Source organism: Glycomyces sp. MUSA5-2 (assembly GCF_037034145.1).
In the GTDB taxonomy this organism is placed as follows: Bacteria; Actinomycetota; Actinomycetes; order Mycobacteriales; family Micromonosporaceae; genus Glycomyces; species Glycomyces artemisiae.
In genome coordinates, this window is the sequence record NZ_JBAGKG010000016.1 from 1 (window position 1) to 48,134 (window position 48,134).

Consider the following 48,134-nt stretch of genomic DNA (forward strand, 5'->3'; position numbering starts at 1 on the left):
CACATGCAGACCCTGGTGGACTGGGCCGACGCGAACGGCATGGGCTACCTGGCGTGGACCTGGAACCCGTGGGGCTGCACCAGCGGCGCGGTCCTCATCAAGGACTGGTCCGGCACTCCCGAGCCCGGCGTCGGCGAAGGCTACCGGAGCCACCTGCTCACCCAGAGCCCCTACCTGTGACCCGACGAAGTGCCGACGTTCTTCGGCGAGTCCGGCGACAGCGGCTGCGGCCACAATAGGGGCGACCCGCCCTGAACGCGGGCGGCCGGTCAGCGCTTCGGTGCTGGCCGGTCGCCGAGGCCCGGCTCCTCGAGCAGGTTGCGCAGGACCACCATCGCGGCTCCGACGGCCGCGGCGTGCGCGAGGTCGCCCGCGAGTTCGACGTTCACGCTGTGCACGTGGCGCATGAACACCGACCGGTCGAGCGCGTCCTGGACGGCGTCCCGGTAGCGGTCGCCGAACTCGGTGAATGCGCTCCCCGCGAGCACGACGCTGCCGACGTCCAGGAGGTTCACCAGTGTCACCGCGGCGGCCGTGAGGTTCAGGACCGACGCGTCTATCAGCTCGGCGGCTTCGGCATCGCCGTCGGCGGCGGCGCGGCCGACCAGGCCGAACGCCTCCAGCGGGTCCGTGCCGAGGCCGAGCCGCGCGGCCAGCGGGGTGCGGCTCGCCAAGTGGGCGACCGCCACGGGACTCGCCACATTGTCCAGGCAGCCGCGGTTGCCGCAGCCGCAGGCCGCGCCTGCCGGATCGACGGAGATGTGGCCGAGTTCCAGCCCGTTGGAGGTCGCGCCGCGGTACGGGTGGCCGTCGATGATCAGGCCGCCCCCGATGCCCCCGGACATGTAGACGACGGCAAAGTTCGACGGCGCGGCCCCAAGGTGCTGCGCGCCGATGCCGGCGGCGGTGGCGTCGTTCTCGATCGCCACCGGCAGACCGGTCGCCTCCGCCACCGCCGACGCGAGCGGGTACCCCTGCCATTCGGGCGTGGGCTGCGGTGTCAGCAGGACGCCCGCGTCCCGGTCCTGCGGACCGTACGTCGCGATCCCGATGCCCCGGATGGCCTCTCGCGCGAGCGCGGAAGCGCCGATCATCTCACACACGGCCGCGGCCAGCTCGGGGACGACCTCGTCCGGGCCGCGCTCGCCGAGCACCGGCAGCTCGCGCCGCGCGACGATGCCGCCCGCGAGGTCGACGATGACTGCGACACCGCGGAACCGGTCGAACTGGAGCCCGACCATGTGGCAGGCGTCGGGCTGGAGTTCGAGGAGACGGCGGGGCGTGCCGCGCTGGGACCGCGCGGTGCCCACTTCGTGCACGAATCCGAGGTCGATGAGTTTCCGCACGGCGTTGGTCATGGTGGCCCGGGTGAGGCCGGTGGCCTGGGCCAACTCGATCCGGCTGACCTGCGTGCGCTCCCTCAGGAGGTCGAGGACCATCGCGACCGTCGGCAGGCGGGTGTCCGAGCCGAATGCGCGCACCGCGACCTCCTGACGTGATGTCCTCTGAGCGGCAACCCTACTGGAGCCTGCGAGGGCTCAGCGCAGGTCCGCTGCGTCGAGCAGTGCGGCGACGGTGGGGGCGAGTAGGCCGTCGAGGTGTTCGGCACCGATCCCGGCGCGGGCGCTGGCGCCGTCGAAGACCAGCGTGAGCTGCCGGGCGAGGAGGTCCGGGTCGCTTGCCCCGCCCTGTTCGGCTGCGGCGCGGAAGTAGGCGGTCAGGTTCCCTTTGACCTCTCGCGCCACGCGGCTCGCGGGGTGGTCGGGGTTCTTGAGTTCGATCTCGGCGGAGAGGTAGGGGCAGCCGCGGAACTCGGGTGCGGTCGACTGGGACGCGACCTGGTCGAAGACGTGCGTGATCTGCTCGCGGGGGCCGATGTCGGCGTCCGCAGTGGGCAGGAGCCCGGCAACGTAGGAGGAGGAGCGCCGCTCGAGGCTCGCGGCCAAAAGCTCGTCCTTGCTCGAGAACAGCTGGTACATGGAGCGCTTCGACACACCCGCGGCCTTGCACAGCGCGTCGATGCCGATATTGACGCCTTCGCGATAGGTGAGCGCGGCCGCGGCGTCGAGGAGGCGCTCGCGGGGGCTGGGCTTGAGGTCCGTGGTCATCGTGCCAGGTTAGCGCGATTTCGAGAAATCGTAAACCGATCGGTTTCAAATCCTTGCACTTGGAAACAGATCGGTTTACGATGGATGGAAACCGGTCGGTTTTCTCGCTTTCGAAACCAGCTAGGAGCAGCCCGATGTCCATCGAAGCACCCGCGATCCAGATTCCGGGAACCACCAGTCACACCATCCCGGCCAGGGGAGGCCGCACCCGCGAGGGAACGCTGCGCTATCTCAAGGCCGGGCGCGGCGCGCCCTTGGTCCTGCTGCACACGGTGCGCACGCAGGCCGAGCACTTCCGCCACCTCATCCCGCTGGTCGCGGACCGGTACACCGTGTACGCGCTCGACCTGCCGGGCATGGGCTACTCCGAGATCGTCCCGGACGCCTCGTACGAGGAACCCGCGATGCGGGCCGGTGTTGAACGGCTCCTCACTGAACTCGACCTCAAGGACGTCACGCTGGTCGGCGAGTCGATGGGCGCCACACTCGCCCTGACCGCCGCCGCCGATCTGCCCGAGCGCGTCAGGCGGGTCGTGGCGGTGAACGCCTACGATTTCCGCGGCGGCATCGCCCGGTCCAGCCTCCTCGCGCGCGCCGTGGTCGGCGGCGTCCTTGCGCCCGGGATCGGCCCGGTGATCGCCGGAGTCGAGCCCAAACCGGCCCTGCGAGCCATCCTGCGCGGCGGGCTCGGCGACAAGGCCGCGCTGCGCGAGGACTATGTGGACGAGCTGCTGCACGTCGGCGCCCGACCGGGCTACCCGGTCGTCGCCCGGGGCGTGTACCGGAACCTGCCGAGTCTCATCGCCGCCCGGTCCCGCTATACCGAGGTCAAAGCCCCGATCCACCTCGTCTACGGCGAGCATGACTGGTCCCGGCCCTCGGACCGCGAGGCGAACCGGGCGCTGCTGCCCGACGCCGAGTTCACGCAGGTCGCCGGGGCCGGCCACTTCATCGCCCTCGAGCGGCCCGACGTACTTGCCCGCGTCCTGGGCGCCAGCAGCGGAGCTGCGCCTACGAGCTGAGCGCGAGAGTTGCGTGCGACACAAACACTTTGAAGACAAAACCGATCGGTTTACCTTTGATGAAACCGATCGGTTTCCTTCTGTGGGAGCCACGAAAAAGGAGGCAGTCATGACCGCAATCAAGGGCGCCAACGTCCTCGTCACCGGCGGCAGCCGGGGTATCGGCAAGGCACTGGTGGAGGAACTCGTCGCCCGCGGCGCCGCCAAGGTCTACGCCACGGCCCGCGACCCGCGCACGATCACGCACCCGGGCGCGGTCGCGCTGGCCCTCGAAGTCACCGACCCGGCGTCCGTCGCGACCGCCGCCGCACATGCGCAGGACGTCACCATCGTCATCAACAACGCGGGCGCCATGAGCGGCGCCTCGTACCTCGACGCCTCAATCGACGACATCCGCCGGGACCTGGAGATCAACTTCTTCGGGCCGCTCCTGGTCACCCGCGCCTTCGCCCCGATCATCGAGCGCAACAGCGGCGGCCGCATCCTCAACGTCCACTCAGCACTGTCCTGGCTCGCCGACGGCACCTCCTACAGCGCCTCCAAGTCCGCCCTGTGGTCCCAGTCAAACTCACTGCGCCTGGCCCTCGCGCCGCGCGGCATCGGCGTGACCGGGCTCCACGTCGGCTACGTGGACACCGACATGACCGCAGGCGTCGAAGCGGCCAAGGCCGACCCCCGCGACGTCGCCGCGGCCGCGCTCGACGGCATCGAGGCCGACGCGAGCGAGGTGCTCGCCGACGACCTCACCCGCTGGGTCAAGTCCCAGATCTCCGGCGACCTGGACGCCCTCTACGCCCAGCTGCAGCAGTAGCGCCCGGCACCCGAACCAGGGAGATCCCCCTTTCCGGACGGCGTCGAGTCCTGACGCCGCGATATCGACCGACCTGCACCGAACCGCAACTCGAACAGATAGAGGTACACGTCAATGACGGACAGCAACCCCATCCTCATCACCGGTGCCGCCGGCGCGATCGGCGGCGTGAGCCGGACGATGGTCGACATGCTGCTCGCCGAAGGCCGCACCGTGCGGGCCTTCGTGCGCAGTGACGACGAACGCGCGCAGTCGCTCCGCGACGCCGGAGCCGAAGTCGTCATCGGCGACCTGCTCAACATCGCCGACGTGACGAACGCGCTCCAAGGCGTCCGCCGCCTCTACTTCTCCATGAGCCTCTCGCCGTACTACACCGACGCTGTCGGCCTCATGGCCGCGGCCGCGCGCGCTCAAGGGGACATCGAGGCGTTCGTCAACATCTCCGAGTACGAGCAGTCGTTCATGACCTTCGCGAACATGACCGCACCGGTCGAACAGCGGCGGGCACGCTTGGGCGGGGCCGTCGCGGACTGGTCGCCGCAGCAGCGGGCCCACTGGGTGGCCGAGCAGGTGCTGGAGTGGTCCGGCCTCCCGGTGGTCAACATCCGCGCGGCCTTCTTCGTCGAGAACCCGATCCTCACCTGGGTGGCTATGGGATCGCTCGCCGACGGTGAGCTCCGCCTGCCCTTCGGGGACCACAAGCTCGCCCCCGTCGCCGGATACGACGTGGCCGAGCTGTGCGCGAAGATCCTCGCCGACCCGGCGCCCCACATCGGAAAGTCCTACGCGCTCACCGGACCCGAGTACAAGGACATGCACGCGATCGCCCAGGACTTCAGCGCCGTGCTCGGACGCCCGATCACCTACGTTCCGGTCGAGATCGAGACCTGGAATGAGCGCTACATCGACCCCGCCCTTGGCGCATACCCGCATACCGCCGAGCACCTGAAGACCCTGACCCGGATCATCGGCAACGGCGGCTACGGCAGCATCACCGACGAACTCGCCACCCTGCTCGGACGCGAACCGAAGACCGTCCAGTGGGCGCTTGAGCACCATCCGCGCGTCCAGGGGTTGCAGCGCGCCTGACCCGTGCATGCAGTCCACCAGCGGCTACGGCGCCGCGCCCGGGGACTGGCGTCAGCCCGATGTTCTTCGCGGACATCTCGGTCCTCGATGTCGACCTCGCAACCCAGGCCCCACATTCCCGATCGACCCGCCGCTCATCCTGACGTGCACTTCGCGCGAGAGCCGCGGACGGGTGGGAATAGGGTCACGGAAGGCGCGGACGGGTTCGGTCCAGAAGGACGACCTCACGGCGCTCGACCGGCAACCATAGGAACGAGCAACGCAGAAGCGGCCATCGATTCGATGGCCGCGTCCGAACGTAATGTCGGGTATTGCCTGATCTTCCCAGGAATCCGAACTTGTTTCACCTGGTCAGAGGTGGTGTGGCTTAGAATGGTGGAAGTAGAGGGATTCGAACTCGTGGCTGTTGAGGGCGAGGCGATCTCGGACTTCGAGTGAATTCGCAGGTCGGCGAGTTTCTGGGCGATGAGAGTGGGCGTCCGTCCGAGAAGCGGAAGGTCGCCGGTTCGACCCCGGCCCTGGCCACACTTGTTTCCAGGTGTTTCTCCCCGTCTACCAGCGTCAATGCTGAGAGGCGGGGTTTCTTCTCATCGCTATCGGGCGCCGGTCAGGGCGTTCAGAGTTGCGGTGACGTGGTCGGCGTGCTCAGGGGAGTGCATTCGCAGTTCTCGGAACTCGCGTTCCGGATCGCCGTCTTGCAGTTGGGAGAGCCATTCGATCAGGGTCGCGGTGCCCGCGGGGGTCGCGACGAAGGTCGTTCCGGCGAAGTCGGGGTCTGCGAGGTGCGCGGTGTCGCCGGTGAGGATTTCGGCGAGCGCCAGGGCGGTCATGTCGTAGAGGTACTCGTCGACGGCGGGATCGTCGCCGAGGAGGCCTGACTCTTGGGCGGCGGCCACCAGATCGTCGGCCGTGACCTGCTCGCGGTCGCGGGTGAGCCCTTCGACCAAGTCGAGGACCTCCAGGCCCTCGTCGCTCTCAAGCGCCTTCACTCCCCATGAACCCATGGCGTCCAATCTATTCCGCGTTCTCGATCCGGCCTCGACTGGACCATCGTGCGCTTCACCGCCCCGGCCCCGGCGGGTCGGAATCGTTTGGCGGGAACCTAGAAAAAACCGGGGCATTCGGGGGCGGCGGGGGCGGGATTGTTGTGGGGAGCCTCCAATTCGTGTCCGATTTCAGTGATGGAGCGATTGCGCAAGGTTGCGAGACTGGCTGCATGACCACTACTTCGAACACTGTCGACCGGTCCGGGACGGCGAAGTCCGTTGCGGGCTGGGTTGCGGCCCCGGTCGCCTGGTTGCTGGCGCTGGTCGGCTGGCTTTTTCTGAGCGGGGAGATGATTGCGGTGCTCATCGTGCTGCTGGCGATCCCGGCGCCATGGCTGCTGTGGACCGCGTGGCGGATGCCGCGGCCGCGGGCGGGGACGTACGTCGCCGAAGCCGGGGCGCTGCTGACCGGGGCCGTGGCGCTGTACCTCACGGTGCTGGCGTTCATGATCGCCAGGGAGGGGCCGGCGCCGCTCGCGTTCATGTTCATCGACTTCGGTGCGGCGGCGGTGTTCGTCGCCGCCGCGGTGCCGCTGCCGGGCCGGAGGATCGCCTACGGGGCGGCCGCGCTGGCGTGCGTCGTCATCGGGGTCGGGCTGCGGGTGCTGTCGTCGGACACGTCGTACTACCCGGGGATCGACTGGGTGACGAAGGACGAGCTGTTCGCGTGGGCGTTCCTGGGGCTGCCCGCGCTCGGGGCGGCACTCCAGGTGCTGTGGTGGCTGCGGCGCAGGAACCGCGCCTGATTCAGTCGATCGCGTCGGGGCCCGCGTCGCCGCCGTACGTGGCGATCTTGAACTCGGTGGCGGCGAGGGAGAGCGTGAGCTCCCGGATGCGGCGGCGGATCGTGTCGCGGTGCTCGACGAGCATGTCGAGGCGCTCCGGGACGGTGCCCGCGCCTTCGTCGACGAGCGCGATGTAGTGCTGGAGGTCGCGCATCGGCATGCCCGACAGGCGCATGCGGGTGAGGAACACGAGGCGGCGGACGGCCGCGGCGTCGTAGACGCGGTGGCCGAGGCTGTCGCGGGAGACCTCGACGAGGCCCGCGCGCTCGTAGTAGCGGAGCGTGTGGGCCGAGACGTCGAGGAGGTCGGCGGCCTCGGCGATCGTCATCGACTCGGGGACGGCGGCCGGGTCGGCGAGGCTGCGGATCGCCTCGACCGAGACCGGGCCGTCGTCGCCGAGGGATTCGAGCGCCCTCGTCAGCAGTTCGTCGGTGGCCATGGGCCAAACCTAGACCGGCCGGACCGAAGGCGCCACGCCCTCGAAGTCGGCCGAGCGGGCGAGGTCGGCGAGGCGCTCGATCGAGTCGAGGTCGCGCTGGCAGGCCGCGTAGAGGCGGGTGACGGCCTCGGCGCCGAGCGGGAGGCGCAGGGGGACGTCGTCGCCGGTCGCGAGGTCGACGATGATGCGGGCGGCCCGGTCGGGGTCGCCTTCCTGGCGGCCGTCGACGCCCGCCATGTCGGCGCGGACGGCGGCGAGCGCGTCGCCGTAGGCGTCGGCGGCGTCGGTGAATTCGAGGGAGCCGTGGAAGCCGGTGCGGAAGCGGCTGGGCTCGACGATCATGACGCGGACGCCGAACGGGGCGACCTCCCCGGCGAGGGATTCGGACCAGCCTTCGAGGGCGAACTTGGACGCGGAGTAGGCCGCGACGCCGGGGAAGGAGATGCGCCCGCCCTGGCTGCTCATCTGCACGATCGTGCCCGACCGCTGCGCGCGCATGGCCGGGAGCGCGGCACGCACGAGCGCGGCGGGGCCGAAGAGGTGGAGGTCCATGAGGTCGCGCAGCTGCGCGTCGTCGACCTCCTCGACGGCGCCGACGACGGCGCGGCCCGCGTTGTTGACGAGGACGTCGACGCGGCCGAACCGGTCGAGGGCGGCCTGGACGAGGCCGGGCGCGGCGGCGGTGTCGGTGACGTCGTAGGGGACGGCGAGGAGGCGGTCGGCGTAGGCCTCGGCGAGATCGGCGAGCGCTTTGGGGCGGCGCACGGCGGCGACGACGTTCGCGCCCGCGTCGAGTGCGGCGGCGGTGATGGAGCGGCCGAGCCCGCGGGCGGCGCCGGTGATGATCCAGGTCTGCTGTGTCATGCCCGGAACGCTATGGCTTCGAGCGCGCTCGAACGCAAACCGCTGTGGGGCGAGTCACGGCCCGGCGGTGGGGTGCCGCCTACCCGCGCAGCGCCGCGACCTGCTCCCGGTAGTCGCCGAAGGCCGCTTCGACGTCGGGTTTGGCGAAGCCGTAGCGGTCCATCGCGTACTCGTGGCCGGGGCGGTGCTCGTCGAGGATCGCGTTGAGGCCGTTGCGGTCCGAGACGGTCCACGGGGCGCCGATGCGTTCGAACAGGCGCGGTGCGAACTCGTGGGGGTAGCCGGTGAAGCGGTGGTAGTTCACGTCGGCGACCGCGTCGTCGGGGAGTGAGCGCCGGAGTTTGCGTCCGCGTTCGATCGACTCGGCGAGGACCGGCAGCCAGGTCCGGCCGATCGCCAAGGGGTCGAACTCCTTGCAGTGCAGAGCGGTGAGCCGTTCGACGGCGGAGCAGAACGACGGCACGGCCGCCACCGGGTCGCGGTGCATCCAGACGAACACCGCGTCGGGGAACACGTGCCGGATGACGTCGAGGTGGGCGACGTCGCCGGGGAACCGCAGGATCCAGCGCCGCGGCGGCGCGCCGTACTGGAGGACCTGGAGGACCTGTTTGAGGTACTCGTAGTTGCCGGTGGCGTCCTGCTGGTCGAGCCAGGTCCGGTACTCGGGAAGGGGCGCGGCGGCGAGGGGCGCGTAGGTGCGCCACAGGACGGCGGTGTGCTCCTCGGGCCGGTCGGCCCGCAGGGGGCGGACGGCGTCGTAGTCGGGGGCGAGGCGGCGCAGGGCCGCGACCTGGCGTTCGGTGGCGGTGCGGCCGCGGGCGGCGTCGTCGCGGGGGAGGCCGGTGCGCTGCATCTCCCACAGGTGCGGGGCGCGGTGGCCGGGGGCGGCGGCGAGGACGCGGTGGGCGAGGCCGGTGGCGGCGCGGGGCAGGCCCACGATGAAGATCGGCCGCTCGACCGGCGCGGCCCCGACCAGGGGGTTCTGGGCGTGGATCCACTTGACGCGCAGGCGGTTCTCCAGCCGGTGGACGGCGCCGCGGAGCTGGAGGGTCCAGCCCAGGGGGGTGAGTTCCGGTACGGCGGCGAAGCATTGGAGGAGGAAGCCGAGGTCCTCGATGAACTCCCAGTCGCGCAGGTCGGGTTCGGTGTCCGCGGAGGCGACGGTCTCGCGGATGCACTTGCGCCACAGCGCGAGCGTCTCGGCGGGGTCGCGGCGGACCCGGGCGGACCGGCCGAGAGCGGCGTTCAGCACCATTCGTCGCATGGGGCGTCCTTGCGTCTTAAAAGGAATGGATTGTCACTCCCAATCGGTGCAATATTACCGATGCGCCCCTGTCGTGTACATACCCGGGCGCCGCAACCGAAACACCCCCGTCGGACTGGAAGTCCCCATTAGACTCACGGTGTTCCGCTGTGGAGCCGTTTCCCTTGGGGGCGTAGGACATCGAACACGTCTCCCCAACGATAGCGCGCGCAAGGCGGGTGATAGCCTGAGCGCAGACTTGTCTTCGAGGGGTATGGGCCCTGACCGGCGTCCGCGCCGGTCAGGGCCTGTTTTACTGCCCGGGCCCCCGGCGGGCGGGCGCGGCGTCACGCCGCGGGGGCCGCGGCCCCGTCGCGGGTCCGTTCGGCGACCCGGTCGAGCAGGTCCCCCACCGCGTCGGCGATCGCCTCCGGGGCGTCCTCCGGCGCGTGGTGCCCGACCGTCTCGCCGATGCTCCGGATCTCCAGGGCCGCAGCGTGTTCCCGCGCCCACTCGATCATCGCGGGCGAGCCGAGCCCGTAAGGGCTCGCCGTCAGCAGCTGCTTCGGGACCTCCGGGGAGGACGCGAGCCACGCCCCGTACGCGTCGAAGCGCGCGGCCACCGCCGCGGGTGCGAACGGCTCCCCCTCGGCCTCGGCGAGCGGGATCTGCCTGGGCCAGGCCAGGAGCGGGCGGCGCGAGTCCGGGTCGGGGTACGGCTCGCGGTAGACCGCGAGGTCCGCGTCCGAGATGCCGCCGTTGGTGGCGCGCAGCGCGGTCTCGATGAACCAGTTCTCCTCCAGGGCCATTCGCTCGCCCGCGCCGGGCGTCCGCAGCGTGCGGAAGAACTCCACGGCCCCGGCCGGGTACTCGGCCCAGGTCATCGGCCGCAGGAACGTCTCCATCACCGAGACGCCGCGCACCCGGTCGGGATGCCTTGCGGCCCAGTCGAGGGCGAGCGAGCCGCCCCAGTCGTAGCCGACGAGCACCGGCCGGTCCGCGCCGACGGCGTCGAGGAACGCCTCCAGGTACGCGGCGTGGTCGGCGTAGTCGTAGGCGATCGCGGGCTTCCCCGAGGCGCCCATGCCGATGAGGTCCGGCGCGATGACGCGGGCGCGGTCGGCCAGGCGCGGCACGACGTGCCGCCAGATGTGCGAGGAGGTCGGGTTGCCGTGCAGGAGGACGACGGTCGTGTCGCCTTCGCCCGCTTCGGTGTAGGCGATGCGGGAGTCGAGGAGGTCGATGGTCTTCATGGTGTCGGCCTTTCAGAGTGCTCGGTCGATGGCGGCGGTCAGGGCGACCGCTTCGAGTGCGAGGCCGGCGAACCGCCAGCCCGCGGGGGTGCGCACGGCGCGGTAGCGGGCGATCCCGGCCGCGACCTGCGCGGTCGTGTCGTCGATGGCGAAGACCCCGATGTCGTGGGCGCGCACGTCGGCGGTGTCGCCGTCGAGGTCGATGACGAGGTTCGCCTTGTTGTGGAGGGTGCGGGCGAAGGTGCCCTGGCTGCGGCGCACGTGCTCGACGACCGCGTCGATGCCGCGCAGTTCGCCGCCGCGCGGGGAGGTGATGACGACGTCGCCGGTGAAGATCCGGTCGGTCTCGTCCCAGCGGCCCTCGTCGACCCACACGCTGTGGCGGGCGACGAGGTCTTCGAGCTCGGCCCGGTCGGCGAGGCGGCGGAGGGTGGCTTCGGTGGACATGGGGTCTCCTGATTCGTTAGTACGACTAATGGTGTTGGTGAAAAAGCAAGGGCCTCAGAGGGTCCGGGCGATGTCGGCGGTGCGCGTCAGGGGCGTGACGGCGATGCTCGCGAGGCGCCAGCCCGCGGGGGTGCGGCGGGCGTCGAAGCGGTAGCGCGCGTCAATGAACTGGACGGCCTCCCCGGTGGCGAACACGGCCTTGACGCCGCAGTCGACGACCGCTTCGTCCCCGGCGAGGTCGATCACGATGCCGTGCATGGCGTGCACGGTCCGCTCGTACCCGGCGTGCCGGGCGAAGGCGTGCTCGGCGACGGCCGCGGCGCCGCGGACCTCGCCGCCCGGGGTGCGGGCGACCGCGTCGTCGGTGAAGACCGCGGCGGTGGCGGCGGCGTCGCGCTCGTCGAGCCAGCGGCTCTGGCGGGCGAGGAGCTCGGTGATCGCGGCGCGGTCGGCGAGGTCGCGGACGAGGGTGTCGGTGTCGCTCATGAGCGGCCCCCTGATTCGTTAGTGAAGCAAACGTTTATGTCGCTAACGAATCTACATCGTTAGTGGGACTAACGCAAGCGGGGTAGGCTCTTCCCATGGACACCAGCGATGATCTGCGGTTCGACCGCGGCGACGGCACTCCGGGACGGCTGCGGCGCCAGCTCTCGCGCCTCCTGGGCATGACGAGCGCGCAGGCGAGCCGCGTCGCCTCGGAGGCGCTCGCACCGCTCGGCGCGCACAAGGCCCACTTCGTGGTCCTCGCCGTCCTCGCCGAGAGCGGGCCCGCCAGCCAGTCGGAGATCGCCGACCGCGCCCGGATCTACCGCTCCGACCTGGTGGCCGTCCTCAACGAGCTCGCCGAGGGCGGCTGGATCGTCCGCGCCCCCGACCCGGCCGACAAGCGCCGCAACACGATCACCATCACCGACCGGGGCCGCGCGCGGCTCGCCGAGATCGAGGCGGTCCTCGACGACGTCAACGACCGCGTCATGGCCCCGCTCAGCGAAGCCGAACGCGCGCAGCTGTTCTCGCTCCTCGGGCGCGTCAACGCCCACCTCGCTAGCGGAGGCGGCGCATCACCTGCTCCTTGAGGGCCGTGAACGGCGGGTACACGACCCGCATCGTGTCGGGCGCGAGCGGCTTGTCCAGCACCGACTTCGCGTGGGAGAACACCTCGATCGAGTGCCGCCCGTGGTAGGCGCCGAGCCCGGAGTTCCCGACGCCGCCGAACGGCAGGCCCGGGACGTCGATGTGCGCCATGGGGATGTTGAACCCGACCGCGCCCGACGACGTGCGCGTCAGGAGCTTGCGGCGGGTCGCGTCGGAGGCGGTGAACGCGTACAGCGCCAGGGGCTTCTCCCCGGCGTTGACGTACGCGATGGCATCGTCCAGGGTCTCGACGGCGAGCACCGGCAGGACCGGCCCGAACACCTCCTCGCCCATGACGGCGTCCTCGGGGGAGACGTCGGCGAGGACCGTGGGCGCGATGTACCGGTCGGCGCGGTTGCGCCCGCCGCCGACGACCAGGCGGCCCTCGCCGAGGAACCGCTCCAGGCGGTCGAACGCGCGCTCGTCGATGATCCGCCCGTAGTCGGGGCTGTCGGCGGGCGCGTGCCCGTACATCTCCCGCACCGCCTCGGCGAGGTGCTTCTCCAGCTCGGGGCCGGTGCCGCCGACGGCGAGCACGTAGTCGGGGGCGATGCACGTCTGCCCGGCGTTCATGAACTTGCCCCAGGCGATGCGCCGCGCCGCGGTCGCCAGGTCCGCGCCCGGCTCCACGATCGCGGGGGACTTCCCGCCGAGTTCGAGCGTCACCGGCGTCAGGTGCTCGGCCGCGGCCTTCGCGACGATCCGGCCCACGCGCGGCGACCCGGTGAAGAAGATGTGGTCGACCCGCTCCGCGAGCAGCGCCGCGGTCTCGGCGGCCCCGCCCTGCACGACCGCGACGGCCTCGGGGTCCAGGTACTCGCCGATGAGCCGCCCCAGGACCGACGCCGTCGCCGCCGCCGACTCGGAGGGCTTCACGACCACGGCGTTCCCGCAGGCCAGCGCCCCCGCGAGGGGCGCGAGGAGGAGCTGCACGGGGTAGTTGAACGGCCCGATGACGGTGACCACGCCGAGCGGCTCGCGCAGCACGTACGCCTTCGCGGGCTGGAGGTGCGGCGGCGTGTAGACCCGCTTGGGCCGCAGCCAGGACCGCAGGTGCTTGCGCAGGGCCCGCACCTCGGCGGACACGAAGTCGATCTCGGCGAGGAACGACTCGGGGGCGGCCTTCCCCAGGTCGGCGCGGAGCGCGTCGGCGAGCTCCTCCCCGGCCTCGCGGAGCATCCGGTCGAGGCCCTTGAGCTGCTCAAGGCGCCACGGGACGGGTTTGGTGCGGCCGGTGTCGAAGTGCGCCCGCAGGCGCGAGACGGTGTCCGAGGGGGACTCAGGTGTGAACTCGCTCGCCATGGGACGACTCTAGCGACTCCGGCCCTCCCGCGGCGCCGTGCGCCCGCGCCGCCTCGCACGGGCCACAAGGGACAGTACAGGTGTGTCATGGCGCATGGCCGCGCCGCGGTACCGGGAACATTGCGACGGTCCCATGACAGGATGTCGCGTATGAGCGCCGCGAAACGATCCCCGCTGCTGTCCTGGACCGTCATCGCGCCGATTGTCGGCATCGTCGTCCTGGCCTTCACCTGGGGCCGCGAGTCCGAGACCGCCCTCGTCGCGGTCGCCGCCGCCGCCCTCATGGCGACGGTCCTGGCCGCCGTCCACCACGCCGAGGTGGTCGCGCACCGGGTCGGCGAGCCTTACGGCTCGCTCGTGCTCGCCGTGGCCGTCACGGTCATCGAGGTCGCCCTCATCGTCACCGTCATGGCCTCCGGCGGGCACGACGCCGAGACGCTGGCCCGCGACACCGTGTTCGCCGCGGTCATGATCACCACCAACGGCATCGTCGGCATCTCGCTGCTCCTCGGCGCCCTCAAGTACGGGACGACCCTGTTCAATCCGGAGGGCTCGGGCGCGGCCCTCGCCACCGTCGCGACCCTCGCCGTCCTCGGCCTGGTGCTGCCGACGTTCACCACGAGCGCGCCCGGCCCCGAGTACACGGCCTCGCAGCTGGTGTTCGCCGCGGTCGTCTCGATCGTCCTGTACGGCCTGTTCGTGTTCACCCAGACCGTGCGCCACCGCGACTTCTTCCTCCCGATCACCGAGGCGGGCCCGGTCACCGAGGAGACCCACGCGGACCCGCCGTCGGGGAAGACGGCGCTGCTCAGCCTGGGGATGCTCATGGTCGCGCTGGTCGGCGTGGTCGGCCTCGCGAAGGTCGAGTCCCCGGCGATCAAGGCCGGCGTCGACGCCGCGGGCTTCCCCGCGTCGTCCGTGGGCGTCGCGATCGCCCTGCTCGTGCTGCTTCCGGAGTCGATCGCGGCGATCCGCGCGGCCCGCCGCGAGCGCATCCAGACCTCGATCAACCTCGGGTACGGGTCGGCGATGGCCTCGATCGGCCTGACGATCCCGGCGATCGCGGTCGCCTCGTTCTTCATGGACGGGCCGCTGCTGCTCGGGCTCGGCCCGACGCAGATCGTGCTGCTGGGCCTGACGCTCGTGGTCTCGGTCCTCACCGTGGTCCCCGGCCGCGCGACCCGCCTCCAGGGCGGCGTGCACCTGGCGCTGCTCGCGGCCTACCTGTTCCTGGCGATCAACCCTTAGCGGGTGGCGGCCCACACGTCCCAGCCGAGCCGGGCCAGGAGCGCGAGCACCACGACGACGAGGACGATCCGCACGAACCGGGAGCCCTTCGCCATCGCCGTGCGGGCCCCGAACCACGCGCCCGCCATGCAGCCCAGGCCCATGACCAGGCCGAGGATCCACCACACGTTCCCTTGGAGGGCGAACACGGTGACGCCGCCGATGTTGGTGGCGGCGTTGACGACCTTGGTGTGCGCGGCGGCCGTGACGTAGTCGAAGCCGATGATCGCGGTGAACGCCACGGACAGGAAGATCCCGGTGCCGGGCCCGATGACGCCGTCGTAGAACGCGACCGCGACGCCGGCGGTGAGCATGAGTGCGGCGGCGCGCAGCGGGGTCCGCAGCCGCGGCTGCGGTTCGAGGCCCAGCTGGGGCCGGGCGATGACCAGGACGAGGACGGCCAGGAGCACCCCGATGATGATGGGCTTCAACGCGCTCGCGGAGACCGCGAGGGCCGCGACGGCCCCGGCGCCGGAGCCGAGGAGCGCGAGGCCGACGGTGGGCCACAGCAGCCGGTGCTCCAGTTTGATCTTGCGGGAGTAGGTGATCGCGGAGATCGTGGTGCCGCACACCGACGCCATCTTGTTGGTGCCCAGCATGAGCTGCACCGGCGCTGTGGGGAACGCCACCAGGAGCGAGGGGAGCTGGATGAGGCCGCCGCCCCCGACGACCGCGTCGACCCACCCGGCGAAGACGGCCGCGACGATGAGCAGCGCGAAGAGACCGGGGTCGATGTCGAAGGGCACCAGGCCAAGTTACTTGCCGCACGGCCAGTCGACACGCCGATGAGGTGAGGAACACGTGGCGGTGCGTAATCGTCTGATATCAACAGGTCATGGACATGACGAAGCCTATGACCCACTTGGTGAAACGCGGGTACGAGTATACGTTCGACCCCGACGAGCAGCAGCTGCGGAACCTTGAGGAGACCCTCGAAGCGGTTCGCGCCGTGTACAACTGGTCCCTGTCGGTGTTCCAGCGCGAGTGGCGCGCGAAGGGGGAGAAGATCTCCTACGCCGAGATCTCCGCGCGGCTGACCAAGTGGAAGAACCAGCCCGCGAACCGGTGGGTCAAGGCCTATTCGTCGGTGCCGCTCCAGCAGATCGCGCGCCAGCTGCACACCGAGTACCACGCGTTCCTCAACGGCCGCAGCCGCGAACCCGCGCCGAAGGAGCACGGCGAGCAGGTGCAGCTGGTGTACTCGCGGGCCGGGTACTACCTGAAGGGCCGCGAGGTGAAGCTCGCGAAGCACAAGGAGCCCTTGGACATCATGTGGGGCCTGGAGCGGCCCGGCCGCGACGACATCACCTCGATCACGGTGATCCGCGAGCACGACCGGTGGAAGCTGTGGATCGTGGCCGAGGAGTTCGTGGAGGTTCCGCGGCAGAAGCCGCCGGAATGCGGCGAGTGCGGGCGCGTCCTGGAGGACTAGGCCCGGTGCACTGCGGCCCCCGCACGACCCGCGCGGGGGCCGCCGCGGTGTCCGCCCCGAGCGCCCGGCCGGGCGGCTTAGGCGAACCTTAGAAGCGGTCTAAAGTGAGAAGCCGTCCAGCATCAGTGGTGCGGGGCCCGTTTGTCCTGCTAGAGTGGGGTTCGACTTCCGGACCGTTGAGAGAACAGCATGAGCGACCTGGTAACCCGACTGCGGCGCCACAACTGGCGCATCACCCCTCAGCGACGTGTCATCGCCGAGACCCTCGAAGGTTCCCACGTGCACTACACGGCCGACGAGGTCCTCGAACGCGCCTGCGAGCGCATGCCCGAGATCTCCCGCGCCACGGTCTACAACACCCTGAACGAGATGGTCGCCCTCGGCGAGGTCATCGAGCTGTCCCTCCAGGGCCGGTCCAAGCGGTACGACCCGAACGCCGACCACGACCACCACCACCTCATCTGCGACGGCTGCGGCCTCATGAAGGACGTCCACGCCGTCGCCGACCCCATCGAGTGGCTCCCCGGCGACGAGCGCCACGGCTTCACCGTCACCAGCGCCGCCGTCACCTACCGGGGCCTGTGCCCCGACTGCCGCGCCGCCGCCTGACGGACCGGCCCGGCGCCGACGTCACTGTCCGGCATCATCCGGTGACCTCCCGGCCGCCCGGATAGGCTCTGGCGCATGACACTGCCCGAGGAGCCCTGGAAGTCCGACATCTGGAGGAACCGCCCCGCGTTCCTCTACTCGCGCCGCCCCATCGCCCGCTACGTCGGCCGCCCCGCCGCGGAGTTCCTCAAGATCGAGCCCGCCGCGGGCGTCGTCCTCGTCGTCTGCGCCGTGCTCGCCATGCTCTGGGCGAACTCGCCCTGGTCCGGGTCCTACGAGGCGGTGTGGGGCCTGGACATCACGTTCACGTTCGGGGACTTCAGCCTCCACCACACCCTCAAGGACTGGATCAACGACGGCCTCATGGCCGTGTTCTTCTTCGTCGTCGGCCTGGAGATCAAGCAGGAGATCGTCTCCGGGGAGCTCGCCAGCCCCCGCAACGCCGTGCCGCCGATCGCCGCGGCCGTCGGCGGCATGGCCGTCCCGGCGCTCATCTACGCGTCGCTGAACTCGGGCGGCGACGGCGCCCACGGCTGGGGCATCCCCATGGCCACCGACATCGCGTTCGCCGTCGGCGTCCTCGCGCTCTTCGGCTCCCGCATCCCCTCCGCGGCCCGGATCTTCCTGCTCACGCTCGCGATCGTCGACGACCTCGGCGCGATCGCCGTCATCGCCGTGTTCTACACCGACGACCTCGCCACCGAATGGCTCATCGCCGCCGCCGCCCTGGTCGCCCTCGCGGTCCTCATGCGCCTGCTCAACGTGTGGTCCCCGGCCGTGTACCTCGTCATCGGCGTCCTGCTGTGGGTCGCGATGCTCCAGTCCGGCGTCCACGCCACCATCGCCGGGGTCGTCATGGGCCTCATCATCGCCGCCCGGCCGCTCCTCGACCCGGCCGTCGCCCACGACGAGGCCCAGGAGCTCGCCAAGGACGGCCTCACCCTCGAAGAGACCGAGCGCCTCGTCAAGCTCACCCGGGACGCGCAGCCGCCCGCGGCCCGGCTCCAGCACCAGAACCACCGGTTCTCCTCCTTCGTGGTCCTGCCGCTGTTCGCGCTCGCCAACGCGGGCGTGCCGCTCTCCTCCGACCTCGTCGCCGCCGCGTTCGGGTCCACGGTGACGCTCGGGATCGTGCTCGGCCTCGTCCTCGGCAAGACCCTGGGCATCACGCTCGTGACGTGGCTGGTCGTGAAGCTCGGCCTGGGCCGGATGCCGCGGGGGACCTCCTGGCCGCTGCTCACCGCGATCGCCGCCGTCGCGGGCATCGGGTTCACCGTGGCCCTGTTCATCGCCGAACTGGCGTTCTACGGCGGCGACCCGGTCCTGGCGTACGAGGCGAAGATCGGCGTCCTCACCGCGTCGATCGCCGCGGCCCTGGTCGGGAGCATCGCCGTGCACTTCACCGCGCCCCGCACGGCGCAGGAGGACGACGCCGACCCGGAGCTGGAGGACGCCCGCGAGGCGGGGTTAGGCTTGGCCCACTGCTTTTCACGAGCGACTCGACCCTAGAGTGAGGACCCGAATTGGCTCCGCAGAATCTGATGTCACAGCCTCCGGCGACGCTGCTGCCCGAGGACACCGAGGCCCGGACGTACCTCGACGCGCACACGCCCGAGGACACCGTCCGCCAGTTCCCGTGGTTCTGCGCCGCGTGGGCGCGGCTGGCGAAGAACGCCCTGGAGTCGGGCGACGACGTCACCGCCTACGCCTTCGCGCGCACCGGGTACCACCGGGGGCTCGACCAGCTGCGCCGCAGCGGCTGGAAGGGGCACGGCCCGATCCCCTGGGAGCACAAGCCCAACCGCGGGTTCCTCAAGTCCCTGCACCAGCTGTCCCGCGCGGCCGCCGCGATCGGCGAGGCCGACGAGGCCGCCCGCTGCGCCCAGTTCCTGCGCGACTCCGACCCGGCCGCGGCCGACGCACTGACCTAGCAGCGGAGCGAGAAGCGGCCGGGAAGCGAGTGCTTCCCGGCCGCTTCGTCCCGCCCCTGCTAGGCGAGGAAGATCTGGCCGTCCTCGACGTTGATGTCCACCGGGGTCAGGCCGGTCTCGGCCGGGCCCTTCTCCAGCTCCCCTTCGAGGGAGAACGTCGAGCCGTGGTTGGGGCAGATAATGTCGCCGGCGGCGTCCGGCGGGTTCACGATCGTCCCCATGTGGGGGCACGCGGCCGAGAACGCGAGGAACTCGTCGGCCGTGGGCTGCACCAGCACGGTGTCCTGGACGACGATCCCGCCGCCCTCGGGGACGTCCGCGGTCGCCGCGAGCGCGTCGCCGCCCGCGCCGCTGGACGACCCGTCGCCGGAGCCGCCGGTCGTCGCGTCCGAACCGGACGTCGTCGAGTCGTCGGACGGCTCGGCGGTCCCGCACGCGGCCAGGGCCCCTGCGGCCCCGAGCCCGGCCAGGCCGCACATCAACCCGCGCCGCGAGGCGATGACCCGCCGCGCGAGGTCGCTACCGGTCTTGCTGTCGGTCATGTCTGAGCTCCTTGTCCATGCGGCCCGTCCCCCGCGGCAGCCTGCGAGCCTGGGGAGGTTTCGGGCCGCGGCGGCAACGCTACTGCCGAAGAGCCGAGCTTGTCATGATTCGGGGCGGAAACTCAAGACCTTTAGTTGAAGTTTTCAGTAAACTCTCAGGCGGCGGCCGGGGCCCCGGCCGCCGCCCCGAACCCCTACAGCCCCAGGGACCTCGCGATGAGCATCCGCTGGACCTCGTTGGTGCCCTCGCCGATCTCCAGGACCTTCGCGTCGCGCCAGGCCCGCGCCACCGGCGTCTCGTTCATGAACCCGTACCCGCCGAAGATCTGCGTCGCGTCCCGCGCGTTGTCCACCGCCGCGAGCGACGCGTGCAGCTTCGCGAGCGCCGCGTCCGTGCCGAACGGCTCCCCGGCCTCGGCCTTGAGCGCCGCGTCCTGCCACGCCAGGCGGGAGGTGTGCGCGCGGAGCCTCATGTCCGCGAGCATGAACGCGATCGCCTGGTTCTCGCCGATGGGCCGCCCGAACGCCTGCCGCTCCTTCGCGTGCGCGAGCGCCTCGTCGAGGCACCCCTGCGCGGACCCGGTGGCGAGCGCCGCGATGGCGACGCGCCCGGAGTCGAGCAGTTCGAGGAACTGCACGAACCCGCGGCCGCGCTGCCCGATGAGGTTCGCCTCGGGCACGCGGCAATTGTCGAAGTAGACGGGCCGCGTGTCGGAGGCCCGCCAGCCCACTTTGGAGTACTCGGGCCCGATCTCCAGGCCGGGCGTGCCCGGTTCGACGGCGATGCACGAGACCTCGCCGGGGCCGGTCTGCGCGGTGGCGATGACGAGGTCGGTCATCGCGGTGCCCGCGTTCGTGATGAAGCACTTCGCGCCGTCGATGACCCACTCGCCGTCCTCCAGGCGGGCCTTGGTGTCGGTGTGCCCGGCGTCGGTGCCGCCGCCCGGCTCGGTGAGCGCGAACGCGACGAGGCCCTGCCCGGCGGCGAGGCTCGGCAGCCACTTCGCCTGCTGCGCAGGGCTCCCGAACTTGGCGATGGCCTCGGCGCCGAGGGTCACCGACGCCTCGACGGTGACCGCGACGGACGCGTCGACGCGGGCGATCTCCTCCAGTGCGAGGCCGAGCATGAACAGGCCCATTCCGGCACCGCCGTGCTCCTCGGGGAGGGTCACCCCGAGGACGCCGAGCTTGCCGAGGCCCCGGACGAGTTCGATCGGGAACTCGCCGCGCTCGTAGAAGTCGCCGATGACGGGGCGGATCTGCTCCTGGGCGTAGGCGCGCACGGCGGCGGCGAATTCGGTCTGCTCGATGTCGAGTTTCATTGCTGGCTCCTGTTCACACCGGTGTGATCGGGTGTCGGCGGTCGGCGAACCGGCGGTCCTTGTGGGTCAGCCGGCGGTACCGCGCGATGAGGTCATCGCGCAGCTCCTCGGGGGCGAGGACGTCGTCGACGACGAGTTCTCCTGCGAGCCTTCGCAGGTCGACGTCGGCTTCGTATTCGGCGCGGCGGTCGGCGACGAACTGCTCCCGCTGCGCGGGGTCGTCGATCGCGGCGATCTTGTTGGCGTACACGGCGTTCACGGCGGCCTCGGCGCCCATGACGGCGATGCGCGCGGTCGGCAGCGCGAGCACGGCGTCGGACCCGAACGCGGGCCCGGCCATCGCGTACAGCCCCGCGCCGTAGGCCTTGCGGACCACGACGCAGATCTTGGGGACGGTGGCCTCGGCGACGGCGGCGATCATCTTGGCGCCGTGGCGGATGATCCCTGCGTGCTCGACGGCGGAGCCGACCATGAACCCGGGGACGTCGGCGAGGAACAGCAGCGGCACGTTGAACGCGTCGCAGGTGTTCACGAACCGGGCGGCCTTGTCCGCGGAGTCGGAGAACAGGACCCCGCCGCGCACCGCGGAGTTGTTGGCGACGACCCCGACGGGCCGCCCGTCGAGGCGCGCGAACGCGGTCATGAGCTCCCCGGCCCACCGAGCCTGCACTTCGAGCACGGACCCCTGGTCGACGAGCCCGTCGAGGAACGAGTGCATGTCGAACGGCGCGGACTCGCTCGGCGGCACGACCGCGGCGAGGTCCACCGGGAGCGGCGGGCGGGCCGCGCGCACGGGGGCGGGCTGCGTCCAGTTCGACGGCAGGTAGGACAGCCAGCGGCGCACGTCGGCGATGGCCTCGTCCTCGTTGCGGCACAAGAAATGTCCGACCCCCGAGAGCTCGGTGTGGACGCGCGCGCCGCCCATGTCCTCCAGGGTGGTCTTCTCGCCGGTGACCATCTCGACCATGCGGGGGCTGCCGAGGTACATCGACGCGTTGCCGTCGACCATGGCGACGATGTCGCAGAACGCGGGGATGTACGCGCCCCCGGCGGCGCTGGGCCCGAACAGGGCGCACGCCTGCGGGATCTTCCCGGAGGCGCGGACCTGCTCGTGGAAGATCCGCCCGGCGCCGCGGCGCCCGGGGAACAGCTGCACCTGGTCGGTGATGCGCGCGCCCGCGGAGTCCACGAGGTAGACGATCGGGTGCTGCTCCAGCTGGGCGGCCTCGATGGTGCGGATGATCTTCTCGACGGTGCGCGCGCCCCACGACCCGGCCTTGACGGTGGAGTCGTTCGCGACGATCCGCACCGGCCGGCCCTGCACCGTGGCGGACCCGACGACGACGCCGTCGGCGGGGAGGCTCGGGTCGGGGTTGGCCCAGAGGGCGTCCTCGCGGAACGAGTCGGGGTCGCACAGGCGGCGGATGCGCTCGCGGGCGTGGTACTTGCCCGCCGCGGCCGCCGCCTTGTGGTACTTCTCGGCCCCGCCGCGCTCGATGCGCGCCCGTTCGGCCGGGTAGTCCCCGCTGAAGTCCACGATGACGTCCTCCTTGACGATCCACCGACCTGAACGATCGTTAAGGTCATGGCTATTGTGTCCCGCCCGGAGCCCCGTGTCAACGCATCCGCGAACCGCCTTCTACGCTCGGTGGCGACACCCCGCAGCGACCGCCCCGCCACGCCCCGGAGACCCATGAGCGCCACCTCCACCGCCGACCCCGCGGCAGACGAACCGGCAGCGTCGGAACGCGCCGCCGCGCCCGCCCGGCCGCCGCGGCTGCGCGAGATCGACGGCCTCCGCGGCCTCGCCATCGCCGTCATCGCCGTCTACCACATCTGGTTCGACCGCGTCTCCGGTGGCGTCGACATCTTCCTGCTCATGTCCGGGTTCTTCATCACCGCCGGGTTCCTGCGCTCCGCCGACGCCGGGCGCGGCCTCGGGTACCTCCCGTACGCGGCCCGGATCGTGCGGCGCATCTTCCCGCCCGCGCTCGTCGTCGCCGCGGGCACCGTCCTCATGGTGCTGCTGTGGCTTCCCCGCGCCACCTGGGGCCAGCAGCTCGGCGACATCGCCGCCTCCGCGCTCTACTACGGGAACTGGAACCTCGCCGCGCACTCCGTGGACTACCTGTCCTCGAACAACGGCGCGAGCATCGTCCAGCACTACTGGTCCCTCGGCGTCCAGACCCAGTTCTACGTGCTGTGGCCGGTCCTGGTCGGCCTGGTCCTGTGGGCCGCCCGCCGCGCCGGGCTCCCGCCGATGCGCACCGTCGCCGCCGTCCTCGCCGCGGTGCTCGCCGCGTCGTTCGCGTTCGCGCTGTGGGAGACCGCCGAGAACCAGGCGTACGCGTACTTCGACACCCGCGCCCGCATCTGGCAGTTCGCCGCCGGGGGCCTGCTCGCGCTGGCGCTCCGGCCCTCGGTGCGCGGCTGGGCCGCGCGCCTCCCGCGACTCGCCGCGGCCGCCCTCGGCTGGGCGGGCGTCGCGGTCCTCGTGTTCGCGGGCGCGCTCCTCGAATCCACCCAGTTCCCCGGCTGGGCCGCGCTCGCGCCCGTCGCCGGGGCCTGCGCGGTCATCGTCGCCGCCACCGCCGCGCCCGGCAAGGGCGCCGGGCTGCTGCTGAACACGTGGCCGCTCCAGCGCCTCGGCACGCTCTCGTACACGCTGTACCTGTGGCACTGGCCGATCCTCGTCTGCTACCTGACGGCGACCGGCCGCGACACCGCCACGTTGACCGGCGGCCTGCTCATCCTCGCCGCGGCCACGGCGCTCGCCGCGCTCACGCACTGGGCCGTCGAGGTGCGCCTCCCCGCCTCGGGGCTCGGCCAGTCGACCGCGCGGGGCGCGTTCGCGCTCGGGGCCGCGTGCATCGCGCTCGTCCTCGCCGCGTGCGCGTCGATGAGCTGGTACATCGCCCACGAGCGGGCCCGCCTCGCCGAGGCCGCCGCCGACCCGGCCCTCTACCCCGGGGCCGCGGCCCTCGCCGAGGGCGCCGCGTTCCCCGAACTCGACTTCGCGCCCTCAACGCTCGACGCCGCCGAGGACTACGACCCGGCGCTCTCGGGGGACTGCAACCAGACGATGGAGGGCTACGAGCCGATCCGCTGCGACTTCGGCATTGCCGAAGCCGACGCGGCCGCGACCGTGGTCATGTACGGCGGCTCGAAGATCTGGCAGTGGCTGCCCGCGGTGCTCGCCGCGGCCGAGTCGCGGCACTGGCATGTCGTGGCGTACACGAAGAACGCGTGCATCATCGAGACCGGTCAGGAGGCCCTCGGCGAGGAGCGGTACCGGTCCTGCGCGGCCTGGAACGACGCCGTCGTCGCCGAGATCGGCGACCTCGCCCCCGACCTGGTGTTCACGTACGGCTCCCGCGTCGGGTACGAGGCGTACGAGACGTTCCCCGACTACACCGACCGGTACGAGCAGCTCCTCGCCACCGGCACGAGCGTCGCCGTCATCCGCGACACCCCGAGCCCCCGCTTCGACATCCCGCTGTGCGTGGACCTCCACGGGCCCGAGTCGCCCGAGTGCGCCGTCGACCGCGACGCCTACTACGACGAGGGCGCGTTCGCGGGGCTCGACGTCCCCGACGGCGTCCACAAGATCGACCTGACCGACGCGATCTGCGGCCCCGAGACCTGCGAGCCCGTCGTCGGCAACGTCCTCGTCTACCGCGACGACGCGCACATGACCAACACGTTCGCCGCGACCCTCGGCCCCTACCTGGAGGCCGAGCTCGCCGCGGCCCTCGGATAGCGCGAAGGCCCGGTCCGAGCGGACCGGGCCCTGCAGGACCTCGCTTACGCGGTGACGGCGTCGAGGGCGATCTCGACCATCTCCGAGAACGACTCCTGCCGGTCCGCCGCGGGCAGCTCCGTGCCCTTGAGGATGTGGTCGGAGATCGTGCACAGCGCCAGCGCCCGCGCCTTGAACTTCGCCGCGAGCGTGTAGATCGCCGCGGCCTCCATCTCGATCGCGAGGATGCCGTAGTCGGCGAGCTTCGCCTCCACGTCGGGCGCGTCCGTGTAGAACGTGTCGGAGGAGTACAGCTGGCCCACGTGCATGTTCACGCCCCGCGCGGCGGCCGCGTCCACGGCGCTGCGCAGCAGCCCGAAGTCGGCGACGGGCGCGTAGTCGACGACCCCGTTGAAGCGGATGCGGTTCATCGACGAGTTCGTTGACGCCCCGATCCCCGCGACAACGTCCCGCAGCTCGATGTCGTCATGGATGGCGCCCGCGGAGCCGACCCGGACGACGGTCTTGACGCCGTACACGTCGAGCAGCTCGTGCGTGTAGATCGACGCCGACGGCTGGCCCATCCCCGTGCCCTGGACCGAGACGCGCTTCCCCTTGTACGTGCCGGTGTACCCGAACATGTTCCGCACCTGCGTGTAGCGCTCGGCGTCGGTGAGGAAGGTCTCGGCGATCCACTTCGCGCGCAGCGGGTCCCCGGGCAGGAGGACGCTCTCGGCGATGTCGCCGGGCTCGGCGGAGATGTGTGCAGTCATGCCGCCCAGCCTCTCATAAACATCCCATGAATTCCCGGAGACCACCTGTGAGCTGAATCGCGCGATCCCGCCCGCCGGGCGGCCGTGCGCGTCCGGTAACCTTTTCGGCGGTAGCGTGTCCGAGCGGCCGAAGGAGCTCGCCTCGAAAGCGAGTGTCGGGTAACCCCTGACCGTGGGTTCAAATCCCACCGCTACCGCCAACGTCCGAACGCCGGGCCTCGCCGAGGCCCGGCGTTCGCCGTTCCTGGCGGCCTCCCGCTAGGCTGTCGAAACTCCACAGCGGCCGGTGCGGGCCGCCGACCGTGAAGGGCGGACCGGGATGGCCAAGACCGGGAAGATCTACAGCGGCATCGTCATCTTCTTGTCGCTGCTGCTGGCCGCGATCCTGCTGCTGCACCGCTTCATCCCGAACAACTGGTACAACCTCGGCAGCCTCATCGAGACGTTCCTGCCGTGGTTCGGCCTCGGCGTGCCGGTGCTCATCGTCCTCGCCGCGGTCCGCCGCAGGCCCCTCGCGATCGTCTGCGCGATCCTCCCGGCGCTCGTGTGGTTCCAGATGTACGCGGCGCTCATCCCCGACAAGCACGACGGCGACGGCGACTTCCGGGTCGTGGCCCACAACGTCAACGCCGAGAACACCGAGACCGAGGCGACCGCCGCGACGCTCCTCGCCGCCGACCCGGACGTGATCGTCCTCGTCGAGCTCACCGAGGACCAGCGGATGGCGTTCGGCGAGGTCCTGGAGGAGCGGTACCCGTACTCGGCGGCGTACGGGACGGTGGCCCTGTGGTCGGTGTACCCGGTGGCCGAGTCGAACGAGGTGGACCTCAACCTGGGCTGGGCGCGGGCGTTCCGCGCCGCGATCGACATCGACGGGGAGCCCGTCGCGTTCTACGTCGCGCACCTGTTGTCGGTGCGCGTCAACTCGGAGGGCTTCACGTCGGAGCAGCGCAACGAGACCGCCGAGCTCCTCGGGGAGGCCATCGCCGACGAGGAGCTCGACCGGGTCGTGCTCGCCGGGGACCTGAACGGCACGGTGCAGGACCGGTCGCTCGCCCCGATCACGTACCAGCTGGAGTCCGCGCAGGCCTCCGCCGGGAAGGGCTTCGGGTTCACCTGGCCCGCGGACACGCCGATGGCGCGGATCGACCAGGTCCTGTACCGGGGCCTGAACGCGACCGGCTCCGGGGTCCTCGACGCGACCGCCTCGGACCACCGGCCCGTCTCGGCCGATTTCGCGTTCTGAGCGGGCAACCCCGGACCGGGGCTCCGGCGTCTCACTGACGTGACCGAGAACGACGCCACGCTGATCCTGCCGACCGTGACCGCGGAGGGCGCCGCGGACGACACCGCCGTGTTCGCGCGCGTCGCCGAGTCGCCGGAGGCCGGGGCCGGCCCGCGGGCGCTCATCGAGCTCGACGGCGTCGGCATGACCTACCCGGGCCCGCCGCCCGTGGAGGCGCTGAAGCCGGTGCGGCTCACCGTCGCCGACGGCGAGTACGTCGCGATCGTCGGCCCCTCCGGCTCCGGCAAGTCGACGCTGCTGAACCTGCTGGGCCTGCTCGACGCGCCCACGTCGGGCACGTACTGGCTCGACGGGCACGACACGTCGGCGATGAAGGAGTCGATGCGCACGCGCCTGCGGGCCGACAAGATCGGGTTCATCTTCCAGTCGTTCCACCTCATGGCGCACCGCACCGCGACCGAGAACGTCGCGATGTCCCTGGTGTACCAGGGGATTCCGCGGCGGCGCCGCCGCCAGATCGCCCGCGAGAAGCTCGAACTGGTGAACCTCGGCCACCGCCTCGACGCGCTCCCCACCACCCTCTCGGGCGGCGAGCGCCAGCGCGTCGCCATCGCCCGCGCCCTTGCGGCCGAGCCGAGCCTGCTGCTGTGCGACGAGCCCACCGGCAACCTCGACTCGCATACGGCCGAAGCGGTCCTGGCGACCATCGACGAGCTGCACGCCGGGGGCCTGACGGTCCTCATGATCACCCACGACCACGACGTGGCCGAGCGCGCCCAGCGCGCCGTCACCATCCGCGACGGCGAACTCCGCGAAGGCAACCACGTCGCCGCCCCCGCCGAAGCCCCCTGAGCCTTACACCCTCCCAAGGAAAACGAGGGCCCGCGCCTCCAGGCGCGGGCCCTCTCCCATTGGTGTGCGGGCCTTTCAGAGCCGCGGGTCAGTCGTCTCCGCGACCGCCGCCCCCGGGGCCGCCGGTCGTCTCGTCACCGGTGGGCTCCTCCTCGTAGCCGGAGCCGTCGGAGATGAGGATGTACACGGGGGCGCCGCCCGGCGCGGACCCGGACGGGGAGGTCCCGAAGGCCTCGCCCTCCTTGCAGTCGGACGCGAACTGGCCGCCCGCGATCGAGGCGTCGAACCCGGCGCTCGCGACGCGGGAGCGGGCCTCGTCGGCGTCCATGCATCCGATGGACGGGATCGAGGTGAGGTTCTTGCCGTTGACCATGTCGCCGGTGGGTTTGGGCCAGCCCTCCTCTTCGAGGTCCTTGACGGCCTTCTTGAGGATCCACACGCCGACCTCCTTCACGGAGACCTTGAGGGACTCGCTGGCGACCTCGGATCGGAACGTCGCGTCGGTGTCGCCCACGAAGGTCGCGGTGGTGGCGTTCGGGGTCGAGCCGATGAACCAGTAGGAGCGGTCGGACTCGGCGGTACCGGTCTTGCCGAACAGCGGCCGGTCGAACCCGCCGGTGTAGGCGGCGGCGGTGCCGTTCCCGGAGCACTGGGTGCCCTCGGCGTTCTGGCCGACGACGCAGCGCCCGGCGCTGACGGCCGCGTACGCGACCTCCTCGGAGAACGCCTGGTCGCACTGCGGCGCTGAGGCTTCGGTCCACTCTTCACCGGTGGCGTCGATGACCTGTATGACCGGCAGCGGGTTGCAGTGGAGGCCGCCCGCGGCGACCGTGGCGTAGGCCTCGGCCATGTCCAGGGGGGTCGTCGGGTCCATGCCGAGGGTGAACGAGCCGTAGTCGTCGACGTTCCCGTTCTCCTCGGCGGCGACGACGCCGCCGGGGGAGTAGAAGGAGATGCCGGCGCGCTTCGCCGCGTCGTAGGCCTTGCTGGTGCCGACCATCTCCTGGAGCTGCACGAACCCGGTGTTCGAGGACCTGCCGAACAGGCTCCACAGGTTCAGCGGCGCCGAGGAGGAGATGGAGTTGTTGGGGCACCAGACGTTCCGGCCGCCCCGGGAGCAGGTGACGTCGGAGTCGGCGTCCTCGCCCGCGGGGTACTGGGAGACGTACTTGGACGGGTTGGGGATCGTGGTCTTCAGCGGCCAGCCCTCTTCGAGGGCGGCGAGCAGGGTGAACATCTTGAACGTCGAGCCCGCCGGGTAGCCGGAGACCTCGCTGTTCCCCGACAGCAACGGGATCGTGGTGTTCGGGTAGTTCGATGGTTTCGAGTCGTCGCCGTCGGTCCTCGGGCCGTTGTCGGTCTGGTCGAGGCTGTAGATGCGGTTGACGGCCATGGCCCTGATGTGGCCGGTGCCCGGGGTGATGGTCACCGATCCGAGCGCTTCGGGGCTGTCGACGTCGACTTCGTCGGAGAGGCGCTCGGTGGCCTGGTTCTGGAGGTCGGCGTCGAGGGAGGTGACGATCTTGAAGCCGCCGCGCTTGAGCAGGGAGATGCGGTCGCGCTCGGTCTCGCCGAACAGCTCCTGGTCGCCCCACCAGGCCTTGAAGTAGTCGCAGAAGAAGCCCCAGTTGGCGGTCGCGACGTCGACGCACTCGCTGCGGACGGGCCGCGGGTTGAGGCCGAGGGGCTGCTCCTTGGCGGTGTCGGCCTGGTCCTGGGTGATGTAGCCGAGGGAGGCCATGCGGTCGAGGATCCAGTTGCGGCGCTCCACGATCTGGGTGTCGTCGCCCTCGCCGTCGAGGAGGCCGTCGGCGTAGGAGGGGAACTTCGGGAGCGAGGCCAGGGTGGCGGCCTCCCACAGCTCCAGTTCGCTCGGCGGCTTGTTGAAGTAGGAGTAGGAGCCGGCGTGGACGCCGTACGCCTGGTTGCCGAGGTAGATGACGTTCAGGTACCCCTCAAGGATCTCCTCTTTGGACATCGAGTCCTCGATCGCCATGGCGTACCGGGCTTCGCGGAGCTTGCGCTCGTACGTGTCCTCGGACGCGGCGATGACCTCGTCGATGGTTGAGGCCGAGTAGATCAGGGTATTGCGCACGTATTGCATGGTCAGCGTCGACGCGCCCTGCGAGTCGCCGCCCTGGTTCGCGACTGCGGCGCGGATGATGCCGGCCCAGTCGACGCCGTTGTGCTCGTAGAACTTCGAGTCCTCGGCGGCCAGCAATGCGTCGATCATGAGCGGGGACACTTCGTCGAGGGTCACCTCGCGGCGGTTCTCCTCGTAGAAGGAGGTGATCAGGGTCTCGCCATCAGATGCGTACACATAGGACGTCTGCGGGAGCGTGGGCTTCGTGAGCTCCGTCGGCAGCGACTCGAACGACTGGATGCCGTTCTCGGCGGCCATGCCGAACAGCCCCGCCAGGGGGAAGGCGGCCGCGGCCGCGAGGATTCCGGCGAGGACACCGCACACGAGCAGGGCTACGGCATCCCCGAGGGGACTGCGGTCGCGTTTCAAGGTCTCCACCGCCTCAGATTAGAACGGACGTCGGGAAGGGCGGGGACTGCCGGGCACGTGTGCTGAGCACGGCCTCGGAACCCGTCGCAACGGCGCCCAGGAGTGGTACGCCGCGAACGCGGATCGAGGGTGCCCCCGTATTGGAATCGTTATTATCGCGAGTCGCATTCGCTTAGCGAACCGTAGGGGTGAAGCCGTCCCATGGAGTCCGATTTTCGTCTCGGAGAGTAGTCAAACACTTACAAGAGGTGTAGGGTCCGTTCTGACGGCGACGTTGTGTGATCGAGAGGTCACTCGACTGTAGTCGTCGGGGGGTATGAAGGGTAGATCTCACGGGGAGGTCATGCAGATGGGACTGCTGATCGACTGGACGACCAAGGCGCTATGTCAGGACGGCGATCCTGATGCCTTGTTCGTGCAAGGGGCGGAGCAGAACAATGCGAAGAAGGTATGCCGCGGCTGTCCGGTCCGGCTCGAATGCCTTGCCGACGCACTCGACAACCGCATCGAGTTCGGCGTGTGGGGCGGCATGACCGAAAGGGAACGGAGAGCACTGCTGCGCAAGCACTCGGACGTCCGCTCGTGGAGGGCGGTCTTCGAAGTCGCCCTCGATGAAGAGCAGCGCAGCGCCCGCAAGAGCAGCCGGCGCCGGATACCGGTGAACCTCAACTTCTGACCGGCAGGCCGCGCATCCGCGGCCCAGACATGCTTTCGCGCCCGGACGGCCAGCCGTCCGGGCGCGTTCATTTTTTCCACAGCCTGTGGATAACTCCGGGCGCACGCCCGCCGCGGCCGCCCCGAACGACCGCAGGTCCTCCAGGTCCACGACCTCCACCCCCAGCGACGGCAGCCACCGCTGCGGCACCTCCGGGCACGCCGCCGCGTACCGCGCCGCCACCCGCTCCTCCGCCGCCCGCCGCCTGGCCAGGTCCGCGTGCGTGCGCAGCACCGCCGCCACCGGGTCCTCCGGGTCGGCCTCCTCCAGCTGGGCCGCCGCCCCCAGCGCCCGCTCCGCCGACAGGTCCGCCGAGACCGGGGTCAGGCGGTTGAGGATCATCCCGTCGAGCGGCATCCGCTCCTCGGTGAGCCGCCGCGTGAAGTACACGGCCTCCCCGACCGCCGCGGGCTCGGGCGCCGCCACGACCAGGAACGACGTCTGGTCGTCCTGGAGCGCCCGGAACGTCGCCTCCGCCCGCTTGCGGAACCCGCCGAACGTGTCCTCCAGGCTCGCCGTGAACTCCGCGACATCGGTGAGCAGGTGCCCGCCGAGGACCTTGTTGAACACCCGCGTGAACACCGCGGCGCTGGCGCCCATGAGCGACAGCATCGAGCGGCGCGCGCCCGGCGTCGAGGCCGACAGCAGCCGGATGACCCGGCCGTCGAGGAGCCGGGCCAGGCGCGCGGGCGCGTCGAGGAAGTCGAGGGCCGAGCGCGAGGGCGGCGTGTCGAGGACGATGAGGTCCCACCGGCCCGTGGCGCGGAGCTGGCCGAGCTTCTCCATCGCCATGTACTCCTGCGTGCCCGAGAACGTCGAGGACACCGCCTGGTAAAACGGGTTCGCGAAGATCTCCGCGGCCCGGTCCGCCGAGGTGTGCGAGGCCACGACCTCGTCGAACGTGCGCTTCATGTCGAGCATCATCGCGTCCAGCGACCCGTCGCGCACGCCCGCGACCGGCCGGGGCGTGTTGTCGAGCGCCTCCATGCCGAGCGACTGGGCCAGGCGCTTCGCCGGGTCGATCGTGAGCACGACCGCGTGCCGCCCGTGGACTTCGGCGGCCCGCAGCGCCAGTGAAGCGGCCGTGGTGGTCTTGCCGACGCCGCCCGAGCCGCAGCAGGCGATGACGTGCTTGCCCGCGTCGCCCAGGAGGGCGTCGACGTCGAGATCGGTGCTCATGCCTCGCCTCCGAGTGCGCGCGCCAGCTGGTAGAGGCCCGACAGGTCCACGCCCTCGGGCAGGAGCGGCAGCTCCTCGACCGGCCGCCCGAGTTGTTCGAGCCGGTCGCGGTAGGCGTCGACGGCGCGCAGCTCCTCGCGCGCCGACCCGTACTCGGCCATGAGCCCGGCCAGGAGCGCGGGCTCGGGACTGATCCCGGCGCGGGCCAGGCCCGCTTCGAGCTCGTCTTCGGTGACCTCGCCGGACTTCGCGCCCGCGACCTTGTTCAGCACGATCCGGCCCACCGGCAGGTCCGCGGCCGCGAGCTCCTTGTACGCGTCGACGGTCTCCTGCACGGGCATCGCCGCGGGCGTCGTCACCAGGTGCACGTTCGTCAGCGACGAGTGCAGCATCCGCGCCACCGACCTGGAGTGCTTCCCGATCGGCCCGGTCTTCGCGAGCCGCCCCGACTCGACCGTGACGTTGAGGAACTTGACGATCCGGCCCGTCGGGGGCGCGTCGAGCACGACCGCGTCGTACGCCATCCGCCCCGACTCGGCCCGCGACACGGCCTCCTTGAGCTTCCCGGTGAGCAGGATGTCCCGCAGGCCCGGCGCGATGGTCGTCGCGAAGTCGATCGCCCCGAACTTCTGGAGCACCCGCCCGGCCGAGCCGAGCCGGTAGAACAGGGCGAGGTAGTCCAGGAGCGCCTCGTCGGCGTCCACGGACTGCCCGAAGACCTCACCGCCGCCCACGCCCGCCGCGAGGTGCCGCTCCTCGTACCCGAGGGACGCGACCCCGAACAGCGGCGCGATGCCCTGCCTGCCCTCGACCTCCACGAGCAGGACCCGCCTGCCGTGCCCGGCGAGGGAGAGCGCGAGCGCCGCTGCGACCGAGGTCTTCCCCGTGCCGCCCTTCCCGGTGACGATGTGCAGGCGCGGCACCGGGAGCGCAGAGGCAGTCATTCATCGGAGTCTAGTCATCCGGCGGCGATCCCGCAGATGAGCCATTGCGGGTCGCCTTCCTCGGCCACGAGCGTGAACGCCCAGGTCGCCGGGGACGCGCCGCCGTCGATGCCGATCTCGGCAGTGACCGTGGCAGCACCGACGGTGCGGCCGGTCTCATCGACCTCGCCCCATTCGAAGCCGCGGTCGGCGGCGTCGGCCATCGCGGCGACGGCCGAGCCCAGGTCGCGGTCGGCCTTGTCGGTGCACAGCCAGGCGGCCGCGGCCTCGGCGTCGCGGTCGTCCAGGAGCGCGCCGAGGAACGCCGAGACGGTGCGCTCGGGCGAGTCGGTGACGTCGCCGGACGCGTCGCCGATGAACAGGCGCGTGGCGCCGAAGACGAGCGCGGCGCAGAACAGGACGGCCGCCACGGCCGTCACCACGGTCCACAAGAGACCGGACTGCGGTTCGGGTGAAGGCGGCGGGCCGGTCGGCCTCGGCGGCGCGGGCTCCTGGCGCGGGACGCGGCCCGCGGACATCGCCTCTGGGGCGCCGGACTGCGCCTTCGACGACGGTGCTCCCGACGGATGCGCCGCAGTGTCTGACGACATGGGGACTCCCTGGTTCACTGGTGCGGCACGGGGCCGCGGGACTCTTCGGGGAGGCGACGCACTCTGAGCGTAGCGGTGCGCCGCGGGCGAATCAAGACGCCGTACTGTGGGCGGCATGGAGAAATGGGAGTACCTCACGGCGCCGCTGCTGATCCACAACACCAAGATGATCCTCGATACGTTCGGGGACGACGGCTGGGAACTGGTGACGGTCCTGCCGGGCCAGAACTCGGAGCAGCTGGTGGCGTACTTCAAGCGCAAGAAGGAGCAGTAGTGGCCGACGTGGAAGCGGCGCTCGCGCGCCTGGGCCTGGAGCTGCCCGCGGTCGTGCCGCCGGTCGCGGCCTACCAGCCCGCGGTCCGCTCGGGGGACTACGTGTACACCTCGGGCCAGCTGCCGATGGTCGACGGCGCGCTCGCCGCGACCGGGAAGGTCGGCGCGGAGGTCGACCCGGAGGCCGCGTACGGCCTGGCGCGGATCTGCGCCCTGAACGCGCTCGCCGCGGTCGCCTCCGTGGCGTCCCTGGACGAGGTCGTGCAGATCGTGAAGGTCGTGGGCTTCGTGGCGTCGGCGCCGGAGTTCACCGGCCAGCCGAAGGTCGTCAACGGGGCCTCGGAGCTCCTCGGCGACGTGTTCGGCGAGGCCGGGACGCACGCGCGAAGCGCCGTGGGCGTGGCCGTGCTGCCCTTGGACGCGCCGGTCGAGGTCGAGCTGGTGGCCCGGCTCGCCCCGAGCGCGAAGACGGTGCTGGTCTAGGAACATCGACTCGTACCGGTCGGTCCCGCGCAGGGACCGACCGGTTCTTCGTCCATCAGGTGATGGACGGGAGCACGCGGGTCTCGACCTCGCCGAGGGCGATCGTGGTGCCGCGCGGGCCGGGCGCGGAGGCGGTGACCTTGACGACGTCGCCGTTCTCCAGGCGCCACTGGCCGGTGACGGCCTCGCCGGAGCCGTACATGAGGCCCGGCCGCAGGACCGCGCCCCCGGCGGTGAGCTGCGCGAGCTGCTGCGCGGGCGTCCAGCAGGCCTCGGCGAAGTCCGCGCCCGCGACGGCCACGCCGTTGACGTGGATGTCGAGGTGCAGGTCGAAGCCGTACCGGTCGGACTCCTTCAGGTAGGAGGCCATGTCGGGCGCGGGCTGCGGCGCGGCGGTGCGCGCGGCGCTCAGCGCCTCGATGGGCGTGATCCAGGCGCTCATCGACGTCGCGAAGGACTTGGAGGCGACGGGGCCGAGGCCGTCGGTCTCCAGCTCCTGGAAGTCGCGGGCGGTCCAGTCGTTGAGCAGGACCGCGCCGAACACGTAGTCCTCGAACTCGTCGGGGGAGACCGGGCGGCCCAGCTCGGACTCGCCGCCGATGATGAACCCGACCTCGGCCTCGATGTCGAGCGCCCGGGTGGGGCCGAACACGGCCTGGCCGTCCTCGCCGAGGCGGTGCCCGGCGGGCCGCACGAGGTCCAGCCCGGAGGGGATGAGCGTCGAGGGCCGGCCGTTGGAGGCGCGCGGGTAGACCCGGTCGGAGTCCTTGGCGCGCATGGTGAAGTCGACGTAGTCGGTGACCAGGAGCGGGGCGTGCATGACCGCCTCGCCGATCGGGGTCAGCCAGTTGGAGGCCACGTCCTGGAGGCTCGGCTCGGTCAGGGCCTCCTGGACCTGGGCCCGGACCTGCTTCCAGGCGGCCTTCCCGAGCGACAGGAGCCGGTTCAGAGCCGGGTCGCGCAGGGCGGTGCAGGCCGCGCAGGTCTGGCAGTCGCCCGACAGGACCGCCTTGTGCATGTCGAGGATGTGGTCGCCGATGCGCACGCCGATGCGCGGCAGGGTCTCGTCGGCGGTCGAGAAGACCCCGAACGGCAGATTGTGGATGTTGTAGGGACTCTCGTCGGCCCCGGGAACCCAGCACGTCGTCACTTGCTCGTCCTCCATCGGATCGGTGGTGAAGGACTAACGAGCGCGGACGCCCCGAGGTCACTCGGGACGGCGGTGGCGGCGCAGAACTGTGAACCAGCCCACCCAGGCGGCGACGGCGACGGCCGCGAAGACCAGGCGCACCCCTGAGTCCATGTCGGAGCCGAGGAGCGCGGGGACGGCGAAGACCACGGCGATGCCGAGGAGCACGGAGCGGCCGAGGGCGCCGTGGAAGGGCGTCCGGCGGCGCCAGTACGGGACGTCGTCGCCCCCGCCGAGCAGCTTCTCGCGCCAGCGCGGGTCGTCCTTGTCGGCGTCGACCCAGCGGCGGCGCACGCGGCGGGCCTCGGGCGGCATGACGTGGACGTTGTCCTCGACGGCCAGGCCCGGGTCGAGTTCGGCGGCGGCGCGGCGGGAGCGCTTCGCGAGGTCGTCCATGCCGAGGTCCTCGGCGATGGCGGCGAGGACCCGGTGGGTGCGCGGCTGGTCCGGGGCGATGTTGACGGCGTTCCACGCGGCGTCGAGCGCGGGCTGGGCCGCGCCGGCACGGCGGGTGATGAGCGCGTAGTGGACGTGGTGGAGCCAGGAGGTGCGGTCCAGATCGAGGAGCGACGCGGCGGCCTGCATGGCCTCGTCCTTGCGGCCCGCGTCGGCGAGCGCGTACCCGCGGGTGATCATGGCGCGGCGGTGGCCCGGGATCTGGGCGAGCGCGGCCCCCGCGTAGACGAGCGCCTCGTCGGGGTCGTTGTCGGCGAGGGCGCACGCGGCGGCCATGGCGTTCGCGTCCGGGCTGAGGGGGTCGAGGCGCAGGGCCGCGTCCGCTTCGGCGCGCGCGTCGGGCACCTGGCCGAGCTCATAGAGCAGCTCGGCGCTCTGGAGGTGCTCGGCGACCGTGCGCTTGGGGTCTGCGTCCATGGGTCTACTCCCGGACAGGTCTCAGGGCTGGTACAGCAACGCTACCGCGGTCGCCGCGACGCCCTCGCCGCGTCCGGTGAAGCCCAGGCCGTCGGTGGTGGTCGCGGAGAGCCTGACGGGGGCGCCGACGGCGGCGGCCATGGCGGCCTCGGCCTCGGCGCGGCGGGACCCGATGCGGGGGCGGTTGCCCACGACCTGGACGGAGACGTTGCCGACGGCCCATCCGGCGTCGCGGACGCGGCGGGCGGTCTCGGCGAGGAGCGCGGCGCCCGAGGCGCCGGCCCATTCGGGGCGGTCGGTGCCGTAGTTGGACCCGAGGTCCCCGAGCCCGGCGGCGGAGAGCAGCGCGTCGCAGGCCGCGTGGGCGGCGGCGTCGCCGTCGGAATGCCCGGCCAGCCCGGCCTCGCCGGGCCATTCGAGGCAGGCGAGGCGGCAGGGCTGACCGCTGTCGAACCGGTGCACGTCGGTGCCGTGCCCGATGACGTAGGGCGTATTGGGACTGGTCACGGTGCGGTCTGCTGGCGGTGCCGGCCTACTTGACCGGGGCCTCCTGGAGCAGGACCTTGTCGAGGATGTTGTCGGCCTCGTCCTTGACGCAGTCCTCGGCGAGGGCGATCTCGCCGGTGAGGATCTCGCGCGCCTTGGAGAGCATCCGCTTCTCCCCGGCCGAGAGGCCGCGCTCGCGGTCGCGCCGCCACAGGTCGCGGACGACCTCGGCGATCTTCAGCGGTGAACCGGAGGCCAGCTTCTCGACGTTCGCCTTGTAGCGCCGCGACCAGTTGGTGGGTTCCTCGGTGTGGGGGGCGCGCAGCACTTCGAAGACCTCTTCGAGGCCTTCCGCGCCGACGACTTCCCGGACGCCGACGAGCTCGACGTTCTTGGCTGGAACCTTGACCGTGAGGTCACCCTGCTCGACGCGCAGCACGAGGTATTCCTGTTCGATACCGCCGATGGTGCGAGTCTCTACAGCTTCAACGAGTGCGGCCCCGTGGTGGGGGTAGACAACGGTCTCGCCGACACTAAAACCCATAGGATCGAAACCCCTTTCGCTGTGTCCAGCTTAACACGGCGGTCGGGGTTTTCCCGACATCGGATCGCCACGAATTCCCTGGTCAATTGGTATGTGACTGATTACTCTACGGCACCTTGGGCTTTCGCGCGGCCGACGGTTGGGGCGAATGAGGCCCAGGTCGCTCCGGCGTGCGCGGCGCCGCCCCGGGCGTGCGCGGTGCGGACCGGTGTTCGCAGGAGTGGACGAAGCGTAACCGTCCGGGACGGGCCGGGCGGGGCCGGGCGCTCACCGATGCCGCAGGGCCGCAACGGGACCGGACGGTGCGTGAGACGTGCGTTCCACCGCCGCACCGGCCCGGGCGAGAGGTGAGAGCGAGTCGTCTACGCTGTCGTCAGCATTCCTGTCGGAACTCGGAGAGGACCAGCAGTGGCCAAGGGGATCAGGACGGCGATCACGGCCCGCCGCGCGGCCGCCATCGCGATCGCGGGCGCCGCGGCCGCGGCGCTGTCGGCGTGCGGCGCGGGTCAGGAGACCCAGACCGACCTGAAGGTGAGCGCGATCGCCGGGGTGAACGTCGACGAGGGCGACCTCGCGCTGCGCGACCTCCAAGTCGAGTTCGACTCCGCCGAGGGCTACGCCGCGGGCGACACCGCCGCGCTGCGCGTGTGGATCGGCAACGAGGGCCAGGAGGAGGTCAGCCTCGTCGGCGTCGAGACCGAGGCCGGCACCGTCACCTTCGTGAGCCCGGCCGCGCAGGCCGCCGAGGAGGCCGAAGAGGCCGCCGCGTCCGACGAGCCGAGCAGCCCCGCCGAGGGCGAGTCGTCCCCCGAGGGCGCGGAGAGCTCCGCCCCCGCTGTTGAAGAGGACCCCTTCGAGGGCGAGACCACCTTCGACATCCCGATCGCCGTCGGCGACTACGAGCGCCTCGACGAGGGCGTCGAAGGCGGCGACTACCTCCTCATCGAGGACCTCGCCACCGAGCTGAAGTCCGGCGACACGATCGAGGTCGTGTTCCTGTTCTCCAACGGCCAGGAAGTGGCCGCGCAGCTCCCCGTCGGCCAGGCCCTCGAACCCGACGAGCGCGAGTACTACGAGCCCGCCGAGGAAGCCGAAGGCCACTAGGCCCCAGGCGCACAGCAGCTTCGTTTCCGGGGCCCGGTCCGCGAGGACCGGGCCCCGTTCGCGTCACCGCTGGAGCGGCCAGCGCCGGTCCACCGTCTCCTCCCGCCCCTTGCGCTTGAAGTACGCCTCCAGGCTCGCGGCGTCCTCGGCGTGCCAGCGGACCTGCGAGGCGTGGAGGTCCTGCGGGGTGAGGTCGCCGACCTCCGGGTAGAGCGCGCCGATCGCGCGGGCGAGCGCCACCGTCGCCTCCGCGTCCCCGGCCGCGGAGTGGGCGCCGTCGTGGACGACCCCGTACTGGAGGGCCGTCGCCCCAAGGGTGCGCTTGCCGCGCCGGTACTTGTCGACGCGCTTGTCGAGCACCGACGGGTCGATGACGGCGAGGCGCTCCCAGGCGGGCTGGTCGAGGCCGTGGCGCTCCAGCTCGTACGACAGGAGCGTGCAGTCGAAGCCGGCGCGGAACGCCACGACGGGCGTCCCGGTGTCGGCCGCGGCGCGCAGCGCGGCGGCGACTTCGGCGAGGGCCTCGGCCGGGGGCCGGCCCGCCGCGCGGACCTGCTCGTCGGTGATGCCGTGGACGCGGGTGGCGCCCGGGGGGATCGGGACGCCGGGGTCGATCAGCCACGTGGTGCTCCCGGTCCCGGTGACCAGGGCGGCCTGGACGATCCGGTCCTGCTCGACGCTGACCCCGGTCGTCTCGGTGTCGAACCCCAGCAGGGGCCCCTCAAACCATCGCTCGCTCATGCGAACACCGTAGCGGGCGGCACCGACAATCCCCTATATGCTCTCCGGGCGCGGTACAACCCCGGCGTATCGCACGTAACCCCCGTGAAAAGGAGCTATACGACTCAATGGACTTCCTCGATCCCGTGACGGACGCCGTCCAGACCTGGTCCGACGGACTCACCGCCCGCTACGGCGACGCGGTCGCCGACGTCGGCGCCGTGGTCTGGGGGCCCCTGCTGGTCTTCACGCTGTTCGGCGTCGGCCTGATCTTCACCATCCAGCTCAAGGGCGTCCAGTTCCGGCGCCTCGGCTACGCCCTGTGGCTCGCCCTGTTCAAGCGCAAGGAGAACGCCGGATCCGAAGGGGACCTGAGCCACTACCAGGCCCTGTCGGTGGCCCTCGCCGCCACGGTCGGCGTCGGGAACATCGGCGGCGTCGGCGCGGCCATCGCGATCGGCGGGCCCGGCGCCCTGTTCTGGATGTGGGTCACCGGGTTCCTGGGGATGGCCACGAAGTACTCCGAGGCGCTCCTGGGCGTCAAGTTCCGCACCGTCAACAAGCACGGCGAGCAGTCCGGCGGCCCACAGCGGTACCTCTCGGACGGCATCCCCGGGCCGATCGGGAAGGTCCTCGCGTTCCTGTTCGCGCTGTTCGGCGTCGTCGCGTCCTTCGGCATCGGCAACGCCGTGCAGTCGGGGAACGTCACCAGCGCCCTCGACGCGCAGCTGCCAGCCGACTCGTGGTGGACGCCGCAGCTGACGGGCCTGGTCATCTTCGTGCTCGTCGGCGTGACGATCCTCGGCGGCATCAAGTGGATCGGGCACGTCGCCGCGGCCCTGGTGCCGTTCATGATCGTGTTCTACGTGGCCGGGGCGCTCGCGGTGCTCGCGTTCAACTGGGACGCCCTCGGCACGGCCATCACCCAGATCTTCGAGCAGGCGTTCACCGGCGGCGCGGCCGTCGGCGGGTTCACCGGGTCGGCGATCATGCTGACCATCCAGATCGGGTTCGCGCGCGGCATCTTCTCGAACGAGTCGGGCCTGGGCACCGGCGGGTTCGCCGCGGCCGCCGCGAAGACCGACCAGCCCGTGCGCCAGGCGATGGTGTCGATGACGCAGACGTTCATCGACACGATCATCGTCGTCACCATGACCGGCCTGGTCATCGTCGTCACCGGCGTCCTAGGCACGGTCGACGCCGACGGGGAGCTGGTGACCTCCTCGGCGCTGACGCGCCTCGCGTTCGAGGAGGGCCTCGGCGGGCCCGGCACGACCGGCGGCGCGATCGGCGGGTTCATCGTCGCGGTCGGCCTGGCGACGTTCGCGTTCTCCACGATCATCGGCTGGTCCTACTACGGCGAGAAGTGCCTGGAGCGGTACACCGGCCGGGCGCTCATCCTGCCCTACCGGATCGTGTACGTCCTCGTGTCGTACCTCGGCGCGGTCACCAGCCTCGACCTGCTGTGGGGCCTGTCGGACATCGCGAACGGGCTCATGGCCCTGCCCAACCTCATCGGCCTGATGATGCTGACGCCGCTGGTGTACCGGGAGACCCGCGAGTTCTTCTCGCGCCCCGACTGGCGGATGCTGCCCTCCGACGCGGTCGCCGACGCCGCCGAGCCTTCGAACAGGACGGTCCCGGCGCCCGCACAGGACTGACGGACCCCGCCGCTACCGTTGCGGCATGGCGGAGGAGCAGCGGCGCCCCGGCGGCGCCCCTCGAAGCGACGGCGTGCCGGGCACGGTCCTTGAGGCCGTGCTCGAACGCGTCACGTACGCGAACGAGGAGACCGGCTACACGATCGCGCGCGCCAGCCCCGCCCGCGGCGGCCCCGACCTCGTCACGGTGGTGGGGCCGCTGCTGGGCGCGCAGGTCGGCGAGTCCCTGTCGCTGACCGGCCGCTGGTCCAGCCACCCCAAGTACGGCCGCCAGTTCGACGTCTGGTCCTACCGGACCGTGCTCCCGGCGACCGTCCAGGGCATCGAGCGGTACCTCGGGTCCGGGCTCGTCAAGGGCGTCGGCCCCAAGACCGCCGCGAAGATCGTCGCCCACTTCGGGACCGCGACCCTCGACGTCATCGACGCCGACCCCGGCCGCCTCATCGAGGTCCCGGGCCTGGGCCCCAAGCGCACCAAGGCGATCGGCGCGGCCTGGGAGGAGCAGCGGGCCATCAAGGAGGTCATGGTGTTCCTCCAGTCGGTCGACGTGTCCACCTCCCTCGCCGTGCGCGTCTACAAGCAGTACGGGGACGCGTCGATCGGCGTGGTCAAGAACGAGCCGTACCGGCTCGCGAACGAGGTGTGGGGCATCGGGTTCAAGACCGCCGACGCGATCGCCCGCGCCGTCGGCGTCCCCGAGGACTCCCCCGAGCGGATCAAAGCGGCCCTCCAGTACACGCTGTCGCAGGCCTCCGACGGCGGCCACTGCTTCCTGCCCGCCCCGAACCTCGTCGCCGACACCGTGGAGCTCCTCGCGCTCCCCGCGCGCCTCGTCGCCGCCGCACTCGCGGAGCTCGCGGAGGCGGGGGAGCGGGTGATCGCCGAGGACGTGCCCGTCGGCGACGCCACCGTGCCCGCCCGGTACCTCGCGCCGTTCTTCCACGCCGAGCGCGGCCTCGCCGCCGGGCTCCTCGCGCTCCTGCGCACCGGCGAGGACCGGCTCGGCGCCTTCGGCGGCGTCGACTGGGACAAGGCGTTCGCGTGGCTGCGGCGCCGCACCGACGCCGAACTCGCCCCCGAGCAGGCCGAGGCCGTGCGCCTCGCGCTCACCGAGCGGGTCGCGGTCCTCACCGGCGGGCCCGGCTGCGGGAAGTCGTTCACCGTCTCCTCGATCGTCGCCCTCGCCCGGGCCAAGGGCGCCAAGGTGATGCTCGCGGCCCCCACCGGCCGCGCCGCGAAGCGCCTCGCCGAGCTCACCGGGTTCGAGGCCCGCACCCTCCACCGGATGCTCGAACTGCGGCCCGGCGGCGACGCCGCCTACGACCGCGACAACCCCCTCGACGTCGACCTCCTCGTCGTCGACGAGTCCTCGATGCTCGACACGGTCCTCGCGAACAAGCTCGTCAAGGCCGTCCCGCCCGGCGCGCACCTGCTGCTCGTCGGCGACGTCGACCAGCTGCCGTCCGTCGGCGCCGGGGAGGTCCTGCGCGACCTCCTTGCCGCCGACACGATCCCCCGCGTGCGCCTCACGCAGATCTTCCGGCAGGCCGCCGAATCGGGCGTGGTCGCCAACGCCCACAAGGTCAACCGCGGCCAGTTCCCCGAACTCGACGGCTACCCCGACTTCTTCTGGTTCGCGTGCGACGACAACGACCTGGTCGCCGACCGCGTCGTCGAGATCGTCTCCCGCCGCATCCCCGCCCGCTTCGGACTCCACCCCGTGCGCGACGTCCAGGTCCTCACCCCCATGCACCGCGGCGGCCCCGGCGCCGGGAACCTCAACGCCCGCCTCCAGGAGGCGCTCACGCCCGCCCGCGACGGCCTGCCCGAACGCCGCCACGGCGGCCGCGTCTTCCGCACCGGCGACAAGGTCGTGCAGATCCGCAACGACTACCAGAAGGGGAAAGCGGGGGTGTTCAACGGCACCGTCGGCATCGTCCAGGGCATCGACACCGTCGCCCAGACCCTCACCGTGCGCACCGACGAGGACGAGGACGTCGACTACGAGTTCACCGAGCTCGACGAGCTCCAGCACGCGTACGCGCTCACCGTCCACCGCTCGCAGGGCTCGGAGTACCCCGCGGTCGTCGTGCCCGTCACCACCAGCGCCTGGACGATGCTCCAGCGCAACCTCGTGTACACGGCCATCACCCGCGCGAAGCGCCTCGTCGTCCTCGTCGGCTCGAAGCAGGCCCTCGCGGTCGCCGTGCGCACCGCCGGGACCGGGAAGCGCCACACCGGGCTCACGCACCGGCTCGCCGCCTAGTCCTCCTGCGGCGCTTCGATACGCGGTGCGGTCGGCGGCTCGATCTGCTCGACGGGCTTCTCGCCCTTCGCGGTCGGGTACACCACCCAGAACTCGGAGCGCTCGTCCTTCTTGTACGCGCGCTGCGTGATCACCACCATGAGCGCGACCAGGCCCCCGCCCACCACGAACAGGGCGAGGGCGACCAGGTCGGAGACGTCCATCGGATCAGCGGTAGTTCGTGAACTGGAGCGCCACGTCGAGGTCCTTGCCCTTCAGGAGCGCGATGACCTCCTGGAGGTCGTCCCGCTTCTTCCCGGTGACCCGCAGCTTGTCGCCCTGCACCTGCGGCTTCACGCCCTTCGGGCCCTCGTCGCGGATGATCTTCCCGATCTTCTTCGCGTCCTCGGTCGAGATGCCCTGCTTGAACGCGACGTCGATCTTCGTCTCCTTGCCCGACTGGCGCGGGTCCCCCGCGTCCAGGGCCTTCAAGGAGATGCCCCGCTTGATGAGCTTTTCCTTCAGCACGTCGAGGGCCGCCTTCGCGCGGTCCTCGGTCTCGGCGGAGATCACCGCCGCCTCCTCGCCGGAGCGCTCCACCGCCGCCCCGGTCCCGCGGAAGTCGAACCGGGTCCCCAGCTCCCGCTGGGTCTGGTTGATCGCGTTGTCGAGCTCCGCGAGATCGATCTCGGAGACGATGTCGAACGAGGCGTCGGCCATGGCGTCCGGTCCTTCCAGTGTCGTAGGCGGCTCAGCATCGGCGCTGCGGCGGCCGCGGGCGCGGCGGCGCGCGCCGCGCAAGGGGCGCGACCGCCAAGCTTAGTCCCGCACCGCCGCACAGGGCGACCGCGGCCGCGCCCGCCGCAGTGAACGCCGTCTCAACCGAGGAGAACCCGCTTGCGGACCCGCCGGGAGGGGACGCTATTCTTGCTCTCGCTACACGCCACGGCAGGTTACCCAAGTGGCCAAAGGGAGCTGACTGTAAATCAGCCGTCATCGACTTCGCAGGTTCGAATCCTGCACCTGCCACCGACAAGGCCCGCATCACTCGATGCGGGCCTTTCACGTTCCCGGCGAACAGAATCGTAGATCCTATAGGAAATAGGATCTACGATCCTGAGGCGTCGGCGCGGACCTCGGCCACCGCCCGCGGCAGCCACGCCGCCGTCTCCCAGCCGCCCTCCGGACGCACCTGCGCCCGCAACTGCCCGCCGACCGCCTCGACGCGCTCACGCAGCCCCACCAGGCCCAGGCCGCCGCCCGACTCCGCCAGAGGCTCGCGGCCGAGGCGGGACCGCGCCGCCCGGCCGTCGTCCCGCACCGACACCTCCACGCCCTGCCCGCCCGCCGCGGCCACGACGACCCGCACCCGCGTCGCCCCGCGCGCGTGCTTGCGCACGTTCGTCAGCGCCTCCCGCACCACCCGGTGCGCCGTCGCCGCGATCTCCGGCGCCACCGCGCCCGCCAGCTCCGGCGAGATGAAGCACGACGCATCCGTGCCCTCCCTCGTGAACCGGTCCACCAGATCCTCGATCTGCGACAGGTCCCCCAGCGGGTTCACGCCGCCCGCGGCGTCGTCGTCGCGCAGCATCCGCACCATCCGCCGCATCGACGCCAGCGCCGCCAGTCCCGCCTCCTCGATGTCCGCGAACGACTTCAGCGGATCGGTCGCCGCCACCTGCCCCGCCTGCGCGAGCACCACCATGCCCGTGACGTGGTGCGCCACGAAGTCGTGCATCTCCCGCGCCAGCTCCAGCCGCTCGGCCCGGCGCACCTCCTCCTGCGTCTCGCGCCGCAGCTTGTCCATCGACCGCAGGTACGCGCCGAAGCCGATGACACTGAGCATCGCCATGAGGACCAGCGCCGTCCCGCCGACCCCTGAACCCTCGACGATGAACAGGCGCGACCCGATCGTCATCACCGCGGCGCCCGTCGCGAACGCCACCCACCGCCCCGGCGCCGCGTCCCAGTGGCGCACCGCGAACAGCATCAGCAGACCCAGGGAGAGCAGCTCCGCGGTCCCCACGCCGCGCACCGCTCCCTGGTCGTACACCGCGTCGAGACCCGTCGCGGCCAGCGACGCGAGCGCCGCCGCCGCGATCCACCGCTTGCGGCCCGGCCGGTAGTACGTGTACACGCCGATCGCGAACAGCGCCGTCGCCATCTGCACCCACGACACCCACGACACGTACGGCGGCCGCTCATCCGGCAGGCTCGACATCGACTCCGCGAGGAGCACCAGCAGCAGGCCCGAGACGATGCCGATCTTCAGCAGCCGCATCACGAGCCGGTTGAAGCGGCCGCCCGCGGCCGCCCTGGGAGCGTTCATGGGCTCGAAGGTAACCCGGATACAGGCGTCCTCGGCCGAACGGCCGACCCGCGCCGCCCGAAACCCGTCGCCGAGCCGAAGCGGCGAGGGCCCGTCCGCGACGAGGCTTGCGTCATGAACGGAATCCTGGCAATCGGCACCGCCCTGGGCCTCGTGCTCACCGCGGTCTTCCTCATCGCGGGCACCGCCGCGCCCTTCCTGACCGAGCCCCGCAAGGCCCGCCGATGAGGCCCCCCATGCTCAGCGCCCGCGCCCTCGTCAAGCACTTCGGCACCGCCCCGGCCCTCGACGGCGTCGACTTCGCCGTCGCACCGGGCGAATCGGTCGCCGTCACCGGGCCCTCAGGGTCCGGGAAGTCCACGCTCCTGCACTGCCTCGCCGGGATCATGCGGCCCGACTCGGGGGAGGTGCGCCTGTTCGACGAGCGCATCGACACCCTCTCCGAGCGGTCCCGCAGCCACCTGCGGCGCACCAGGTTCGCGTTCCTGTTCCAGTTCGGGCAGCTCCTGCCGGAACTGCCCGCCGAGGAGAACGTCGCGTTGCCGCTCATGCTCGACGGCACGCCGCGCAAGGCCGCGCTCGGGCCCGCCCGCGAGCAGCTGCGGCGGCTCGGCCTCGAAGGCAAGGAGGGGCGCCGCCCCGGCGAGCTGTCCGGCGGCGAGGCCCAGCGGGTCGCGCTGGCGCGGGCGCTCGTGATCCGCCCGGCCGTCGTGTTCGCCGACGAGCCGACCGGCGCGCTCGACCGGACCACCGGCGACCAGGTGATGGGCGTGCTCCTCGACACGGTCAAGGACCTCGACGCGGCGCTGGTGGTCGTCACCCACGACCCGCGCATCGCCGCGCGGTGCACGCGCACGATCGAGATCCGGGACGGCCGCCTGGGCGGCGTGCCGCGGGCGGGCAAAGGCTTCGACGGCTTCGGAGGCGACGCCGCCGGGCAGCGCCCTGTGATCGCGGGCGACGGCCGCTTCGGCCCCGAGCCGGTCGCGGAGGTGTGGCGATGACGCCGCTGGCCTGGCGCCTGACCCGGCTGGGCGGGCGCAGCGCGCTGCTGAGCACGGGCCTGACGGCGCTCGCCGTCGCCGTGGCGACTCTGCTGCTCCAGTTCGCGGTGGCGGGGAACTTCGCGTTCGACGCCCGCGCGGACCGCACGTCGTGGCGCGCCGCGCCCGAGGCCGACGGCGGGGACGTGCTGCTCGCGACGGCCGCCGACCACTACGGCGGGGACTCGATCACGCGTGTGGACCTCGCCGCGCTCGACGGCGACGCGCCCGTGCCGCCCGGCATGGACGCGTTCCCGGCGGTCGGCGAGGTGTGGCTATCCCCGGCCGCGGCCGACCTCCTCGACGGCGTGCCGGACTCGGACTTCCTGGCGCGCTACGGCGACGTGGAGGTCGCGGGCGAGCTGGGGCCGGAGGCGCTCGCGCACCCGAACGAGCTGGTCGCGGTCGTGGGGCGCAGCGCCGACGACCCGGTGATGGCCGCGGAGCGGTTCAGCGCCGACGGGGTCTCGCCGCGCGCGGTCGACGGGTTCGGCGGCGGGCAGCCGGACTCGGTGTACGGGTTCTATCTGATCCTCATGGTGCTCGCGGCGATCCTCATGGCCGTCCCGGCGGCGGTGTTCGGCGCCGCGGCGGCCCGGCTGACGGTGTCGCGCCGCGACGAGCGGCTCGCGACGCTGCGGCTCATCGGCGCGACCCCGGGCCAGGTGATGCGGTTGACGCTCATCGAGACGGTGCTCGCGGCGGTCGCCGGATCGATCGCGGGCTCGATCCTGTGGATGCTCGTGACGCCGCTCGTCGCGCTCATCCCCATTGACGGCGGCCGCTGGTTCACCGCCGACCTGTGGGCCGACGCGCCGTGGATCGCGATCGTGGCCCTCGCGGTCCCGGTCCTCGTCGCCGCCTCGGCCCTCCTCGGCCTCCGCAGCGTCGTCATCAGCCCCCTGGGCGTGGCCCGCCGCGTCAAACCCAAGGGCCTCAAGGCGATCCGAGTCCTGATCTTCGCGGGCCTGGCAGCCATGTTCATGATCGCGACGCAACTGATCAGCGGCAGCATGATCGCAGTGGCGATCCTCATAGTCCTCTTCGCCGCGACCCTCGCCGCCGTGAACCTCATCGGCCCTTGGCTGGTCCAGCGCCTCGGCCGCCTCCTCGCCCGCACCGCCCGCGGCCCCGCCCGCCTCCTGGCGGCGCGCCGCCTAGCCGAGGACCCGAAGGCCGCTTGGCGCACCGTCTCGGGCGTCGCCATCGCGGGCTTCGTCGCCGGGTCGGTCGCCCTCTTCCCGATGCTCGTGACCGACACCGGTGCCCAGGCCACCGAGTCCATCGCCGCCCTGGTCCCCGCAGCCGACGCCGAAGCCCTCGCCGCGACCCTCGCGGCCGACCTCGGCGACCGGGCCGACGTCGCGGTCGCCGACAGCAGCGGCTACCTCACCGCCGGCCCCGGCTCGGCCGTCATCGAAGCGACCACCTCGGGCGCCGACCTCGAAGCGGTGCGCAGCACCATGACCGCGGTCCTCCCCGGCGACCCGCCCCAGCGGGAGATCGACTCCAGCATCATGTCGAACCGCCTGGTCAACTCGGTCCGCACCGGCGTGACCGTGGTCCTCGCGGTGGTCTTCCTGACCGCGGCCGTCTCGACCGCGATCAACGCCATCGGCTCGGTCCTCGACCGCCGCCGCACCTACCGCCTCCTCCACCTCGCCGGGACTCCCCAACAGGTCCTCGACCAGGCCCGCCGCCAGGAGACCCTGCTCCCGCTCGCCTTCCTCGGCGGCGCGTCGGTCCTCACCGGCATGCTCCTGACCGCCCCGGTCATCGGCGCCATGGGCTTCGACGCCAGCGGCGCCCTGATCCTCGGCGGCACCCTCGCTGCCGGGACCGCATCGGTGATCGCCGCCGGGGCCCTGGCCCGGCCGCTGCTGCGGTCGGTCATGCGGGATGTGAGTCCGCGGCCCGATTGACCGGGCCCGTGGCGGGTGCGAGGGCCGGCGGTCGGTTGCCGGTTGT

48 protein-coding genes, 3 tRNA genes and 2 pseudogenes are annotated in these 48,134 nt (G+C 71.6%); 26 read left to right on the forward strand and 27 right to left on the reverse strand.

Going from position 1 to position 48,134, the window contains the following annotated elements; all coding sequences use genetic code 11:
• Positions 1-180 (forward strand): annotated as a pseudogene (locus tag WA640_RS27820) (cellulose-binding protein); the annotation flags it as partial.
• Positions 181-269: 89 nt separating this feature from the next.
• Here WA640_RS27820 and WA640_RS27825 read toward each other — a convergent pair.
• Both WA640_RS27825 and WA640_RS27830 read right to left on the reverse strand, forming a co-directional pair.
• Positions 270-1,481 carry an ROK family transcriptional regulator gene (locus WA640_RS27825; protein WP_335992126.1) on the reverse strand — a complete coding sequence of 404 codons (1,212 nt, stop codon included), beginning with the start codon at positions 1,479-1,481 and terminating at the stop codon, positions 270-272.
• Between the two features lie 57 nt (positions 1,482-1,538).
• Entirely contained in the window at positions 1,539-2,108 is a 570-nt protein-coding gene (locus WA640_RS27830) for a TetR/AcrR family transcriptional regulator (protein ID WP_335992127.1), read from the reverse strand.
• Positions 2,109-2,242: 134 nt separating this feature from the next.
• Between WA640_RS27830 and WA640_RS27835 the strand changes: the two genes are divergently transcribed.
• The 4 genes from WA640_RS27835 to WA640_RS27850 all read left to right on the forward strand — a co-directional run bounded on the left by WA640_RS27835 (position 2,243) and on the right by WA640_RS27850 (position 5,555).
• Positions 2,243-3,130 (forward strand): alpha/beta fold hydrolase, encoded by an 888-nt coding sequence (locus tag WA640_RS27835; protein ID WP_335992129.1) that lies wholly within the window; start codon positions 2,243-2,245, stop codon positions 3,128-3,130.
• 109 nt (positions 3,131-3,239) lie between these two features.
• Positions 3,240-3,941, forward strand: coding sequence for an SDR family oxidoreductase (locus WA640_RS27840; RefSeq protein ID WP_335992130.1), 702 nt, complete (start codon positions 3,240-3,242; stop codon positions 3,939-3,941).
• A gap of 114 nt (positions 3,942-4,055) precedes the next feature.
• Positions 4,056-5,030: an NmrA family NAD(P)-binding protein gene (locus WA640_RS27845; RefSeq protein WP_335992132.1), complete on the forward strand. Its 975-nt coding sequence runs from the start codon at positions 4,056-4,058 to the stop codon at positions 5,028-5,030.
• 461 nt (positions 5,031-5,491) lie between these two features.
• Positions 5,492-5,555 (forward strand) — tRNA-Ser (locus WA640_RS27850).
• Between the two features lie 68 nt (positions 5,556-5,623).
• Here WA640_RS27850 and WA640_RS27855 read toward each other — a convergent pair.
• A complete protein-coding gene (locus WA640_RS27855) occupies positions 5,624-6,034 on the reverse strand; it encodes a hypothetical protein (protein WP_335992133.1) in 411 nt (136 codons plus the stop codon).
• A gap of 212 nt (positions 6,035-6,246) precedes the next feature.
• Here WA640_RS27855 and WA640_RS27860 point away from each other — a divergent pair, with 212 nt between their 5' ends.
• Positions 6,247-6,822, forward strand: a complete 576-nt coding sequence (locus WA640_RS27860; RefSeq protein WP_335992134.1) for a hypothetical protein — start codon at positions 6,247-6,249, stop codon at positions 6,820-6,822.
• A 1-nt stretch (position 6,823) separates the two neighbouring features.
• Here WA640_RS27860 and WA640_RS27865 read toward each other — a convergent pair whose 3' ends face one another.
• From WA640_RS27865 to WA640_RS27890, 6 genes are all read right to left on the reverse strand, one after another.
• Complete coding sequence (locus WA640_RS27865; RefSeq protein WP_335992135.1) at positions 6,824-7,300, reverse strand: MerR family transcriptional regulator; 477 nt, start codon at positions 7,298-7,300, stop codon at positions 6,824-6,826.
• A gap of 9 nt (positions 7,301-7,309) precedes the next feature.
• Complete coding sequence (locus WA640_RS27870; RefSeq protein ID WP_335992136.1) at positions 7,310-8,164, reverse strand: SDR family NAD(P)-dependent oxidoreductase; 855 nt, start codon at positions 8,162-8,164, stop codon at positions 7,310-7,312.
• Positions 8,165-8,243: 79 nt separating this feature from the next.
• Positions 8,244-9,428 (reverse strand): sulfotransferase family protein, encoded by a 1,185-nt coding sequence (locus WA640_RS27875; protein ID WP_335992137.1) that lies wholly within the window; start codon positions 9,426-9,428, stop codon positions 8,244-8,246.
• Positions 9,429-9,754: 326 nt separating this feature from the next.
• Positions 9,755-10,660 carry a haloalkane dehalogenase gene (locus WA640_RS27880; protein WP_335992139.1) on the reverse strand — a complete coding sequence of 302 codons (906 nt, stop codon included), beginning with the start codon at positions 10,658-10,660 and terminating at the stop codon, positions 9,755-9,757.
• Positions 10,661-10,672: 12 nt separating this feature from the next.
• On the reverse strand, positions 10,673-11,107 hold the full coding sequence (locus WA640_RS27885; protein ID WP_335992140.1) for a nuclear transport factor 2 family protein: 435 nt from the start codon (positions 11,105-11,107) through the stop codon (positions 10,673-10,675).
• A 54-nt stretch (positions 11,108-11,161) separates the two neighbouring features.
• Positions 11,162-11,593, reverse strand: a complete 432-nt coding sequence (locus tag WA640_RS27890) for a nuclear transport factor 2 family protein (RefSeq protein WP_335992141.1) — start codon at positions 11,591-11,593, stop codon at positions 11,162-11,164.
• Positions 11,594-11,688: 95 nt separating this feature from the next.
• Between WA640_RS27890 and WA640_RS27895 the strand changes: the two genes are divergently transcribed.
• Positions 11,689-12,183, forward strand: coding sequence for a MarR family winged helix-turn-helix transcriptional regulator (locus tag WA640_RS27895; RefSeq protein ID WP_335992142.1), 495 nt, complete (start codon positions 11,689-11,691; stop codon positions 12,181-12,183).
• Here the strand turns inward: WA640_RS27895 and WA640_RS27900 are convergent.
• Complete coding sequence (locus tag WA640_RS27900; protein ID WP_335992144.1) at positions 12,152-13,543, reverse strand: aldehyde dehydrogenase family protein; 1,392 nt, start codon at positions 13,541-13,543, stop codon at positions 12,152-12,154. The genes WA640_RS27895 and WA640_RS27900 overlap by 32 nt on opposite strands.
• 150 nt (positions 13,544-13,693) lie before the next feature.
• On the opposite strand from WA640_RS27900, the gene WA640_RS27905 reads away from it, so the two are divergent.
• Positions 13,694-14,791, forward strand: a complete 1,098-nt coding sequence (locus tag WA640_RS27905) for a calcium:proton antiporter (RefSeq protein WP_335992146.1) — start codon at positions 13,694-13,696, stop codon at positions 14,789-14,791.
• Here WA640_RS27905 and WA640_RS27910 read toward each other — a convergent pair.
• Positions 14,788-15,564: a TSUP family transporter gene (locus tag WA640_RS27910; protein ID WP_442904855.1), complete on the reverse strand. Its 777-nt coding sequence runs from the start codon at positions 15,562-15,564 to the stop codon at positions 14,788-14,790. The genes WA640_RS27905 and WA640_RS27910 overlap by 4 nt on opposite strands.
• A 101-nt stretch (positions 15,565-15,665) precedes the next feature.
• On the opposite strand from WA640_RS27910, the gene WA640_RS27915 reads away from it, so the two are divergent.
• The 4 genes from WA640_RS27915 (at position 15,666) to WA640_RS27930 (ending at position 18,802) form a co-directional block, all read left to right on the forward strand.
• Complete coding sequence (locus tag WA640_RS27915) at positions 15,666-16,262, forward strand: helix-turn-helix domain-containing protein (RefSeq protein WP_106364253.1); 597 nt, start codon at positions 15,666-15,668, stop codon at positions 16,260-16,262.
• 189 nt (positions 16,263-16,451) lie between these two features.
• Positions 16,452-16,871 (forward strand): Fur family transcriptional regulator, encoded by a 420-nt coding sequence (locus WA640_RS27920; RefSeq protein WP_106364252.1) that lies wholly within the window; start codon positions 16,452-16,454, stop codon positions 16,869-16,871.
• 75 nt (positions 16,872-16,946) lie between these two features.
• Positions 16,947-18,380 (forward strand): Na+/H+ antiporter NhaA, encoded by a 1,434-nt coding sequence (gene nhaA / locus WA640_RS27925; protein WP_335992148.1) that lies wholly within the window; start codon positions 16,947-16,949, stop codon positions 18,378-18,380.
• 32 nt (positions 18,381-18,412) lie between these two features.
• Positions 18,413-18,802 carry a DUF3151 domain-containing protein gene (locus WA640_RS27930; protein WP_106364250.1) on the forward strand — a complete coding sequence of 130 codons (390 nt, stop codon included), beginning with the start codon at positions 18,413-18,415 and terminating at the stop codon, positions 18,800-18,802.
• A gap of 59 nt (positions 18,803-18,861) precedes the next feature.
• Here WA640_RS27930 and WA640_RS27935 read toward each other — a convergent pair whose 3' ends face one another.
• From WA640_RS27935 to WA640_RS27945, 3 genes are all read right to left on the reverse strand, one after another.
• A complete protein-coding gene (locus tag WA640_RS27935) occupies positions 18,862-19,344 on the reverse strand; it encodes a Rieske (2Fe-2S) protein (RefSeq protein WP_335992149.1) in 483 nt (160 codons plus the stop codon).
• 194 nt (positions 19,345-19,538) lie between these two features.
• Positions 19,539-20,666 carry an acyl-CoA dehydrogenase family protein gene (locus WA640_RS27940; protein ID WP_335992150.1) on the reverse strand — a complete coding sequence of 376 codons (1,128 nt, stop codon included), beginning with the start codon at positions 20,664-20,666 and terminating at the stop codon, positions 19,539-19,541.
• Positions 20,667-20,679: 13 nt separating this feature from the next.
• Positions 20,680-22,203 (reverse strand): acyl-CoA carboxylase subunit beta, encoded by a 1,524-nt coding sequence (locus WA640_RS27945; RefSeq protein WP_335992151.1) that lies wholly within the window; start codon positions 22,201-22,203, stop codon positions 20,680-20,682.
• A 156-nt stretch (positions 22,204-22,359) separates the two neighbouring features.
• On the opposite strand from WA640_RS27945, the gene WA640_RS27950 reads away from it, so the two are divergent.
• The gene (locus WA640_RS27950; RefSeq protein WP_335992152.1) at positions 22,360-24,426 is read left to right on the forward strand and encodes an acyltransferase family protein; all 2,067 of its coding nucleotides are present in this window, start codon (positions 22,360-22,362) and stop codon (positions 24,424-24,426) included.
• Positions 24,427-24,470: 44 nt separating this feature from the next.
• Here WA640_RS27950 and deoD read toward each other — a convergent pair whose 3' ends face one another.
• Positions 24,471-25,178, reverse strand: a complete 708-nt coding sequence (deoD, locus tag WA640_RS27955; RefSeq protein ID WP_335992153.1) for a purine-nucleoside phosphorylase — start codon at positions 25,176-25,178, stop codon at positions 24,471-24,473.
• A 109-nt stretch (positions 25,179-25,287) separates the two neighbouring features.
• Here deoD and WA640_RS27960 point away from each other — a divergent pair.
• The 3 genes from WA640_RS27960 (at position 25,288) to WA640_RS27970 (ending at position 27,276) form a co-directional block, all read left to right on the forward strand.
• Positions 25,288-25,378, forward strand: a tRNA-Ser gene (locus WA640_RS27960).
• A 119-nt stretch (positions 25,379-25,497) separates the two neighbouring features.
• Positions 25,498-26,424, forward strand: coding sequence for an endonuclease/exonuclease/phosphatase family protein (locus tag WA640_RS27965; protein ID WP_106364244.1), 927 nt, complete (start codon positions 25,498-25,500; stop codon positions 26,422-26,424).
• Positions 26,425-26,607: 183 nt separating this feature from the next.
• A complete protein-coding gene (locus WA640_RS27970) occupies positions 26,608-27,276 on the forward strand; it encodes an ABC transporter ATP-binding protein (protein WP_442904856.1) in 669 nt (222 codons plus the stop codon).
• A gap of 88 nt (positions 27,277-27,364) precedes the next feature.
• Here WA640_RS27970 and WA640_RS27975 read toward each other — a convergent pair whose 3' ends face one another.
• Entirely contained in the window at positions 27,365-29,797 is a 2,433-nt protein-coding gene (locus WA640_RS27975) for a transglycosylase domain-containing protein (protein ID WP_335992155.1), read from the reverse strand.
• A 340-nt stretch (positions 29,798-30,137) separates the two neighbouring features.
• Here WA640_RS27975 and WA640_RS27980 point away from each other — a divergent pair, with 340 nt between their 5' ends.
• On the forward strand, positions 30,138-30,464 hold the full coding sequence (locus WA640_RS27980) for a WhiB family transcriptional regulator (RefSeq protein WP_106364377.1): 327 nt from the start codon (positions 30,138-30,140) through the stop codon (positions 30,462-30,464).
• Between the two features lie 111 nt (positions 30,465-30,575).
• Here WA640_RS27980 and WA640_RS27985 read toward each other — a convergent pair.
• The 3 genes and pseudogenes from WA640_RS27985 to WA640_RS27995 form a co-directional block, all read right to left on the reverse strand.
• Positions 30,576-31,682: pseudogene (locus WA640_RS27985) on the reverse strand (ArsA family ATPase); the annotation flags it as partial.
• The gene (locus WA640_RS27990; RefSeq protein ID WP_335992158.1) at positions 31,679-32,626 is read right to left on the reverse strand and encodes an ArsA-related P-loop ATPase; all 948 of its coding nucleotides are present in this window, start codon (positions 32,624-32,626) and stop codon (positions 31,679-31,681) included. The pseudogene WA640_RS27985 and the gene WA640_RS27990, both read right to left, overlap by 4 nt.
• 14 nt (positions 32,627-32,640) lie before the next feature.
• Positions 32,641-33,216: a hypothetical protein gene (locus tag WA640_RS27995; RefSeq protein WP_335992160.1), complete on the reverse strand. Its 576-nt coding sequence runs from the start codon at positions 33,214-33,216 to the stop codon at positions 32,641-32,643.
• Positions 33,217-33,331: 115 nt separating this feature from the next.
• Here WA640_RS27995 and WA640_RS28000 point away from each other — a divergent pair, with 115 nt between their 5' ends.
• Both WA640_RS28000 and WA640_RS28005 read left to right on the forward strand, forming a co-directional pair.
• Entirely contained in the window at positions 33,332-33,490 is a 159-nt protein-coding gene (locus WA640_RS28000) for a hypothetical protein (RefSeq protein ID WP_181245771.1), read from the forward strand.
• Positions 33,490-33,972, forward strand: coding sequence for a RidA family protein (locus WA640_RS28005; RefSeq protein ID WP_335992163.1), 483 nt, complete (start codon positions 33,490-33,492; stop codon positions 33,970-33,972). Before WA640_RS28000 ends, WA640_RS28005 begins: the two co-directional genes overlap by 1 nt.
• Positions 33,973-34,027: 55 nt before the next feature.
• Here WA640_RS28005 and WA640_RS28010 read toward each other — a convergent pair whose 3' ends face one another.
• From WA640_RS28010 to WA640_RS28025, 4 genes are read right to left on the reverse strand one after another with little or no spacing between them, the layout of a single operon-like run.
• Positions 34,028-35,137, reverse strand: coding sequence for a fumarylacetoacetate hydrolase family protein (locus WA640_RS28010; RefSeq protein WP_106364238.1), 1,110 nt, complete (start codon positions 35,135-35,137; stop codon positions 34,028-34,030).
• A gap of 42 nt (positions 35,138-35,179) precedes the next feature.
• A complete protein-coding gene (locus tag WA640_RS28015; RefSeq protein WP_335992165.1) occupies positions 35,180-36,034 on the reverse strand; it encodes a tetratricopeptide repeat protein in 855 nt (284 codons plus the stop codon).
• Between the two features lie 21 nt (positions 36,035-36,055).
• Positions 36,056-36,541: a 2-C-methyl-D-erythritol 2,4-cyclodiphosphate synthase gene (ispF, locus tag WA640_RS28020; protein WP_335992166.1), complete on the reverse strand. Its 486-nt coding sequence runs from the start codon at positions 36,539-36,541 to the stop codon at positions 36,056-36,058.
• Between the two features lie 25 nt (positions 36,542-36,566).
• Positions 36,567-37,064: a CarD family transcriptional regulator gene (locus WA640_RS28025; protein WP_091049057.1), complete on the reverse strand. Its 498-nt coding sequence runs from the start codon at positions 37,062-37,064 to the stop codon at positions 36,567-36,569.
• A 408-nt stretch (positions 37,065-37,472) separates the two neighbouring features.
• On the opposite strand from WA640_RS28025, the gene WA640_RS28030 reads away from it, so the two are divergent.
• On the forward strand, positions 37,473-38,168 hold the full coding sequence (locus tag WA640_RS28030; RefSeq protein WP_335992169.1) for a hypothetical protein: 696 nt from the start codon (positions 37,473-37,475) through the stop codon (positions 38,166-38,168).
• Positions 38,169-38,231: 63 nt separating this feature from the next.
• On the opposite strand, the gene WA640_RS28035 is transcribed toward WA640_RS28030, so the two are convergent.
• Positions 38,232-38,909 (reverse strand): exonuclease domain-containing protein, encoded by a 678-nt coding sequence (locus WA640_RS28035; RefSeq protein WP_335992171.1) that lies wholly within the window; start codon positions 38,907-38,909, stop codon positions 38,232-38,234.
• A gap of 107 nt (positions 38,910-39,016) precedes the next feature.
• On the opposite strand from WA640_RS28035, the gene WA640_RS28040 reads away from it, so the two are divergent.
• The gene (locus tag WA640_RS28040) at positions 39,017-40,549 is read left to right on the forward strand and encodes an alanine/glycine:cation symporter family protein (protein ID WP_335992172.1); all 1,533 of its coding nucleotides are present in this window, start codon (positions 39,017-39,019) and stop codon (positions 40,547-40,549) included.
• Positions 40,550-40,574: 25 nt separating this feature from the next.
• Positions 40,575-42,815, forward strand: a complete 2,241-nt coding sequence (gene recD2, locus WA640_RS28045; RefSeq protein ID WP_335992174.1) for an SF1B family DNA helicase RecD2 — start codon at positions 40,575-40,577, stop codon at positions 42,813-42,815.
• Here the strand turns inward: recD2 and WA640_RS28050 are convergent.
• Together WA640_RS28050 and WA640_RS28055 are read right to left on the reverse strand one after the other, a co-directional pair.
• The gene (locus tag WA640_RS28050; protein ID WP_335992175.1) at positions 42,812-43,018 is read right to left on the reverse strand and encodes a hypothetical protein; all 207 of its coding nucleotides are present in this window, start codon (positions 43,016-43,018) and stop codon (positions 42,812-42,814) included. The two genes, recD2 and WA640_RS28050, sit on opposite strands and share 4 nt — an antisense overlap.
• Positions 43,019-43,022: 4 nt before the next feature.
• A complete protein-coding gene (locus WA640_RS28055) occupies positions 43,023-43,514 on the reverse strand; it encodes a YajQ family cyclic di-GMP-binding protein (protein WP_106364230.1) in 492 nt (163 codons plus the stop codon).
• Positions 43,515-43,741: 227 nt separating this feature from the next.
• Between WA640_RS28055 and WA640_RS28060 the strand changes: the two genes are divergently transcribed.
• Positions 43,742-43,823: transfer RNA gene (locus WA640_RS28060), tRNA-Tyr, on the forward strand.
• Positions 43,824-43,902: 79 nt separating this feature from the next.
• Here the strand turns inward: WA640_RS28060 and WA640_RS28065 are convergent.
• Complete coding sequence (locus WA640_RS28065) at positions 43,903-45,123, reverse strand: sensor histidine kinase (RefSeq protein ID WP_335992177.1); 1,221 nt, start codon at positions 45,121-45,123, stop codon at positions 43,903-43,905.
• 114 nt (positions 45,124-45,237) lie between these two features.
• On the opposite strand from WA640_RS28065, the gene WA640_RS28070 reads away from it, so the two are divergent.
• The 3 genes from WA640_RS28070 to WA640_RS28080 are packed head-to-tail and all read left to right on the forward strand — an operon-like array spanning position 45,238 to position 48,088.
• Positions 45,238-45,351 carry a cell wall metabolism sensor histidine kinase WalK gene (locus tag WA640_RS28070; RefSeq protein ID WP_146148079.1) on the forward strand — a complete coding sequence of 38 codons (114 nt, stop codon included), beginning with the start codon at positions 45,238-45,240 and terminating at the stop codon, positions 45,349-45,351.
• A gap of 8 nt (positions 45,352-45,359) precedes the next feature.
• Complete coding sequence (locus WA640_RS28075; RefSeq protein ID WP_245888963.1) at positions 45,360-46,127, forward strand: ABC transporter ATP-binding protein; 768 nt, start codon at positions 45,360-45,362, stop codon at positions 46,125-46,127.
• Complete coding sequence (locus WA640_RS28080; protein ID WP_335992181.1) at positions 46,124-48,088, forward strand: FtsX-like permease family protein; 1,965 nt, start codon at positions 46,124-46,126, stop codon at positions 48,086-48,088. Before WA640_RS28075 ends, WA640_RS28080 begins: the two co-directional genes overlap by 4 nt.
• The last annotated feature ends 46 nt before the right edge of the window (positions 48,089-48,134 follow it).

Coding starts and splice junctions, on each gene's coding strand:
- WA640_RS27830 (WP_335992127.1), bottom strand. CDS start 2,108: ATGACCACGGACCTCAAGCCCAGCCCCCGCGAGCGCCTCCTCGACGCC.
- WA640_RS27835 (WP_335992129.1), top strand. CDS start 2,243: ATGTCCATCGAAGCACCCGCGATCCAGATTCCGGGAACCACCAGTCAC.
- WA640_RS27840 (WP_335992130.1), top strand. CDS start 3,240: ATGACCGCAATCAAGGGCGCCAACGTCCTCGTCACCGGCGGCAGCCGG.
- WA640_RS27845 (WP_335992132.1), top strand. CDS start 4,056: ATGACGGACAGCAACCCCATCCTCATCACCGGTGCCGCCGGCGCGATC.
- WA640_RS27855 (WP_335992133.1), bottom strand. CDS start 6,034: ATGGGTTCATGGGGAGTGAAGGCGCTTGAGAGCGACGAGGGCCTGGAG.
- WA640_RS27860 (WP_335992134.1), top strand. CDS start 6,247: ATGACCACTACTTCGAACACTGTCGACCGGTCCGGGACGGCGAAGTCC.
- WA640_RS27865 (WP_335992135.1), bottom strand. CDS start 7,300: ATGGCCACCGACGAACTGCTGACGAGGGCGCTCGAATCCCTCGGCGAC.
- WA640_RS27870 (WP_335992136.1), bottom strand. CDS start 8,164: ATGACACAGCAGACCTGGATCATCACCGGCGCCGCCCGCGGGCTCGGC.
- WA640_RS27875 (WP_335992137.1), bottom strand. CDS start 9,428: ATGCGACGAATGGTGCTGAACGCCGCTCTCGGCCGGTCCGCCCGGGTC.
- WA640_RS27880 (WP_335992139.1), bottom strand. CDS start 10,660: ATGAAGACCATCGACCTCCTCGACTCCCGCATCGCCTACACCGAAGCG.
- WA640_RS27885 (WP_335992140.1), bottom strand. CDS start 11,107: ATGTCCACCGAAGCCACCCTCCGCCGCCTCGCCGACCGGGCCGAGCTC.
- WA640_RS27890 (WP_335992141.1), bottom strand. CDS start 11,593: ATGAGCGACACCGACACCCTCGTCCGCGACCTCGCCGACCGCGCCGCG.
- WA640_RS27895 (WP_335992142.1), top strand. CDS start 11,689: ATGGACACCAGCGATGATCTGCGGTTCGACCGCGGCGACGGCACTCCG.
- WA640_RS27900 (WP_335992144.1), bottom strand. CDS start 13,543: ATGGCGAGCGAGTTCACACCTGAGTCCCCCTCGGACACCGTCTCGCGC.
- WA640_RS27905 (WP_335992146.1), top strand. CDS start 13,694: ATGAGCGCCGCGAAACGATCCCCGCTGCTGTCCTGGACCGTCATCGCG.
- WA640_RS27915 (WP_106364253.1), top strand. CDS start 15,666: ATGGACATGACGAAGCCTATGACCCACTTGGTGAAACGCGGGTACGAG.
- WA640_RS27920 (WP_106364252.1), top strand. CDS start 16,452: ATGAGCGACCTGGTAACCCGACTGCGGCGCCACAACTGGCGCATCACC.
- nhaA (WP_335992148.1), top strand. CDS start 16,947: ATGACACTGCCCGAGGAGCCCTGGAAGTCCGACATCTGGAGGAACCGC.
- WA640_RS27930 (WP_106364250.1), top strand. CDS start 18,413: ATGTCACAGCCTCCGGCGACGCTGCTGCCCGAGGACACCGAGGCCCGG.
- WA640_RS27935 (WP_335992149.1), bottom strand. CDS start 19,344: ATGACCGACAGCAAGACCGGTAGCGACCTCGCGCGGCGGGTCATCGCC.
- WA640_RS27940 (WP_335992150.1), bottom strand. CDS start 20,666: ATGAAACTCGACATCGAGCAGACCGAATTCGCCGCCGCCGTGCGCGCC.
- WA640_RS27950 (WP_335992152.1), top strand. CDS start 22,360: ATGAGCGCCACCTCCACCGCCGACCCCGCGGCAGACGAACCGGCAGCG.
- deoD (WP_335992153.1), bottom strand. CDS start 25,178: ATGACTGCACACATCTCCGCCGAGCCCGGCGACATCGCCGAGAGCGTC.
- WA640_RS27965 (WP_106364244.1), top strand. CDS start 25,498: ATGGCCAAGACCGGGAAGATCTACAGCGGCATCGTCATCTTCTTGTCG.
- WA640_RS27970 (WP_442904856.1), top strand. CDS start 26,608: ATGACCTACCCGGGCCCGCCGCCCGTGGAGGCGCTGAAGCCGGTGCGG.
- WA640_RS27980 (WP_106364377.1), top strand. CDS start 30,138: ATGGGACTGCTGATCGACTGGACGACCAAGGCGCTATGTCAGGACGGC.
- WA640_RS27990 (WP_335992158.1), bottom strand. CDS start 32,626: ATGACTGCCTCTGCGCTCCCGGTGCCGCGCCTGCACATCGTCACCGGG.
- WA640_RS27995 (WP_335992160.1), bottom strand. CDS start 33,216: ATGTCGTCAGACACTGCGGCGCATCCGTCGGGAGCACCGTCGTCGAAG.
- WA640_RS28000 (WP_181245771.1), top strand. CDS start 33,332: ATGGAGAAATGGGAGTACCTCACGGCGCCGCTGCTGATCCACAACACC.
- WA640_RS28010 (WP_106364238.1), bottom strand. CDS start 35,137: ATGGAGGACGAGCAAGTGACGACGTGCTGGGTTCCCGGGGCCGACGAG.
- WA640_RS28015 (WP_335992165.1), bottom strand. CDS start 36,034: ATGGACGCAGACCCCAAGCGCACGGTCGCCGAGCACCTCCAGAGCGCC.
- WA640_RS28025 (WP_091049057.1), bottom strand. CDS start 37,064: ATGGGTTTTAGTGTCGGCGAGACCGTTGTCTACCCCCACCACGGGGCC.
- WA640_RS28035 (WP_335992171.1), bottom strand. CDS start 38,909: ATGAGCGAGCGATGGTTTGAGGGGCCCCTGCTGGGGTTCGACACCGAG.
- WA640_RS28040 (WP_335992172.1), top strand. CDS start 39,017: ATGGACTTCCTCGATCCCGTGACGGACGCCGTCCAGACCTGGTCCGAC.
- recD2 (WP_335992174.1), top strand. CDS start 40,575: ATGGCGGAGGAGCAGCGGCGCCCCGGCGGCGCCCCTCGAAGCGACGGC.
- WA640_RS28050 (WP_335992175.1), bottom strand. CDS start 43,018: ATGGACGTCTCCGACCTGGTCGCCCTCGCCCTGTTCGTGGTGGGCGGG.
- WA640_RS28055 (WP_106364230.1), bottom strand. CDS start 43,514: ATGGCCGACGCCTCGTTCGACATCGTCTCCGAGATCGATCTCGCGGAG.
- WA640_RS28065 (WP_335992177.1), bottom strand. CDS start 45,123: ATGAACGCTCCCAGGGCGGCCGCGGGCGGCCGCTTCAACCGGCTCGTG.
- WA640_RS28070 (WP_146148079.1), top strand. CDS start 45,238: ATGAACGGAATCCTGGCAATCGGCACCGCCCTGGGCCTCGTGCTCACC.
- WA640_RS28075 (WP_245888963.1), top strand. CDS start 45,360: ATGCTCAGCGCCCGCGCCCTCGTCAAGCACTTCGGCACCGCCCCGGCC.
- WA640_RS28080 (WP_335992181.1), top strand. CDS start 46,124: ATGACGCCGCTGGCCTGGCGCCTGACCCGGCTGGGCGGGCGCAGCGCG.